General features: G+C 47.1%; 53 protein-coding genes, 1 tRNA gene, 1 pseudogene and 1 riboswitch (2 of these 56 only partly in view). Of the genes and pseudogenes, 12 read left to right on the top strand and 43 right to left on the bottom strand.

Annotation, left to right across the window (positions count from 1 at the left end):
* From ACESLK_RS06100 to ACESLK_RS06080, 5 genes are all read right to left on the bottom strand, one after another.
* Positions 1-1,153, bottom strand: partial view of a leucyl aminopeptidase family protein gene (locus ACESLK_RS06100; RefSeq protein ID WP_372663528.1) — the 5' portion only. Its footprint begins 293 nt before the window's first position; 1,153 of the gene's 1,446 nt are visible here — the first part of the coding sequence; it begins with the start codon at positions 1,151-1,153; its stop codon lies off the left edge, out of view.
* A 131-nt stretch (positions 1,154-1,284) separates the two neighbouring features.
* A complete protein-coding gene (locus tag ACESLK_RS06095; protein ID WP_372663526.1) occupies positions 1,285-2,484 on the bottom strand; it encodes an ornithine--oxo-acid transaminase in 1,200 nt (399 codons plus the stop codon).
* An 82-nt stretch (positions 2,485-2,566) separates the two neighbouring features.
* Positions 2,567-3,301 (bottom strand): IclR family transcriptional regulator, encoded by a 735-nt coding sequence (locus ACESLK_RS06090; RefSeq protein ID WP_372663524.1) that lies wholly within the window; start codon positions 3,299-3,301, stop codon positions 2,567-2,569.
* Positions 3,302-3,514: 213 nt separating this feature from the next.
* The gene (locus ACESLK_RS06085) at positions 3,515-4,741 is read right to left on the bottom strand and encodes an MFS transporter (RefSeq protein WP_372663522.1); all 1,227 of its coding nucleotides are present in this window, start codon (positions 4,739-4,741) and stop codon (positions 3,515-3,517) included.
* A gap of 90 nt (positions 4,742-4,831) precedes the next feature.
* On the bottom strand, positions 4,832-5,329 hold the full coding sequence (locus ACESLK_RS06080; RefSeq protein ID WP_372663520.1) for a hypothetical protein: 498 nt from the start codon (positions 5,327-5,329) through the stop codon (positions 4,832-4,834).
* Between the two features lie 158 nt (positions 5,330-5,487).
* Between ACESLK_RS06080 and pepT the strand changes: the two genes are divergently transcribed.
* The gene (gene pepT / locus ACESLK_RS06075; protein ID WP_372663697.1) at positions 5,488-6,723 is read left to right on the top strand and encodes a peptidase T; all 1,236 of its coding nucleotides are present in this window, start codon (positions 5,488-5,490) and stop codon (positions 6,721-6,723) included.
* A gap of 5 nt (positions 6,724-6,728) precedes the next feature.
* Here the strand turns inward: pepT and ACESLK_RS06070 are convergent, their stop codons facing one another.
* The 7 genes from ACESLK_RS06070 to ACESLK_RS06040 form a co-directional block, all read right to left on the bottom strand.
* Positions 6,729-7,037, bottom strand: coding sequence for an MGMT family protein (locus ACESLK_RS06070; protein WP_372663518.1), 309 nt, complete (start codon positions 7,035-7,037; stop codon positions 6,729-6,731).
* A 415-nt stretch (positions 7,038-7,452) separates the two neighbouring features.
* Entirely contained in the window at positions 7,453-7,725 is a 273-nt protein-coding gene (locus ACESLK_RS06065) for a DUF1569 domain-containing protein (protein ID WP_372663516.1), read from the bottom strand.
* Between the two features lies 1 nt (position 7,726).
* Positions 7,727-7,990 (bottom strand): DinB family protein, encoded by a 264-nt coding sequence (locus ACESLK_RS06060; RefSeq protein WP_372663514.1) that lies wholly within the window; start codon positions 7,988-7,990, stop codon positions 7,727-7,729.
* Between the two features lie 188 nt (positions 7,991-8,178).
* Positions 8,179-8,255: transfer RNA gene (locus tag ACESLK_RS06055), tRNA-Met, on the bottom strand.
* Positions 8,256-8,390: 135 nt separating this feature from the next.
* On the bottom strand, positions 8,391-9,653 hold the full coding sequence (locus ACESLK_RS06050) for a translocation protein TolB (RefSeq protein ID WP_372663512.1): 1,263 nt from the start codon (positions 9,651-9,653) through the stop codon (positions 8,391-8,393).
* 185 nt (positions 9,654-9,838) lie between these two features.
* The gene (locus tag ACESLK_RS06045) at positions 9,839-10,759 is read right to left on the bottom strand and encodes a polysaccharide deacetylase family protein (RefSeq protein WP_372663510.1); all 921 of its coding nucleotides are present in this window, start codon (positions 10,757-10,759) and stop codon (positions 9,839-9,841) included.
* Entirely contained in the window at positions 10,746-12,035 is a 1,290-nt protein-coding gene (locus ACESLK_RS06040) for an MFS transporter (RefSeq protein ID WP_372663508.1), read from the bottom strand. Before ACESLK_RS06040 ends, ACESLK_RS06045 begins: the two co-directional genes overlap by 14 nt.
* A 390-nt stretch (positions 12,036-12,425) precedes the next feature.
* Here ACESLK_RS06040 and ACESLK_RS06035 point away from each other — a divergent pair, with 390 nt between their 5' ends.
* Positions 12,426-14,909: a glycosyl hydrolase family 28 protein gene (locus ACESLK_RS06035; RefSeq protein WP_372663506.1), complete on the top strand. Its 2,484-nt coding sequence runs from the start codon at positions 12,426-12,428 to the stop codon at positions 14,907-14,909.
* Positions 14,910-15,154: 245 nt separating this feature from the next.
* Here the strand turns inward: ACESLK_RS06035 and ACESLK_RS06030 are convergent, their stop codons facing one another.
* The 5 genes and pseudogenes from ACESLK_RS06030 to ACESLK_RS06010 all read right to left on the bottom strand — a co-directional run.
* Entirely contained in the window at positions 15,155-16,474 is a 1,320-nt protein-coding gene (locus ACESLK_RS06030; RefSeq protein WP_372663504.1) for an ABC transporter substrate-binding protein, read from the bottom strand.
* Between the two features lie 131 nt (positions 16,475-16,605).
* Entirely contained in the window at positions 16,606-18,243 is a 1,638-nt protein-coding gene (locus tag ACESLK_RS06025) for a response regulator transcription factor (RefSeq protein WP_372663502.1), read from the bottom strand.
* Entirely contained in the window at positions 18,236-20,077 is a 1,842-nt protein-coding gene (locus tag ACESLK_RS06020) for a sensor histidine kinase (RefSeq protein WP_372663500.1), read from the bottom strand. Before ACESLK_RS06020 ends, ACESLK_RS06025 begins: the two co-directional genes overlap by 8 nt.
* A gap of 198 nt (positions 20,078-20,275) precedes the next feature.
* A complete protein-coding gene (locus ACESLK_RS06015; RefSeq protein ID WP_372663695.1) occupies positions 20,276-21,349 on the bottom strand; it encodes an RNA-guided endonuclease InsQ/TnpB family protein in 1,074 nt (357 codons plus the stop codon).
* A pseudogene (locus ACESLK_RS06010) lies at positions 21,334-21,381 on the bottom strand (hypothetical protein); the annotation flags it as partial. The pseudogene ACESLK_RS06010 and the gene ACESLK_RS06015, both read right to left, overlap by 16 nt.
* A gap of 176 nt (positions 21,382-21,557) precedes the next feature.
* Between ACESLK_RS06010 and ACESLK_RS06005 the strand changes: the two are divergent.
* From ACESLK_RS06005 to ACESLK_RS05995, 3 genes are all read left to right on the top strand, one after another.
* Positions 21,558-22,448 (top strand): carbohydrate ABC transporter permease, encoded by an 891-nt coding sequence (locus tag ACESLK_RS06005; RefSeq protein ID WP_372663498.1) that lies wholly within the window; start codon positions 21,558-21,560, stop codon positions 22,446-22,448.
* A complete protein-coding gene (locus ACESLK_RS06000) occupies positions 22,448-23,296 on the top strand; it encodes a carbohydrate ABC transporter permease (protein WP_372663496.1) in 849 nt (282 codons plus the stop codon). The genes ACESLK_RS06005 and ACESLK_RS06000 overlap by 1 nt, the downstream gene beginning before the upstream one ends.
* 145 nt (positions 23,297-23,441) lie before the next feature.
* Positions 23,442-24,254 (top strand): GNAT family N-acetyltransferase, encoded by an 813-nt coding sequence (locus tag ACESLK_RS05995; protein ID WP_372663494.1) that lies wholly within the window; start codon positions 23,442-23,444, stop codon positions 24,252-24,254.
* A gap of 137 nt (positions 24,255-24,391) precedes the next feature.
* Here the strand turns inward: ACESLK_RS05995 and ACESLK_RS05990 are convergent, their stop codons facing one another.
* Complete coding sequence (locus ACESLK_RS05990) at positions 24,392-25,549, bottom strand: Gfo/Idh/MocA family protein (protein ID WP_372663492.1); 1,158 nt, start codon at positions 25,547-25,549, stop codon at positions 24,392-24,394.
* 35 nt (positions 25,550-25,584) lie between these two features.
* Positions 25,585-26,658: a Gfo/Idh/MocA family protein gene (locus ACESLK_RS05985; protein WP_372663490.1), complete on the bottom strand. Its 1,074-nt coding sequence runs from the start codon at positions 26,656-26,658 to the stop codon at positions 25,585-25,587.
* Between the two features lie 158 nt (positions 26,659-26,816).
* Here ACESLK_RS05985 and ACESLK_RS05980 point away from each other — a divergent pair, with 158 nt between their 5' ends.
* Complete coding sequence (locus ACESLK_RS05980) at positions 26,817-27,668, top strand: AraC family transcriptional regulator (protein ID WP_372663488.1); 852 nt, start codon at positions 26,817-26,819, stop codon at positions 27,666-27,668.
* A 24-nt stretch (positions 27,669-27,692) separates the two neighbouring features.
* Here ACESLK_RS05980 and ACESLK_RS05975 read toward each other — a convergent pair whose 3' ends face one another.
* Positions 27,693-29,471, bottom strand: a complete 1,779-nt coding sequence (locus ACESLK_RS05975; protein ID WP_372663486.1) for an ABC transporter ATP-binding protein — start codon at positions 29,469-29,471, stop codon at positions 27,693-27,695.
* A 63-nt stretch (positions 29,472-29,534) separates the two neighbouring features.
* Positions 29,535-31,277, bottom strand: coding sequence for an ABC transporter ATP-binding protein (locus ACESLK_RS05970; RefSeq protein WP_372663484.1), 1,743 nt, complete (start codon positions 31,275-31,277; stop codon positions 29,535-29,537).
* Between the two features lie 206 nt (positions 31,278-31,483).
* Here ACESLK_RS05970 and ACESLK_RS05965 point away from each other — a divergent pair, with 206 nt between their 5' ends.
* The gene (locus ACESLK_RS05965) at positions 31,484-31,645 is read left to right on the top strand and encodes a hypothetical protein (RefSeq protein WP_372663482.1); all 162 of its coding nucleotides are present in this window, start codon (positions 31,484-31,486) and stop codon (positions 31,643-31,645) included.
* A gap of 297 nt (positions 31,646-31,942) precedes the next feature.
* Here ACESLK_RS05965 and ACESLK_RS05960 read toward each other — a convergent pair whose 3' ends face one another.
* The 3 genes from ACESLK_RS05960 to ACESLK_RS05950 form a co-directional block, all read right to left on the bottom strand.
* On the bottom strand, positions 31,943-32,233 hold the full coding sequence (locus ACESLK_RS05960; RefSeq protein ID WP_372663480.1) for a DUF6509 family protein: 291 nt from the start codon (positions 32,231-32,233) through the stop codon (positions 31,943-31,945).
* Between the two features lie 71 nt (positions 32,234-32,304).
* Positions 32,305-33,183 carry a carbon-nitrogen hydrolase family protein gene (locus tag ACESLK_RS05955; protein ID WP_372663478.1) on the bottom strand — a complete coding sequence of 293 codons (879 nt, stop codon included), beginning with the start codon at positions 33,181-33,183 and terminating at the stop codon, positions 32,305-32,307.
* A gap of 17 nt (positions 33,184-33,200) precedes the next feature.
* Entirely contained in the window at positions 33,201-34,739 is a 1,539-nt protein-coding gene (locus tag ACESLK_RS05950) for a GNAT family N-acetyltransferase (RefSeq protein ID WP_372663476.1), read from the bottom strand.
* Between the two features lie 187 nt (positions 34,740-34,926).
* Between ACESLK_RS05950 and ACESLK_RS05945 the strand changes: the two genes are divergently transcribed.
* Positions 34,927-35,445: a MerR family transcriptional regulator gene (locus tag ACESLK_RS05945; protein WP_372663474.1), complete on the top strand. Its 519-nt coding sequence runs from the start codon at positions 34,927-34,929 to the stop codon at positions 35,443-35,445.
* A 78-nt stretch (positions 35,446-35,523) separates the two neighbouring features.
* On the opposite strand, the gene ACESLK_RS05940 is transcribed toward ACESLK_RS05945, so the two are convergent.
* A complete protein-coding gene (locus ACESLK_RS05940) occupies positions 35,524-36,255 on the bottom strand; it encodes a class I SAM-dependent methyltransferase (RefSeq protein WP_372663473.1) in 732 nt (243 codons plus the stop codon).
* Between the two features lie 65 nt (positions 36,256-36,320).
* Here ACESLK_RS05940 and ACESLK_RS05935 point away from each other — a divergent pair, with 65 nt between their 5' ends.
* Complete coding sequence (locus ACESLK_RS05935; RefSeq protein WP_372663471.1) at positions 36,321-36,887, top strand: DUF3231 family protein; 567 nt, start codon at positions 36,321-36,323, stop codon at positions 36,885-36,887.
* Between the two features lies 1 nt (position 36,888).
* On the opposite strand, the gene ACESLK_RS05930 is transcribed toward ACESLK_RS05935, so the two are convergent.
* The 8 genes from ACESLK_RS05930 to ACESLK_RS05895 form a co-directional block, all read right to left on the bottom strand.
* On the bottom strand, positions 36,889-37,959 hold the full coding sequence (locus ACESLK_RS05930; protein WP_372663469.1) for a branched-chain amino acid aminotransferase: 1,071 nt from the start codon (positions 37,957-37,959) through the stop codon (positions 36,889-36,891).
* A gap of 42 nt (positions 37,960-38,001) precedes the next feature.
* A complete protein-coding gene (locus ACESLK_RS05925) occupies positions 38,002-39,009 on the bottom strand; it encodes an HD-GYP domain-containing protein (protein ID WP_372663467.1) in 1,008 nt (335 codons plus the stop codon).
* 29 nt (positions 39,010-39,038) lie between these two features.
* Complete coding sequence (locus ACESLK_RS05920; RefSeq protein WP_372663465.1) at positions 39,039-40,838, bottom strand: flagellar assembly protein A; 1,800 nt, start codon at positions 40,836-40,838, stop codon at positions 39,039-39,041.
* A 95-nt stretch (positions 40,839-40,933) separates the two neighbouring features.
* Positions 40,934-41,020: riboswitch (cyclic di-GMP riboswitch) on the bottom strand.
* Between the two features lie 204 nt (positions 41,021-41,224).
* Positions 41,225-41,425 (bottom strand): cold-shock protein, encoded by a 201-nt coding sequence (locus tag ACESLK_RS05915; RefSeq protein WP_372663463.1) that lies wholly within the window; start codon positions 41,423-41,425, stop codon positions 41,225-41,227.
* A 191-nt stretch (positions 41,426-41,616) separates the two neighbouring features.
* The gene (locus tag ACESLK_RS05910) at positions 41,617-41,994 is read right to left on the bottom strand and encodes a LytTR family transcriptional regulator DNA-binding domain-containing protein (RefSeq protein WP_372663461.1); all 378 of its coding nucleotides are present in this window, start codon (positions 41,992-41,994) and stop codon (positions 41,617-41,619) included.
* 78 nt (positions 41,995-42,072) lie between these two features.
* Entirely contained in the window at positions 42,073-42,192 is a 120-nt protein-coding gene (locus tag ACESLK_RS05905; protein ID WP_372663459.1) for a cyclic lactone autoinducer peptide, read from the bottom strand.
* On the bottom strand, positions 42,189-42,719 hold the full coding sequence (locus ACESLK_RS05900; protein WP_372663457.1) for an accessory gene regulator ArgB-like protein: 531 nt from the start codon (positions 42,717-42,719) through the stop codon (positions 42,189-42,191). The genes ACESLK_RS05905 and ACESLK_RS05900 overlap by 4 nt, the downstream gene beginning before the upstream one ends.
* Positions 42,716-43,360, bottom strand: a complete 645-nt coding sequence (locus ACESLK_RS05895; protein ID WP_372663455.1) for a hypothetical protein — start codon at positions 43,358-43,360, stop codon at positions 42,716-42,718. The genes ACESLK_RS05900 and ACESLK_RS05895 overlap by 4 nt, the downstream gene beginning before the upstream one ends.
* A gap of 261 nt (positions 43,361-43,621) precedes the next feature.
* Between ACESLK_RS05895 and ACESLK_RS05890 the strand changes: the two genes are divergently transcribed.
* The 3 genes from ACESLK_RS05890 (at position 43,622) to ACESLK_RS05880 (ending at position 47,221) form a co-directional block, all read left to right on the top strand.
* Positions 43,622-44,587 (top strand): RNA methyltransferase, encoded by a 966-nt coding sequence (locus ACESLK_RS05890; RefSeq protein WP_372663454.1) that lies wholly within the window; start codon positions 43,622-43,624, stop codon positions 44,585-44,587.
* Between the two features lie 116 nt (positions 44,588-44,703).
* A complete protein-coding gene (locus tag ACESLK_RS05885) occupies positions 44,704-44,862 on the top strand; it encodes a hypothetical protein (RefSeq protein ID WP_372663452.1) in 159 nt (52 codons plus the stop codon).
* 118 nt (positions 44,863-44,980) lie between these two features.
* On the top strand, positions 44,981-47,221 hold the full coding sequence (locus tag ACESLK_RS05880; RefSeq protein WP_372663693.1) for a GDYXXLXY domain-containing protein: 2,241 nt from the start codon (positions 44,981-44,983) through the stop codon (positions 47,219-47,221).
* Between the two features lie 57 nt (positions 47,222-47,278).
* Here the strand turns inward: ACESLK_RS05880 and ACESLK_RS05875 are convergent, their stop codons facing one another.
* The 10 genes from ACESLK_RS05875 to ACESLK_RS05830 all read right to left on the bottom strand — a co-directional run.
* A complete protein-coding gene (locus tag ACESLK_RS05875; protein ID WP_372663450.1) occupies positions 47,279-47,944 on the bottom strand; it encodes a CAP domain-containing protein in 666 nt (221 codons plus the stop codon).
* Positions 47,945-47,961: 17 nt separating this feature from the next.
* Positions 47,962-48,093, bottom strand: coding sequence for a hypothetical protein (locus ACESLK_RS05870; RefSeq protein ID WP_372663448.1), 132 nt, complete (start codon positions 48,091-48,093; stop codon positions 47,962-47,964).
* A complete protein-coding gene (locus tag ACESLK_RS05865; protein ID WP_372663446.1) occupies positions 48,086-49,873 on the bottom strand; it encodes a sensor histidine kinase in 1,788 nt (595 codons plus the stop codon). Before ACESLK_RS05865 ends, ACESLK_RS05870 begins: the two co-directional genes overlap by 8 nt.
* A 32-nt stretch (positions 49,874-49,905) precedes the next feature.
* A complete protein-coding gene (locus ACESLK_RS05860) occupies positions 49,906-51,162 on the bottom strand; it encodes a response regulator (RefSeq protein WP_372663444.1) in 1,257 nt (418 codons plus the stop codon).
* A 100-nt stretch (positions 51,163-51,262) separates the two neighbouring features.
* Positions 51,263-52,951, bottom strand: coding sequence for an extracellular solute-binding protein (locus tag ACESLK_RS05855; RefSeq protein ID WP_372663442.1), 1,689 nt, complete (start codon positions 52,949-52,951; stop codon positions 51,263-51,265).
* Between the two features lie 74 nt (positions 52,952-53,025).
* A complete protein-coding gene (locus tag ACESLK_RS05850) occupies positions 53,026-53,922 on the bottom strand; it encodes a carbohydrate ABC transporter permease (protein WP_372663440.1) in 897 nt (298 codons plus the stop codon).
* Positions 53,923-53,956: 34 nt separating this feature from the next.
* Entirely contained in the window at positions 53,957-54,871 is a 915-nt protein-coding gene (locus ACESLK_RS05845; protein WP_372663438.1) for an ABC transporter permease, read from the bottom strand.
* A 209-nt stretch (positions 54,872-55,080) separates the two neighbouring features.
* Positions 55,081-55,959: a glycine betaine ABC transporter substrate-binding protein gene (locus tag ACESLK_RS05840; RefSeq protein WP_372663436.1), complete on the bottom strand. Its 879-nt coding sequence runs from the start codon at positions 55,957-55,959 to the stop codon at positions 55,081-55,083.
* Positions 55,960-55,968: 9 nt separating this feature from the next.
* On the bottom strand, positions 55,969-56,805 hold the full coding sequence (locus ACESLK_RS05835; RefSeq protein WP_372663691.1) for an ABC transporter permease: 837 nt from the start codon (positions 56,803-56,805) through the stop codon (positions 55,969-55,971).
* Positions 56,792-57,671 carry the 3' portion of a quaternary amine ABC transporter ATP-binding protein gene (locus tag ACESLK_RS05830; protein WP_372663434.1) on the bottom strand. The gene runs 329 nt beyond the window's last position, so 880 of the gene's 1,209 nt are visible here — the last part of the coding sequence; its start codon lies off the right edge, out of view; the stop codon is at positions 56,792-56,794. Before ACESLK_RS05830 ends, ACESLK_RS05835 begins: the two co-directional genes overlap by 14 nt.

Genomic DNA, 57,671 nt, shown 5'->3' with positions numbered 1-57,671 from the left:
TCGTCAAGCCGAGCTCCCGCAGCTTTCCAGGTACGCCATCCGTTCCCCAGACGCCCGCGAGCGATGTGCCGAGCGCCGACAGGCAAGCTCCCGTCAAGGTCGCAATATCGACGATGTGCTCGGCGCCAAGCTTTCCAGCGAGTAGGAGAGCGTCGGCCAGCACGAGACGTCCTTCCGCATCCGTGTTTCCGACTTCAACGGTAATGCCGTTCGCATAGCGGATTAATTCGCCTGGAAGCATCGCCTTGCCGTCCACCGTGTTTTCCGCGGCGGCAATTATCGCAACCACGTTGGTTTGAAGACCGCTGTTCACGATAATGTCGAGCGCTCCAATTACGGCCGCCGAACCGCCCATATCGATTCTCATATTGCTTAAATAAACCGAGGTTTTAATGTTTATTCCGCCCGTATCGAACGTAATCCCTTTGCCGATAAGCGCTATCAGCGGCATAGAGGAGTCGGTGCAATATTTAACTTGAATCATAACGGGCGGCCGGGCGCTGCCTCTGCCAACAGCGACAAGCCCGTTCATCTGCTCGCGAGCAAGTACTTCAGCTTTCATAACCGTAATTTCGACAGGAGCATCGCGAAACCGCTCGATCACCCGTTCCGCCAACGTCTCGGGATAAAGAACGTTCGGAGGCTCGTTGCCCAAGTCCCGCGCCAGAATCGTTCCGCGCGCGCTTATTTCGGCTCTTCGGATCGATGACTCGAGAAGAGTAGAAGAAATACCGGCGAACCCTATGAGGCATCCCGCCCTCTCCGGCGTGTTAGCTTTATATTTATGAAAGCGATAAGTACCAAGCAGCCACCCTTCGACAACTGCGGCAGCGGCTTCCTCCGCTCGGAATAGCGCTTCCGGCGAGCTGCAAAGAAGTCCGAGATCCACTTCAATTTCGGCCACGGCTTCCTTCTCCGCTTCCCTGCCGGCGACACCCGCCGCGAAGCGGATCGATTCCAGTCCGAGCCCGTCCGCCAGCCCGACTCCGATTGCCAGAACAGCAGGCGCAGAGCGGCGGCCCCGAAACCAGGTAACCACTCCTCTCTCACCGGTATGTTCCTTCATCTCGTATTCACCCACCTGTTGCGTTCCCATGCTAATGAAATAAATGATGACTTGCGAAGAGGACAGCTTGCTTGCGGTAAACTCCATTCAGCGATCAACCCTCCTCTCTAAATTCTTGTATTTTTCCGTTATGTGGAATACATTTCCGATATGGCTAGAAAAAGAAATGGTCCCTACAACAATCCCCTCTCTACGGCTCCGCGTGATTCTTCTGCTTTCTATCTACAGTAATGAAAAACTTGAGCAATTCGTTCGACAGCCCAGTCCAAATCAGCTGCGGAAATAATAAGCGGCGGAGCTAATCGGATAACTTTCTCATGCGTTTCCTTGCATAGTAGTCCGGCCTCCTTCAGCTTTTCGCAGTAAGGACGCGCCGATCCGCTCGTTTCAATGGCGACGAACAGCCCGCGCCCGCGAATATCGACGATGTCCGGGTGTTGTATTTCAGACAGCTTCTTAAGCAGAACCGCTCCGAGCGCCAATGATCTGTCCGCAAGATTTTCTTCCTCCGTCACGCGAAGCGCAGCAACGGCAACCGCACTCGCCAGAGGATTGCCTCCGAAGGTCGAGCCATGCGAGCCAGGCTCAAACACGCCCAATATGCTGCTGTCGGCGGCGACTGCCGATACCGGCAGCACTCCGCCCCCAAGCGCCTTGCCCATAATGTACACGTCGGGCACGACACCGTCCCAATCGCAGGCAAAACGCTTGCCCGTACGGCCGAAGCCGGTCTGGATCTCATCGGCCATGAGAAGAACGTTATGCTGTTTGCACAGAGCGGCCGCTTGGCTCATATAACCTTCAGGCGGAATAACGATGCCCGCCTCGCCTTGAATCGGTTCCACGAGGAAGGCGGCTGTGTTTGGCGTTATCGCCGCCTCCAGCGCCGCAATATCCCCATAGGGCACCAGTATGAATCCGGGAGTGAACGGCCCGAAGTCTTCGCGATAAGACGGCTCCGAAGAAAATGAAGTAACGGTGATTGTCCGCCCGTGGAAATTACCGGTACACACAATAATTTCCGCCCGTTCCGCTGGAACCTTCTTAACCCGATAAGCCCAGCGGCGGGCAGTCTTGACCGCCGTCTCCACCGCTTCAACCCCGGTATTCATCGGCAGAATCATATCTTTCCCTGTCAGCTGCGTCAATTGTTCCAGCAGGTCCGCTAACGGTTCGTTATAAAAAGCACGGGAAGTTAGAGTAACAAGCTTGGCCTGCCGTTCCAGAGCCTCCATTATGCGCGGATGCCGGTGCCCTTGATTCAGGGCCGAGTATCCGCTCAACATATCCATGTAACGTTTCCCCTCATTGTCTTCGACCCAAACTCCTTCGGCCCTTGCAATGACGATCGGCAGAGGATGATAGTTGTGCGCTCCGTATCGTTCCGTTGTCTCGATCGGATTGGACTTTATTCCCATAATTGTTCCCTCTCCTTCAAGTGTCACTTTTCCGTATAACGGAAATCGTTTCCGTTATTTTGCAACAGAGATAAAGCGATGTTCACCCGCCTAATCTCGACGATATTTCGGAAGCTCTCTTCACGGCGTGTTCGATCAAATAAGCCAGCCTGCCCGGCTCAATCCGTTCTCCCACGATTTCAATACCAAGCGATCCCAGCACTTTCCCTCCGAAGCCGATTAACGGCGCCGCGACCGAAGCCGTCCCTTTCGTGAGTTCACCGTAGCTGATGCCGTAACCCCGGCGTCTGATTTCCTCCAATTCAGTCTGCATGGCGGCCCGCTGCTGCTTGTTCTCCAACAGCTTGATTAAGATTGCCTCTGCTTTGGCCGGTTCCATATAGGCCAGAATCGCCTTGTTCGGCGCACCGAGATTCAGCGGCCCTCTTGCTCCGAGCTTGTCGGTCACGCGAACATTCAACGGGCTGTCGATCCGCTCGATCAAGATACCGTCAATCCCAATTGGAATGTTGAGATAGACACTTTCCTTCACTTCGTTCGCCAAAACTTCCATCACCGGTCTTGCTACGACTCGCAGCTCTGTCTTCTCCAACTGACGAAGTCCGATCTCCATCCACTTATTCCCAATTCTGTACTGTTTCGTATCCGAGACTTGCTCCACCAGCTCCAGATCGATCATCGTAACAATCAAACGGTGCGTCGTGCTGAGCGGCAATCCTACCCGCCCGGAAATATCGGATATGGGCCAGCTTTTTCTGGAATCGTCGGAAACCAGCAGTTTTACGATCTGCATTGCCCGTTCAAGCGTTTGAACCATTTCCCTATCCCTCATTCGTCCGCGGCTTGTATATTATTCATTATACATTCCTTCATTACATTTCAATATAAAACTTTTGAATTTTCATGTCAATATAATAAGCATTTGATGTAAGTTTTTATAACACCATTGATTAAAGGGTCTAGAAGAGTCCGATCAACAAATCGCTCGCAGGAGAATCAACCATCCCCCTCGGGAGATGGCATGTTCGGGTTACTTGTGCCGGAGAGCAAGGCGATTGCGCATGAACAGCCAGCTGAGCAGCGGAGAGCTGCCGACCAATAACAGCATATAGTTGATGACCAAAGGCGCACGGCTGAAAGATAGGGTTACTATAAAAATAATCATCCCCGTAATTCTTCCTACGTTAAGCGCTAGTTCTCTCATCACTACGTACTCAACCCGTTGCCTTGCGCTATCCTCATCCTTCCCGATCAAGTCGAATACGGATGATGTCATAGGTATCGTATATAACGGCATGAACAGTGCTGCACCGATCCCAAAAATCAACAGAGTCGTATAACTGACCCCGAAGAAGAACGGAACGATAACCCCCGTTATCATGACAGTGCCGACCAGCATCCCTCTCTTGCGCCAAGCCGGCTTCAGCCACTTGCCAGTCGCATAGAAACTAATGAAACCTACAGCCGATGTAATCAATGCAAAGTTGCCAAGTGACAATTCACTGCCTGTCTGAATGAAGACAAGAAGGCCGATCATGACGCCAAAGACGCTTTCTCGCAGCCCTTGAGCTACAAGCGCTCCAATTACCGGCCGCCACGGGGTTTGTCGAAGCTTCATAATACGAATGGGCATTCGCCAATCGTAATTTCCTTCCGCCTTTCTGTTATGCAACCAAAAGCTGACCGCGATACCCGCCAAAAATATGCCAAACGAAATCATGAAAATGACACGATAACCGCTCTCTCCAGCCATACGTGAAATGACATACCCCGAGCACCAGGGCACGATCATTCCGACGAGGGATCCAATAACCCCCGTCCATCCGTTAAACCGGTCTCGGTTGTCGGCATTCGTCACTTCGAAGTAAATGACATTAAAGGAAAGCCAAAAGAAACCGATAGCCACCCCTTGCACGATACCAAGCAACCATATGTAATGGAATGCGCCTTTTCCAAGCAGAAGCACGATGGAATAGAAAACGGCCGAAACTCCGATTCCAAGTCTTAAGAAAATCATTTTATTGCCTTCTTTCACCCCGTTCCCTGCAATCCAGAACGTCATCGCCATGAACAGGTGTGAAAGAAGGGTAAACCAACCTAACAGCGTGAAATTGTTGCTCGCTTTCCATATATATACCCCAAGGTATGTGCCCGAAAGCGCATTCGCAGTAATAAATAGGCCGTTGACTACAAGCAGAAGCAATGTTTGTTTATCCAGCCGTTCGTTCGCGTGAGCAACTCTGTGTAGCGTGTGCATGAGCATCTCCTTTGGAACAGTGAAATAAAAACACTGTTATAACCTGCCCAAAAAAGGTGCAATGAAACAAAAATCATTCAAAAATCTCTTCTAGCACTTCTTATAGGCGACTTTGCACGTTGATCCTAATGGAATGATTTCGCCTAAATACCGAAGAATAAGCTCCTTCTCTATGTCCGTTACAAATGTTGTCGTTCGTACGTCGAAATGGAGAGTTCCTGAGTGGCTGTCATATTTGTTAAACGTCATTTCGCCGCTCGTGAACATTCCATTAATAACGGCAACGATTCCGTATTGATCTAAGTTGTTTCTCATTGCCGTTTGAACGATGGGATCGGGCAGCTCATGAGCTTGTGGAATATTATCCGCCTGGAGCATCGAATACTCCTTGATTTGATAACAGACGTATGGAGGCAAGTAACCGGTTACAAAATGCTTCAGAGCCGTTTTTTCCTTATCAGGCAGCGTCAACTGATCGTTCCATGCGTACAGAGTAGCGGCATTCTTCCCGCTTGTGTGAATTCTTACATATCTAAGCTGCGGGTTATATTTCTTGATTATATGCTCCGATAACAAGCGAGTTCCCACTGTTACCACCCCCGTATGATTGTTATATCTTATTCATCCGGCCGGCTATAAAGACTCCTCCTAGAATGATAAACAGTCCGAGTACCCTATTCCACTTGATATCCTCGTTCAACAAAGTATATGATCGAAACATCGATAGCGAAGGAGCTTATCCGCTGATGGAAAATGAGATCATAGCCCGATTTACCTCTTATGTACAGGTGGATACGCAATCTGATGAGAGCAGCCAGACCTGCCCGACTACCTCAGGACAGCTAACCCTTGGCCGAATGCTGGTGGAGGAGCTGCAAACTATCGGCATGGAAGAGATCACGATAGATGAGAATGGATATATCATGGCTACTTTGCCCGCCAATACGGACAAGACGGTGCCAACAATAGGCTTCCTGGCACATATTGATACGGCAACAGACTTAACTGGCGCGGGCGTGAAGCCGCAAATCGTGGAGCATTACAACGGGAAAGACATCATTCTGAATGAAGAGCTGCAGATCGTTCTCTCCCCGCGAGACTTCCCAGAGCTGGCAGCATATGAAGGCCAAACCTTAATTACAACAGATGGCACAACGCTACTCGGAGCGGATGACAAAGCGGGAATGACGGAGATTATGACCGCGATGGCTTACTTGATTAAGCATCCGGAAATTAAACACGGCAAAGTAAGAGTTGCCTTTACTCCGGATGAAGAAATCGGGAGAGGACCTCATCGGTTCGATGTCACTGCTTTTAACGCGACTTACGCCTATACAATGGATGGCGGTCCGCTCGGCGAGCTGCAATATGAAAGCTTTAACGCGGCTGTCGCCCGGATTACCTGTAAAGGCAAAATCGTTCACCCCGGGACCGCGAAGGGCAAGATGATTAATTCTGCCAAGATCGCAATGGAGCTAAACAGCAGATTACCTTCGGCGGAAGCTCCTGAGCATACGGATGGCTACGAGGGCTTCTACCATTTGATCTCCATTAACGGCGATGTGGAGCAAACGAAGCTTCACTACATCATTCGGGACTTCGACCGCTCGCGATTCGATAACCGAAAGTCCGATATAGCTGCGATCGTGGAGGATTTGAAAACGAAATACGGGGAAGAAACCATCGTCCTTGAGATGAAGGACCAGTACTATAATATGCGTGAGAAAATCGAGCCTGTCATGGAAGTGGTGGACATTGCCTATCAAGCGATGGTTAACCTCGGCATTGAGCCGCTTGTTCGGCCGATTCGGGGCGGGACGGATGGCTCTCAACTGTCCTATATGGGATTGCCGACTCCCAATATCTTCACAGGCGGAGAGAACTATCATGGCCGGTATGAGTATGTCTCGGTAAATACGATGATTAAAGCGACGAATGTGATTGTCGAGATCGTTAAGCTTTTTGAGCAGAAGGCGGACTAAGAGCCCTAACTAGGCACGTATCTTGCGCTCTCCAAGTCGACGACACCCTTGTTATTGATCTCTACGCCTTCGTTCTCCAAATAGAGCTTCTGCATGTATCGCGACTCCTCATCCTGGAGCGCGATTTCACCCTTAGCGTTCACCACCCTGTGCCATGGCAGGTCGTATTTCGCGCTTAACGAGTGCAAGATTCGCACGACCTGCCTAGCCCCCCTCGGGCTCCCTGCCTGCGCCGCAATTTGACCGTAGGTCATCACATAACCTTCTGGTATCCCTTTAATAATCTCTACAACTTGCTGCGTGAATGGCGTCACCTTAGTCTCCGTCCTTTTTTTACAGTTATTTATTCATACCGCCTAATCATTAGACGGGCTTCCTCCCATCCGGGATAGTTCATAATCTTGATCAAACCTCTGCCCTATGAAATCAGTCCCAATCAGCAGCGTTTACCGCCTCCCTTCGTGTGGAACTAATAAAAGATCAAATAACTGCAAAACTACATCTATTTCCCAAAATTCCACCTGTTTGTTGGAAATAGTTCCATATGTACATCTAATTCGACGCTGATAGTCCGTTTCAGCACATTCTGGTCAAAAAAGATGTACATTTGCCTCTAATGCAACCATAAACAGGCTTCCCCAAGAAAATAAATGTAGAAACACAGTTATTTTTACCACTTCCCACCGTCCAGAGGCTAATTAGACTCCCATGCAAAGAAAAGACCGTCTCCTAAGAGGCAGCCTCCTGATTAATAAATTGCTGCAAGCTCCTTAACTGCTTCAGATGGTGGCGAAAGTGCATCTCGACTATACAAAACCATTCCTTAGCGTTGAAAGCTCCCATTCGGGGGTGAGGCGCGCTATTTTCAGCGGGGATTCCGTCAAGTGCAGGCTCGATTGCCTTCATCCGCTCAACGATATTGAGAAAACCTTGAGACAATTCCTCCGTGCTGGTCGGTTGCTTCGGCGTATATTGTGGGGATGGGGGAACATGGACTTTCACGTCAGGAAAGCCCCCGTAATGCCTCACCCGCTTCCGATTTAACCCCGCCAACAACGATGGATTCGGGATTTCCTTCTTGGCATAAACCAATGTTCCGAAGGCTCATGAAATGCGTTGCATTAATCAGATGCACATATAATTGACCAATCGACCATTGCTCCTCGCTGGGCTGGCGCGTTAGCTGTTCCTCGCTAATACCCTTCAATTGCTCTAAGTAGTAGGCTACCGTTTCTTCCAGCTGACTTAAGCTCTCTTTCGTATTCATGGCTGCCACCTAACCTTTCTTTGATTTAATTTAACTATACAAAACCGCTACTGACAACAGTATGTCAGTAGCGGTTACGCCATTCAGAAGAAATTATATCCATATCCTTAGAATGCAAAAATACCTTCAAACCATTGAACGTGGATTGAAGGTATTTCTTAAATATGTGCCGTGCTTAAATTGTAAGTTGGTTGCGGGGGCAGGATTTGAACCTGCGGCCTTCGGGTTATGAGCCCGACGAGCTACCGGGCTGCTCCACCCCGCGAAAGTATAACCGAGCACTGTGATGATTAACGCCGGCCGGAGTTCTTATACTATAGCAAACCCCGCCGACATGCAAGCTTTTCCGAGAACATTTTTTATGGAAATACCTGCCGCCATTGCTTCAAACATTCAGGCTTCATCCCATATTCATATTGCTGGATTTTTTGCTATGCCTTTCTCCCGTGTAGAAGCTAAGCACGTCGCTCCATCTCCACTGCTCGTAGAAATTGGCTCCCAAGTCGATGCCGGGGATGAATACAACAGGGTTCTTACCGGAAGAACCAGCTACGATTGCATCCGCTTTTATTCGATCTGAACGGACCCATGCCAGCAGCCGTGAGGGAAGAGAAATCGGATTGAAGTCGCCATAGGTGTTGGATTCATCCGTTAATGGCTTAGCCTGCAATCTCCCCAGCTTCACCTCGACCAAGGAAGGAAATGGACGACTGGCTGACTCGGCAGCTCTTGAAGCAACAAGACGGCGAGGTCCATGCCATGTAAAGCTCTGATCGACATAGCCGGCAGGTGTGTAGGTGACTAATTTCCCCGTGGGGATATCCGCCAACTTTAGCTTTTTGTTGCTTGTCGCTTCCCTCCCGACGCCGCCGATATACGCTAATAGGTCTCCCATATCGGACCAATTAAACCACTGACTATTATTGGCCATCAAATCTAGCTGCTTGAAGCTGGTACCCTCAGCTGACAAAACGCACAATATGTTGCTGTCGGCTGATAAGGATGCGGTTGGGTTCGCCAGAAAAGCAATCCAATGTCCGGTAGCGGACCACTTGAATATACTTGTGGTCACCGCAAAGAATTCCTCTGACGGCTTAGGAAGTACATATAGCGTACGGATTTGGCTAGGATCACCTACCTTAAGCAGCGGAATAGAGAGAATACGAATCGGTGTCCACCCATCAGGCAGAAGAATAGACTGGGTCGATGCTAGAAATCCGCTGCCGTCGGGCAGCCAGGAGTAATTGCCAATCCCGCTCGCGACATCTACTCGCCTTGTCGGTTTCTCGGGTTCGACAAAGATAAGCTTCTGATCGAGGAGGAATGCGAGCTTGTTCTTACGGGGAGCCCACTCGTAACTCTCTTCGCGTATGGGACTAACGAGCTGGCTCTGCTCCGATGGTACATGCCACAGCCATAATTCCTGCTCCTCCTTCCCTTTCGTATAAGCAATCCACTGCCCATCATAAGACCACTTTGGACTCCGAATGAATTCCCCTTTGGTTAATTGATGCTCAATGCTGCCTACCTTTAACCACAGATCCCCATTGCGCACGAAAGCGGCTTTGAGGGTATCCACGGATGGTTCAGCATAGGCAGTTGCATTCCCTGTTATTAGCAGAGCTGTAACCATTACGAAAATACAGTTTCTTAACACTCCCAATTGAGTCGGCCCCCTCTGATCCCTATTTATCTGCAATCGCGATTACTCTTGAACCGTTTTACGGTTTCCTTTACTTGGGAAATTCATTCATTTTTTCACCAGCATACACAAAAAAACCGCAAACCCCTAAAGGCTCGCAGTCAGGTCAGACAAACTTCTACACACATTTTTTTATTATAGTCAGTTTATTTCCTTAGCAGCTCCTTAGCCAATGACCATGCGGAGCGGACTCTCGACACTCTCCCATACTTCTGAATATAGCTGTAATCCGTGAGCTCGACGCCTGCATCCTTGATGGCGTATGCGAAGTCATCGTCCAACATCAGTTTGTATTCCCACACTCTCTTCTCCCAATGAGGGACTCGGCTTCGCAAATCTGAGTCATCCACCGCCGGATGAATATAAGTTTCGCTAATTCCGTCCGGCAGGTTATAGATTTTCTTTATTAGCATTTGCTTGAACAACGCGTATGTCTCGCCTTCATTAACCCCAAAGGGATGGGATAACAAATAGTCGGGAACGGCGACCCCCATTACGCCAGCTAGAGAGGAAGCTTTGGCAACGATCCGCTCTACTCCGGGAATAGTGCAAAGCAGCGGATCGTCCGGATGTACCTTCCGGAACAACCGGAAGGGCAGGTGCCATTTGGCGCATTTGCGCAGCACTTGCGGGATATGACTCCGTCCCGTTGCCATGCCGTACAGACTGCCCATGTGATTATCCGCATGTGTGACCGGGATACCGAATTTGCGAACTGCATCGAATTGCGCCTGCATCTCCTGAATGACTGCCCCAGTATTCGCGCGTCGCTCAAATTCCTCGACCGTCTTGTGCATATTCCCGCTCTCCTCATGAAGCGAAGCATGACCCGTCAGACTCGGAAACCGCAAGGCATCGAATTCGCTTGTAAGAGTCAGGTGTAAGCCAATGTTGGATTGCTCCCGGCGTTTGCACCACTCTGCCGCTTCCTCGAACCCGGGGGCCGGCGCCATGATCGTTGCCGACGATACCTTGCACTCCTCGAGCAGATGCATTATGGCTTTATTCATCGCCGGACTTTGTCCGAAATCGTCGCAATTGATGATGAGCTTCTTAGTGTTTCTCATCCTGAGGGGTCCTCTCTATTTTCACGAATAACGATATAAGGTATGAAATAAGAAGGAGACCCAGCGGAACAACACTGATCAAATATCGGAAGGTCGCCTCCGGGTTCGGGCCCGGCTTCTCTCCGCTCTCATAACCGAAGATAATTCCAACAACAAAGAACGCGAGCGCGGAGATCAGACCGCTTGAACGCGTAATGAATCCTGCCACGGCCGTGTAGATTCCTTCGCGCCTGCTGCCTGTTTTTACGAAATCCTCGTCAATAATAATGCCGGTAACGATCGGCGGTGTAACTAGGAATCCCGCTAATCCGAAGCCGACCAGCACACCTGCAGCAACGCCGGTTAAGAGACTGCTGCCGAACCATAGCGGGATGATTGACAGAGCGTAAGCGATTAGGGACAGTCGCCAGCCTTTTAATGGATCCATTCTCCGGATTAACCAATACCACACGAACACAAGCGGAATGACCGAAACGAAGATGGATGCCAGCAGAATAGACACCTGTGCGTCGGGGATCTTGAGTACATATTTGGCGTAAAAAGGGATAGTAGAGCTCAGCAAACCATTGACGGTTTGGGCAAAGGAATTGGCGATGTTAAACACCCAGAAGGTACGGTTCTTAAGGGTCTCGCGGAATGCGGCCTTGAACCCCAGCTGTGGTGACTTTAGCGCCTCCGCGTCCTCCTTAATGGAGCGCAGGAAGATTAGCATGAGCACGGCAAAGAGCAGCGCATAGAGGATGGACATATTGCTAAAGCCCATTGCATTGAACAGAATTGGCGTCACCGCAGTGCCGATTAAGAGTGCAACGATTTGATAGCCTTGTTGAACGGTCGAAGCTTTAGCACGCTGGCGATCTCCTCGGAATAGCTCCGGGAACAGCGCACCATAATTGACCCAGATTATCGTCGCTGCTGCCTCGTATAAGATGAGGGCTATGAGAAACCAAGTGAATAAACCGTAATCCGAAATACCTTCTGGCGGGGAGAAAACCATTATAAACGTCAGCATAAAGAGCGGTATCGCTCCGTAGATCCACGGCCGTCTGCGCCCGTATCTCGTATTCGTTCGATCGGAGAAGTAACCAAACAACGGTTGATTAACCGCATCCCAAATGAGGAAGATCGTCCGTGCAAGCGTCACAAGCGCAATCTCAAGTCCGAGCTTATCCGAGTAGAAATAGATGTAGAAAGCGCTGAACGCCTGACTGGGTATCATCATTGCCAGCATCCCGAACGCATACATCATGGGAGTGTTCTGAAGCTTATTTCTCATTTGACGACCTCCAATTAGATACCGCTTTCATTTGTAGTTATTCGCCATCTTGATTCATCCCCCTGCAAAGCTGCAGCAGCCATTAATCTACCTCCTAAGTTTTATGCTGAAGCAACATTAAATAAGACGACTTCATTGCTAGGAAGGAATTTGAAGCAGTGGGATTCTATGATGGATCCTGCTCCTCTTCTTTTCGCTTTTGTGCGAATTTCTGCCCTTTATCTTTAACTTACCGCATTGTGTCATGTTTCGAAGTAACATAAAATGAGCGTGCAGAACCTTTCTCTCCTTCATTAGTGAGGGGAATACAGCAATATTTGAAAGCGCTTTTACGGAATAAGAAGCACATGATTTTCACATTCAAGTAAAATTATTTAAGGAGAGTGTCTTATGTTAACAAGAAAAAAGCTGCTCCATGTGATGATGATTGTCACGCTATTATTTTCCGGAATGCTGATTCTGCCTCCGGAGCATGCCAGCGCCAACACCATTGCACCGTATGCCAAGCCTTCAATTTACCCTAGCTCGTCAGTATTCTCTTTAAAGGCGAACGGAACCACCATTCCGGTTATAGGGTATACCAACGAATATGATTATGCCCATTTTTCCATGTCGGCCGGAACGACGACCATTGAAGTAACGGCGCTGGGACTATCGAGCATCAGCTCGTACTCCATCACCCCTCAGAAATTGAATATATCGGGTTCGATAAGCGGAAACAAGCTGACCTTCACGATTCAGAATGATGAATATCTAATAGTGAAAATCCCTGGTTTGCGCGCGTTAGTCATTGCAGCTGATCCGGGAGAGGTTGGAGCTCCATCTTCATCAGGCACCGGGATTTATAACGTGACGAGCGCTCCCTATAATGCCGATAGCTCGGGGACGAATATGAATACAACCGCATTCCAGAATGCGATTAACGATGCCGCTAACTATGCTGGTGGACAAGGCATTGTCTACGTACCGACAGGCGTTTATAAGGTAGGCAATCTGGAGCTGAAGAGCGATGTAGCCCTTTATCTGCAGGGAGGCTCTGTGCTCAGATTCACTGGCGTAAAGTCCGACTACACGGTCCATTGGCATAAGGATTCACAGAATCGAGATGTCACCTGGTGGATCTATACACAGACCGGTGCGAATAATGTGAAGATTTATGGCCGCGGCACCATTGACGGGAACGGGAAATATGCGGTGGAAACTAACAATTTCGCCAGCAACATTATCGTTCCAATGGCCACTACGAACTTCACCTTCGACGGGCCTTTAATCCGGGAATCTGGCTCTTGGGCTGTGACACCCGCGAGGTCTAACGATTTAACTTTCAAGAATATGAAGATATTCAACCGCTTTGATATGGGTGAGAACGATGGTATTGACGTAAACGAATCTCAGAATGTATGGGTACAGCATGGCATCGGGATTGGATTAGATGATCCATATACGACCAAAACATGGGACCAAGCGACCGATATTAGCCGTGATTGGCCTGGAAGTCCCGAGGTGGTTCAGAACGTGGTCTTTGATGACCTGATATCATGGACATATTGCTACGGGTACAAGGTTGGTCAGGGTATGCGTCAGAATCAGAGCGACATCACCTTCAAGAACAGTGTGGTCTATGATTCTTCAATAGGGATCGGGATTCACCACAAGTGGGGTACAGGTACACTGACGAATGTCACCTTTGATAATATTGATATTGAAAGAGTAAGCACTGAAAACGACAAAAACCGCACATGGGCATTATTCTATGTTCAGAATGGAGACGGCTGGGGTGGAGGTCCGGTCAACGGCTTGAATGTGAAGAACATCAGAGTCCGCAACCAAGGGACAACTGCAGGCAAGTTGAAAGGGCACAGTGACACTACGATGATCAGCAATATTATCTTCGATAACATCGTCATGCCGGCTAGCTCTACTCCAGCGACGAACCTGTATGAGATGAATATTACGGATCGGGCTTATCATACTCCTGTAACGATCTTGCCCGTGCAAACTGCAGAGCCGGTTGAACCCGCGAATCTGGCTGCCAATCCTGGGTTTGAAACAGGGGACTCTTCGGGTTGGTCGCAGTGGTCCAACGCAGGAACCTCCTATCAGATCGAGTGGGGAGGTACACATTCAGGGAATTGGAAGCTGGCCCATGAAAATTCAGTAGCCTATAAATCAAAAACATCTCAAGTGCGAAGTGTGCCGAATGGTAATTATACATTATCTGTATGGGTAAGATCGACTGGCGGACAGAACGCCCTGCACTTATATGCCAAAAATTATGGCAGTACAACAGAACTGCAAGCCGTCGTAGGCTCCACTGCCTACTCATCCTGGACCGAATTTATTATTCCGAACATACCGGTTACAAACGGGCAAGTTGAAATCGGGGTATGGTCGGATGCCAACGTGAATAACTGGGCTGCATTTGATGATTTTGTGTTAAGCCGCAATTACGTGAACAATCCCGGTTTTGAAACAGGGAATACTTCGGGATGGTCCGAATGGAATAACGTGGGAGGCGCGCAAACCGTTGAATGGGGAGGTACGCATTCAGGGAATTGGAAGTTAGCCCATGAATATTCAACGGCTTATAAGCAGAAAACACACCAGGTGCTATCGGTGCCGAATGGAACCTACAAGCTATCGGTGTGGTTTAGATCAACCGGCGGGCAGAATGCATTACATTTGTATGCCAAAAATTATGGAAGCTCAACAGAGCTGCAAGCCACTGTAGGTTCTGCATCCGTTCCTAGCTGGACGTTATATACCATCGATAACATTCCGGTTACTAACGGGCAAATTGAACTTGGGATTTGGTCTGACGCGAATGCTAACAACTGGGCAGCTATGGATGATTTTATATTAATTAGAAAATAGTACAGGAACACGAATAACCGCTGAGCGATGCTCAGCGGTTATTTGGGTTAGGAAGCAGCTTTACAAACACCTATTCCCACTCTTTATGACGGTATCCCCTTCGATCAGGAAACTAATCTCTACCTAAACCTGAACGAAGGGGATACCGTCGAAAAGAGAAAATATCCCGTTATCTCATCCCCGCCATCCCGCATTCACGTGTGTGTCACGTATCCCGAAAAGGAACAGCCCTATTATTTGACGCCTTATTGCGCAGAACCGAATTGAATCCATGCTTTCTGAATTTCCTCGATCGCTTGATCCTTCGATTTGCTGCCGCCAATGTAAGCTTGCATTAACTCTCCAAATTTCTGGTGGAACGTATCCAAGGAGTAGTTAACCGACAGGTCGCCGGATTTTTCAGTCTTTAGGATTTCTTCCATTTGTTTCGGCATATCCAGATCTGGAAGCGGAGCATCCTTGATCGGAGGAATAACCTTCGCTACGCTGGAGAACCAGTTCTTACCATACTCGGATGTATACAGCCAGTTGAAGAATTCAATCGTTTCTTTCGCTACTTTGGAATCCTTATTAATCCGCAGCGCTTGGTCCGCACCTGTGATAATGAGCGATTGTTCAGCTTTGTCGCTTACCGGATATCCCATAATGCCAAGCTCGAAATCCGGGTTGATTTTCTTGATCGCTTCTTCATCCCAAGCACCTTTACCGGTCATGAATGCGGCTTTGCCTGTAGCGAAATCGCTCACTTGAGCATTGCTATCGCGCTCAAGAGGCTTATCGGTTCCGTATTTTACTGTCTGATCAATGAAGTTAAAGAAGTTAGTATCCAATGCAGGATGATCTTTGAACGTTGTCTTGCCGGCGATGAATTGACCGACGAGCTCTTTGGCGCTTATATTGGCATCTTGGGCAGCCGCATCAACGAAATGCTGTGCGATATGCTTCCACACCCACCACTCTTTGTAGGCGTTCGCGAATGGCGTGATACCTTTAGCTTCAAGCTTCGCGATCGCATCCGTCAGCTCGGCCGTCGTCTTCGGCACCGCCGTAATACCGGCGTCAGCTAACAGCTTCTTATTGTACATCATAACGAAAAGGTTTCCTTTAACGGGAAGTCCAAGCACCTTGCCGTCAGTGGAGCTCATATTAGAACGAACGGCATCGGTCATCGCTGCTGCAAGCGGCTCATTCGTCAGGTCCGCACTATACTCAGCGTACGTGTCAATGTCTCCGCCTGCAGTTGTTTGGAATACATCGGGCGTGCTTCCTGCCGCGATTCTCGATTTGAGAACCGTGTTGTAATCGGCCTGCATGATTTCCAGGTTAATGGTTACATTCGGTTTAACCTTCTTGTACTCTTGAATATAAGCGTTAAACGCATCGGTGTATTCCGGAGAGGCAGTGAACATATTGATCGTGACCGCTTGCGCAGAATCACCCTCTGCAGCTCCGGTCTCTGTTGCAGTTCCTGTGTCAGCCCCATTATTGTTGTTGCCGCCGCAAGCCGCCAGTATTCCAATGATCAGCATAAGGCTGATCGATAGTGCGCTAAATCTTTTGATCATGGTAATGCCCCCGTTTCCCTGTTTGAATTATCATCTACGTTGCTTATTCTAAAGAAAAGGAAAGAGGATAAGAATGCACATTAGTGAATAGTTAAGGGTAAAAAAGTGAAGGGTTGTGCTTAGTTCACTTTTTATCCCTTCGAGCGGCTATCCCGGTATTCCGACGGAGATACGGAATAATAATTCCGGAAGGCTTTGCTGAAATAATTTTTATCCTTATACCCGAGCCTCTCGGCAATATCCTGAATCTTCAAGCTCGGATCGTCCAGAAGCTCCTTGGCCTTATTCATTCTTACCATCTGCACGTATTCGTGAATTCCGTATCCGAATTGTTGCTTGAATAGCTTCATCAGATATTCCCGGCTCAAATAATACTTGTCCGTGAACATCGATATTTTAATATCCTCGAAGTAATGATTATCAATATAAAGCTTGATGTCCCCTACCTCAAAGGGCCGATTCGCCGTGAGTGCATAACGAACTTCTCCGCCATAGTAATCCAAAATCCGATTCAGTAATGTTACAAACTGGTCAAAGGTCGCAAAATCGGTCGATATTCCAATTTCTCTAAGAGCAGAGTTTCCGCTCTTCGGCAATCGTTCGGGAGCAACGTTTAATTCCAGCGCCATATCATTCAGCAAAATCACGAGCTCTTGGAGTGTACGGTCGGCTTCACCTAAGCTGCAGCCCTCCACAGACCTCCATTTATTCACGAACTCGCCCATGATACTTCTCGCGTGATGCAAATTTCCACTTTCTATCGCACCTCTTATTAGCGGAATTCTGCTGGATAGAGAATAATTGTCCCTCATCGAGACTTGATTGGAATCGCTGGCAACCATCGCGCCATTCAGCCTTAGCAGATCGGTGCTGATAATAGAGGATTTCGCCAATTCATAGGATGAAGCGATCTCCATTACATCATTATACGGTTCTCCGATCCCAGCTACCGCCACGAGACCGAACAGCTCCTGCAGAGTCGTTGCAACCTTCTTCATTCGGTGGATAGTTCGGAAAATCATGTCCTCCCGATATCCGCCCTTCATTGTAATAATTGCTGTAATTTCCCGCTCCTGCTTCGGATTCGCAAAGCTGAAGCACTGGAACTTATCACCCGCTATTTCGTTAACGACATTCGTCACTGCAAAATGGAGCAAGTCTACATCCTCATGAAACCGACTATTCCTGATCTGATCCAAATTGAGTATTCTTAAGACTGACACTGTGAACCGGTTGCCAGGCTCATCCGCTCCAATTAAAGGCAAAAAAGCTTCATTCGTCTGATTCTTGAAGCTTCGTTCGATAATGGAAACGTAAATTTTTTCTTTCAGCTTCGGGAGCGACATATTAAGCGTAATGTTCTGGTTAATAAATTCGCTTTCTTTCTTACGCTTGGCATCCAGCACATTAACAGCTTTGAGCAGCGCTTGATTCAGATCGTGTCGATTAATCGGTTTCAATAAATAATCGACTACCTTGGAGTGAATCGCTTGGCGGGTATATTCAAAATCGTCATATCCGCTAATTACAATTGTTAATAGATCGGGATAATCGCGTTCTATCATTTGCAGAAGCTCCATGCCGCTTAGCTCCGGCATCTTCATGTCGACGATAGCCAGATCAATCCTATGTTCCTTCAGCATTTCTAGACCCATTTTCCCATCCGTTGCTTCTAGCACTTGCTCTACGCCTAGAGCTTCCCAATCACCCAATATTCGGATGGCTTCGCGAAGCGGCTCTTCATCGTCAATAATTAGTACGTTAACCATAAGCGACAACTCCCAGGGGCAACAACATTTCCATTGCCGTACCTTTGTGATCCGATCGAATGAGGAGCTCGGCATCTTCGCCATATAGCAGCTTTAAGCGAGTGTTCAAATTAACCAATCCTATACTCTCACTCTCATGATCCCGCTCTTCCCAATCGCTCTTGAACGTATTCCTCACATGCTCCAGCCTCTCCGGAGTAAAACCCGGGCCGTTATCATAGACGGAAATAATGGCATGAGTCTCGCTTAGACGTGCCGCAATGGCAATGATCACCGTACTGGACACCTTCTCTAGCGCATGCTTGATGGCATTCTCGACTAGCGTCTGAACAGACAGCTTCGGAATTTCCAGCTCCATCAAAGAGTCCTCCCAATCGTAGGTCACTTGAAGTCTGCTGCCGAAGCGCGCTTTCTGCAACGAAAGATATCGTTCGATATGCTTTAATTCCTCTCTGGCATACACAACATCTTTTCCGCTTATGCAGTATCGTAACGTCATGGCTAACGCATCTATCATCTCTGCAATATCGTACCTGTCGTTCTTCAAGGCTTTGGTGGAAATCGCCTGAAGCGCGTTATACAAGAAATGCGGATTGATCTCAGCTTCCAAAGCTTTCAGGATCGCGTTCTTCTCCACAAGCTTCATCTTGTAGCGTTCGTTAATAAGGTCATTGGTGCCTCTCACCATTTGATTGAAATGCCGGGACAAGTAGGCGATCTCATCTCGACCCTTCACTTGGGCTTCCGCATCAAAGTCCCCCTCGCTGAATCGACTCATCTGGTGAGACAATTTCTTCAGCGGTTTCGTAATGGCATTCGATATGAGAGTCACGAGAATGACTGACAGAATCAGAAAAATAAATCCAATCATATAGCTCAAATTCCGGTTGGTTGTCGCCGCTTCATAAATTTGTTTGTAGGGAATCGGCTTGATTAGCTTCCAGCCGCTCTTCTCGGCTATGTCATATATCACAAGATATTTCTGCTCTCCATCTACCCAAGTTAAACGATTATTCGCGCTTTGATTAATATTATCAATTAATCCGTCATTCCGGACACGACTATAAAAGGAAAGATCATCGGTATAAAACAGCTCATTATCCGGACTAAGCATCATAATGTGCTGTCCCTCGTTAAACGGAATATCCTTCATGATTTCATCTTGAACGGACGAATTAAAGTAGAAGGAGATAACTGCTTGAGGCTTCCGGGAGACGATTGACCGAAACATCCTGTGATAGGCCAAGAAGCTATTCTTCGTGTCAACGGGATATCCTATCTCAGCTTCCGAAGAACTCACAAAAGACTGGAAAGCACTGTTGGACGGGCTTTCTAGAGACTGCTTATACCATGGCATGCTTGGGATGGCAGGCGCTGCTCCTTTTCGAACCGTTATATTATAATTCTCCTTTGTGATGGAATAATACTTCCGCTGATCAACCAGATATAGATAAATAGCCTCTACATCTTGGCGCGAAAAATAAAGGGTTCGCAAGTAATCTTCCAAAAACATCTGGGAAGCATAGTCCTTATTTTCATTCAAGACTGCAATTGTGAACTCGTCATACGAGGTTTGGGGCAGGGATAATTGGTCAATTCCCCCCAAATAGTCCTCCATGTTCTGATTGACCAGCAGGAGATTGTTCGTGGTACTCTCGATGTTGTGGTTGACGGACTCCTTCTGCAGCATCTGGTACGAGATAACCGTCAGCGATGCGACTACGAGTACAACTATGGATGTGAAAAGCAAAATAAGCTTGTTCACCAGTCTCCTTGAGATGCGTTCATACACCGACATAACAGCTTTTGCGGCTCGTTTAATAAGAGTATCCATAATTCTCCTTTACGGCATTCCGTTCACCTTTTTACCCCTAAGTGTTTTCTTAAATCCATTTTGGCACTGGGAAGGCTGTCTTATAATAAACAATATGACAACTCTCACGGCTAAAAGCCAATGAGCTTCTCAGATCATCGAGACTCGTATCCTAATCTCTCCCTGAAGGCTCCGTCCGAGCCTGGAATTGGTTTGTCGTTACGACACTTGCAAGGCACGTTGCAAAATGTTCCTTGCGGCGTTTACGTCCCGATCCTCCACATAACCACAGGTACAGCGATGGATGCGTTCGGAAAGAGATTTCTTTACGATCTCACCACAATTGGAGCAAATCTGGCTTGTATTGCGCGGATCCACTTGAACAACCCTTCTACCGGCGCTTTCAGCCTTGTATGAAGTGAATTGCACAAGCTGGCTCCATCCTGCATCTGCAATACTTTTCGCAAGATGATGGTTCTTAACCATCCCGTGCACATTTAGTTGCTCAAAAGCAATGAGGCCGTACTGATTGACGAGTGTTCTGCTAACTTTATGGGCATAGTCTTTACGTTGATTTGCAATATGTTCATGGAGTTTGGCAAGGTAAGTTACGGACTTCTTTCGACGGTTGGAACCTTTCTTTTTACGGGATACCGCTCTCTGCAGCTTCTTCAACTTTCGTTCGCTCTTGTGGAGATGCTTAGGCGAACCAAAAGGTTCTCCATCAGAAGGAATTGCCAAATGCTTAATGCCAAGATCGATGCCCACTTGTGAATCGTTTGGAGCTAGCGGTTTTGCATCCACTTCACAGGAGAAGCACACGTAGTAGCAACCATTCTTCACACTGAGGGTACACGTCTTCACCGTACCTTCGATCTGACGATGCAGCTTAATCTTAACCGCACCGATTTTCGAGAGCTGAACTTTATTTCCACGCAAAACATATCCGCCTTGAGGATAGGTAAACGAGTCATATCTCTGTTGTGGCTTAAATCGAGGGAACCCAGCTTTCTTACCCTGCTTGACTCGGCGAAAGAATGCTTGATACGCTTTATCAAGCCGCTTTGCAACGTCCTGCAGCACTTGGGAATGAACTTGCCTAAGCGCAGGAATGTGCTTTTTACGTTCGTTAAACGTGTTCGCTTGCTCGTAGTAGGAAATCGTTTTTCCTTTGCTCTTATACGCCACTATACGTTCTTCGAGCAAACGATTATAGAGTAGGCGGCAGCGTTCAAGTGTAAACTGGATTTGGTTCTTTTGTTCTTTTGTTCCTTTGTTGGATACAGTCGATATTTAAAGGTCAGTCGCATGGATTCACCCCCCATGGAAAAGTATACCACAGATACGGGAACAAACGTTTGTAATTTTCTCAAAGAAGGCGGCTTATTTCCCACCCCTAGAGGGGATGGGTTTTACGCCGCAATCTATAACCGAAAAAGGGTTTTGTCTAGTTCGGCAGCCATATATCCTTACACGAACCACGACGAGAAGAGGTGCTCACATGATTAAACGATTAGGGAGAAAATGGGGCGAGAAGCTGGAATTCGGCATTTTTACCTTGCCGGTGCTGCTTTGTATCGCCGTTGCGTTCTATATTCCGTTTGCCATGACTATCCGTTATTCCTTGACCAAGTGGAACGGAATTGCTAAATCCCCGACCTTCATCGGACTGGATAACTTCAAGCAAATATTCATGGGCGATGCCAATTTCAACAGTGCGGCTTGGTTTACCGTTAAATACGCGATTCTGTATATTGTTCTAGTCAACGTACTGGCCATTGGACTTGCCGTCATACTGGATATGAAGCTGAAAAGCACGACATGGCTTAGAACGTCATTCTTCATTCCTTACATTCTCAGCTTGGTTATTGTCGGCTTCATATGGAAGTTTATTTTCATGCAGGGCTTTGAATCGCTCGGAGCCAGTACAGGATGGGGAATCTTCAAGCTCAGCTGGCTCGGGGAACCCGGTCTCGCGTTTATATCGATACTCGGGGTTTCAATCTGGCAATCGACCGGGTTTTACCTGGTTATCTACATTGCGGGCTTGCAGTCCGTACCGGAAGACTTGAAAGAAGCAGCAACTGTTGACGGCGCCGGACCTTTCCGTAAATTCATTAGCATTACGTTACCGTTGCTGGCTCCTTCCATCACCATATCAGTATTCATGGCTTTGACAAATTCAATTAAGGTGTTCGATGTCATTCTCTCGCTGACAGGCGGAGGACCCGGCGGCACCACTTATAGCTTGGCATACGATATTTATAGAGACACCTTCCAGAATAATCTCTATGGGTATGGAACAGCCAAAGCGCTTATTCTGTTCGTAGCTGTATTAGTCGTTACGATTATTCAATTAACGCTCTTCAAACGAAGGGAGGTTGAAGCCTAATGAAAGCAGTCCAATCTCACAGCAAATTCAAATTCGGTCGTCTTGTACTTGAGGTTGTCATGGTTTTGTTCTCGATCCTGTTTCTATATCCGCTGTTCTTGGCCATCAACAACTCCCTGAAGAGCTTCAGCGAGGTGATGACCGATGTTGTCGCTTTGCCGAAACAGCTTGCCTTCGAGAACTACTCGTATGTCTGGCAGTTCATTAATTACCCGAAGCTATTCCTGAACAATACTATCGTAACCTCGGTCGGGCTTGCGGGGATTATCCTGGTCTCATCCATCGCCGCGTACAAGCTAGCTAGAACGAAAAGCAGACTGAGCATTATCCTATATATCATCTGTATCATGCCGATGCTTATACCGTTTCAATCGATCATGCTTACTGTGCTCAAACTTGCCAAGGATATCCATCTAACCAACAGCACATGGGGACTCGGCGTACTGTATTGGGGATTCGGAGCACCGCTTGCTGTGTTCATCTATCACGGCTTCGTGAAGGGCATTCCCAAAGAGATCGACGAAAGCGCAACGATAGATGGAGCGTCTGGCTTCCGGCTATTCTTCAGCGTTATCTTCCCGTTGCTCAAGTCGGTTACCGCAACAATTATCATCATCGACGTTATGTGGATCTGGAACGACTTCTTGCTGCCGCTTCTTATGGTCAACGGATCGCCTGATACGAAAACATTGACCCTTGCCGCTTATACGTTCGTCGGCCAATACACATCGGATTGGCAGTATGCGATGACGGCTATGGTTATGGCGGTACTCCCGTCTATCGTCGTGTTTATCCTCTTGCAGAAATTCATCGTCAAAGGCGTCGTTGCCGGTGCTGTTAAAGGGTAATCTTAAAAAATATAGATTGACTCGAAAATCATAATTAATTCAAAAAAGAGGCGATGGAATTGTCGCCTCTTTTGTCATTGGATGATTCCACCAAAACCTCTAGTTTCGTGTTATTATTTAGAAAATTCGGAACCAGGAGGAAAGTATGCTCATCAAACTTTATCCCGACGATGAAATGCTGCATCAACATCCTTTTACCCATTCAGAAGTGCCGTACAATTTGATTCACTTGATTAGCAGTAATGAACGCAACTTTTGTTTGAGAAGCAGGGACGGTAACTTCATTTTCGCACAAACGCCTGGTCACAACGCTTGGGTTTGGGTGGACGAAAATGTAGATGACACAGAAGCACAAAATCTCATCAAAGAACTGATCGAACGAGTGGAAGATGTGGAGTTGCCAGGACTGTCTGGAGAACCTGAATTCATTGAGAAGTTGGCAAGCGCTTATTCCCTTGCACGCAATGTGTCATATCGCACTGATATGCTAATGGAGTCGTACTTTTGCCTAAGTGTAAAGCCGCCTGTAAAAGTCAGTGCGACTTTGATAAAAGCGTCTAACGAGTATATTGAGACTATTGCGCAATTTTGTGCTGGTTTTGCCTGTGACGCTTACGGGACATATGTTGAACCATCTAGTCAACTCTCCGATGCAAAACATATGGTTAGCACAGAGAACTTGTATCTTCTATTTGCGGATTCCACTCCTGTTTCTATGGCAAATATCGCACACCGCTCTGCACGACACGCTCGCATTAACGCCGTTTACACTCCGCCTGAGAATCGCAAGAAAGGGTATGCTAGTGCCGCTGTCGCGAAACTATGCGACATTGTAAACAAAGAGGGGTTGCAGCCGATGCTATACGCCGACATGAAGAACCCCGACTCTAACAAGGTTTATAAAAACATTGGGTTTGTGGAGAGCGGAAAAATTGCAGATATTAAATTCTCAAAATAAAAATACAAACTCAACCCTTAATCCACATCCGCTTAAATGCGGTAAGAACGGGGTGGGGCACGTAAACAGTCCCCTGTTCATTGGAGAACAGAGGACCCGTTTATTGCCGGGCTTGGAAAGCCGCACGCTGCTCGCCATTACCCTTTCAAGCTGCTTCCCGTCGTTATCGATAGATCCCGAAAGTTCTCGACCGAAACTTTCTTCTCATAAAAGTGTGTCGCATTCGACTGAATTCCTTCGCGTGTGTAGAACGAGTCGTCCGACGTAAGAGGAAAAGTTACTTTCTCTCCGGTGCTTGCGGACTTGTAGATACCGAGAATAAGTTCAAGCGTACTTCGGCCGCTCTGCCCGTCGATAAGTACCGGCGCTCCCGTTTCAATGGCATTTAGGACATTATCAATTTGACCCGCATGACCCTCATGTTTAACCTCCGGCAAGCTTTCGTACAGCTTTCGGATTTCTTCCTCTAATAACACGTTATCCACGGGAAAACCGTTCGGCTGAGAACTCGACGCCTTGAGCTTCCACGGAGCAGAGACACGAGCTTGTTTTCCTTGAAAAATGAGCTGCTGCTCTTCGCCATGATGGACAACGGAGCTCGTGATTTGCCCAAGGGCGCCTTGCGGGAAGCGAAGCATCGCAATCGAAATATCTTCGACTTCCGCATTATCATGTGATGTGTTGCCCATGAAAGCCTGCAGCTCACTTGGACGACCCATCATCCATAACAGCGCATCAATATGATGAACCGCATGATTGAGTGTACACCCGCCGCCTTCCTTATCCCAAGTTCCACGCCACCACAGATCGTAATAGCAATGCCCCCGCCACCAGTAGGAGTCCACCTGAGCATGAACGATCGGCCCCATCAGTCCGCTGTCGAGGACGGATTTCAGCTTCATCATCGGAGTTCTGAACCGATTCTGCGCGATAACCGATAGAATTTTGCCGCTATTTCGTGCTGCTTCGTTCATTTCGTCGCATTCCTGCAGGGAGGAAGCCATCGGCTTCTCGACCATCACATGTTTTCCTGCCTTAAGAAAGTCAACGGCGATCGATGCATGGGTATAGGGCGGCGTGCAAACCGAGACCAAATCAATATCTAGTGACAACAGGTCCTTGTAATCTTGGAAAGCTATCGCATCGGTCAATTGGAATTGGTCTATTCGGTGCTGTGCCTTATCCGCATAGATGTCGGAAATCGCCACGATTTCGCAGCGCTCTGGAAACCGCAAGTAAGCTTCAATATGCGCGGTACTGATGGCGCCTGCACCGATAATGGCCACTTTTAACATAGTATCAAACCTCCAAAATAAGTAGGGTAAGCAGTCTATTCGACTCTAACCGCAAGATTTTGCACTTTCAAACAAAGCTCGGCGGCTTTGAACGCATGCTCCTGAGTCATAGCGTTCTCCGTGCGGTGAATGCAATCGAGGATCAATTGGCCGAAGAAAGGATATCCGATTTGCCCCTCCACTGCAAAGTGCTGCTCTCCGTCCCCATTCACCAGGTAGACGTGCTGTCCTGTGGTATCGCGAGCGATGTCCACATATTTTCTCAATTCGATATACCCTTCCGTACCGAGAATAATCGTACGTCCGTCTCCCCATGTGCTTAAACCGTTCGGAGACAGCCAGTCCACCCGAAAATAGAACGTTGCACCATTGTCCCCAACGAGCGTAGCGTCGCCGAAATCCTCCAGCTCCGGGTAATTTTTATTGTTATAATTGGCGATATGCGAATGGACAACCGTCGCGTCTTTGGCACCGGAATAAGTAAGGAACTGTTCGATTTGATGGCTCCCGATGTCGCATAGAATTCCGCCATACTTTTCCCTCTTGAAAAACCAGTCTGGCCTATGCTGCGCGTTCAGACGATGAGGCCCCAGTCCAATCACTTGCACAACTCGCCCGATTGCCCCTTGATCAACCAAATCTCCGGCGTATATCGCACTCTCCGTATGCAGTCTTTCACTGTAGTAAACCATATATTTTTTGCCAGTTTTGTTTACTTGCTTGCGGGCTTGCTCGAGCTGTTCTAGCGTAGTAAAGGGAGCTTTGTCCGTAAAATAGTCTTTGCCGGCCTCCATGACGCGTAGTCCGAGCGCACACCTCTCCGAGGTAACCGCAGCAGAAGCGATCATTTGAATACTGGGATCCGACAAAATTTCTGCTTCGGAGGATGCCGGAACTGCTTGAGGAAACCGTTCAACAAATGCTCTGAGCTTAGCCGAGTCGGGATCATAGACGCTGACAAGCTCTCCGCCCGCACCAATCAATCCCTCACACATTCCATTAATGTGTCCGTGGTCGAGCGCGATGGCAGCAAAACGAAATTCACCAGGTTGGACAACCGGCTTCGGCTTACTTGCGGGGGCATAATTCATTCCATCTTGCTTAGACATTTCCATGCATCTCCTCTGTGTTCGGATGATCCTGATTTATACCCTCATGTTAAACCAAATACAGCATTTTTTATGAATCAATATTGTGCTAAAATAAAATAATCTTGCGGTATTTAAAGCGGTTTCAACATTATCCTTAAGCGGGGTGATTCAAGATCATGAGCACGGCAGCCGATCCATTAGAGTTTTATTATCGGAGATCGTCAGATCTTCCCTTCTTTGAAGTGTTTCATGCGCACCGCCAGATGGAATTTACTTACGTGCATGAGGGAACCGGAAATTTGATAATCGAGGGTAAACAATATTCCATAGAGCCGAATACCTTAATGATCTTTCAACCCTTTCAACTCCACCGCGTACAGATGGATACCGCTCCAGGACTTCCTTTCATCCGTACGGTAATCATGTTCGACCCCGCCATACTTATGCCTTACTGGAGAAGCTTCCCGATACTTGAGCGGTTCTTTCAAGAGGTTCATAAGCGGACAGATGGCAGACCCCTGTATGAGATTCGTGAGTCCGAGCCGATCATCGCAATAATGAAGCATTTTAATGATGCTCAAGCCAAACTGTCCGCACATGAAATGAAAGAGGAAAATGATTTTTTCCTGCTAGATTTTATGCGTCAACTAAAGCAGCTATGGAAAAAACCCGATTATCATGTTTCCTCGCTTTCACGAAGGCATCATCATCGGGCCGAGGAAATTATGCAATGGATTGAACTGCACCATCCTGAAGCTTTTCAACTGCATCAATTGGCTAACGATCTCCACTTGTCCCCGTATCATGTCGCTCATTTATTTAAGCAAGCTACTGGGTCCACTATCGTCGATTATACGAAAGCTACAAGAATAAGGCACGCATGCGTCTATCTGATCCAGACAATGTTAACCGTTCCGGAAATCGGTGTTAGAGTCGGAATCCCAAACCCTTCATACTTCTGCAAAGTATTCCGTGCGCACATGGGCAGTACACCACACCAATACAGGCTGCATATTCAAAAAAGATGAGTCGCTGACTTCTCTGTCATCGTTTTATAGGACGTTAACCGTGGCCTTCTCTCCTTTTTGCAGCTGATACATCTTGTAATATCTGCCTTCAAGCGCCATGAGCGCTTCATGGTTCCCGCGTTCGACGATCTCGCCGCGGTGCAGCACGAGGATCTGATCGGCATCCCGGATGGTCGAAAGCCTATGCGCGATGACTAAAGTGGTTCGGCCTTCACTGACGACCTTAAGCGCTTGTTGGATCAGCCCTTCCGTCTCGCTGTCGATGCTAGCCGTTGCTTCATCCAGGATCAGAATGGACGGATCGAACGCGAGCGCCCGGGCGAAGGAAATCAGCTGGCGCTGCCCCGAAGACAGCGTGCTTCCGCGTTCCACAACTAGCTCGTCATACCCGCTGGGCAGCTGCTCAACGAATGGAGCTGCTCCCACGTCCTTTAAAGCATTTTTCACCCGATCTAGCGTAATTTCTTTGTTGTACAGACTCACGTTAAATTTAATATCTCCTGCGAATAAATACGGATCCTGCAATACGATCCCCATATTCTTACGCAGCGCTTGCTTGGATTGATGGCGGATATCGTTACCATCGATCGTAATCTTACCTGCACCTGGTTCATAGAAACCGAGCAGCAGATTGATGATCGAGCTTTTTCCTGATCCGGTATGACCGACCAGCGCCACAGTCTCCCCTTTACGAGCCTCGAAGGAAATACTCTTTAACACATTTTCCCCAGGCTTATATGCAAAAGTGACATTTTCGAATTTCACGATTCCTTCCGGACGCTTCACTTGATCCGTATTTTCGACCTCCGCACCCTCCATGTCCATAATCGCGAACACTTTCTCTGCGGACACGAACGCTCTCTGCGCATTCGTTAACTGATCGAAAATCCCGATGATGGGATGAAAGATCCTTCCCAAATATTCGACGAATGCATAGAACACACCAAAGGAGATGGCACCCTGCAAGGATTGTCCTCCAAACCGCCAAATCACGAACGCAGTGACTAAGCTGCCAATCGTTCCTACGATGTTACGAGAAGATAGGGAAAACACTCGGAATTGCTTGATCTGATTTACATACCTATCTTTATTCAGCACCTCGAACTCCTCGAGTGTAACTTTCTCGCGGCGAAAGGCTTGAATAATCGGCATAACTACAATGGATTCATTAATCATCGCGTTCATATCGCTTAGCCGGGCCCGCATGACTGCAATATACTTCTTCGAGTATCTCAAGTGAATGATCATAATCAACACGAAGATCGGCGGTAACAGCAATGTGAATGCGGCGAGCTGCGCATCAAGGATAAATAAAGCAACGTAGATTCCCATCAATTGAATAAAGCTTACGACGAATGTCGCCATGAAGCTCATGAACAGGTCACGGACAGCTTCCGTGTCATTGGCGATTCGCGATACAACCTGACCGATCGGCGTATTGTCGAAGTATCGCAGCGGGATCCGTTGAATGTGCCGCATTAAGTCCATCCGCATGTTCTTTATAATCTGCAGTGCTGTAGATTGTAGAATATACGATTGCGTGAAATTGCCTAAACTTGCGAATAGGAGAAGCGCCAAATATAAACCAAGGAGTCCGAGTACTGCACTTAGATCACCTGCGATGGGTATAAGTCCACTCGTAGCGGGAGTCAGATGCTTATCAATTATGGTTTTGGTAATAAAGGGACCGCCAAGCTCAGCGCCTACCGCTAAGCAAAGAACAAACAGAGCGCCGATAATTCTGAATTTATAGACAAGCGCATGCGCGAACAATCTTCTCGTCGTGGATGGCTGAGGTTTCATTGCGGCCTCCTTCTATAGTGGGCTACAGCGATCGGTAGGGCATCCTGTACCGGATTAAATTGCTTATTCTTCTAAGCTGGCTTCCATCTGCTGATGCTCCCATTGCTCCTTGTACCAACCGCCGAACAGCATGAGCTGATCATGAGTGCCTTCCTCGAGAATCTGCCCTTCACTGAGGACGAGAATCCAGTTGGCATGGCTGACGGCTGATAGACGGTGAGTTGAGATTAAGGTCGTCTTACCCTCTCGCTCTCTGCGGATATGATTTAGAATCCGGCTCTCCGTACGCGCATCCACCGCAGATAATGAATCGTCTAGCAACAATATTTCGGAATCGATGAGCAACGCTCGGGCAATCGCCAGACGTTGCTTCTGCCCACCCGATAACATAACGCCATTCTCGCCGACAATTGTATCTAATCCTTCTGGCATCTGTGCAATATCCTGCGTGAAGGAGGCCATCTCTACTGCGTGGGCGATCTCTTCATCCGTTGCATCCGGCTTACCTAGTGCGATATTGTCGCGGATAGATTTGGACAGCAGAAGATGCTCTTGAGGTACATAAGCAACCCATCGCTTCATCTGCTCGATTGCAATCTGTTCAACCGAAACGTCAGAGATAAGAAGCCTATTGGGTTCCACAGGGTATTGGCGAAGCAATTGCTTAAGCAATGTACTTTTCCCGCTCCCCGTTCTTCCGACAATTCCTAGCGTCTCTCCTTTCTCAAGACGAAAGGAGACGTTATTGAGACTTGTATTTTCTGCCGTCGGATACGTAAAGGTTAACTGCTTCATCTCGATCGAGGCAGGTGAAGCTATTACCGCAGGGGCTTTCACCTCTTGTATATCAGCCTTCTGAGCTAAAGTCGTCTCCAATCGATCCGCAGAAGCGCTTCCGCGCTGCAGCACATTAATAAACTCGCCGAATGAGATCATGGGCCAGATTAACATCCCTAGATACATGTTGAAGGCCACTAGCTGCCCTAATGTGATTTCCCCATCGAATACAAGATAAGAGCCGTAACCAATCCCAATGCTGTAGCTAGCACCAACAATAAGTGAAATGGTCGGTTGAAAGAGAGCATTAAGAATCGAGACTCTTCTGTTCTTATCCCTAACCTCGGAGGTCATTTGATCAAAAGCATCAAGATCATGATTCTCCTGAACGTAGGAACGAATGACGCGGATGCCCGAGATAGATTCCAGTGCGTGATCATTCATCTTGCCGAAGGCGGCTTGGGCATCCATAAACCGAGTCCTTACCTTCTTGCCTAGCTTACTAATGACAATAACGAGGAAAGGCAAAGGTATAAGCGCTGCTAACATGAGCTTAACGCTAATGAACGAAACCATCATCACCATAACTACAGAAGCTCCAACCAACGTGTTCACCAGCGTCATAACGCCGTACCCAGCCGTTTGCCCGATAGCTAGAATATCATTGGTAGCGAGCGCCATTAGCTGTCCCGTACTATTCCGCTGGAAAAAGGACGGCGTCATCTTGGATAGATGCGTGAGCAGACGCCCTCTGAGCAGCTTCTCGATCAGCGCCGAGTTACCGAATAAGGTCGTAATCCATAAATAGACCAGAATATATAAGAGCAAAGCTAGACCGACCAGCAAGAGCACGGTCTGATTCAGGGCGGAACCCGTTAAGCTGCCTTTATTGATCTGATCGATTGTATCCCCTATTAGCTTAGGCGGGACCATCGAGAGCAGGCTGACTAGCGTCATTATGGTGACCGCTATCGCGTAACTGCCCCATCTTTGTTTGAAAAACCATTGCAGCCTCATTACAAATAGCAAGGAATTCACCTCTTCCCAAAGTTCAACAGGTACTACCTGATTTTACAGTTTCATCCGATTCTAGTCTACGGGTTATCTCGATACCCATCTTACGTAAAAGATTCGTTGTATAACACTTAGGGTAACTATGAGTAACCAAGTATAACGGCTCTGCCGTCCTTGGGACAGTCGAAACAACAAATATTTCAAAATTAGGGGTGGTTCAAATGACGGTCCAACAACGCAATATGGATATTGAGGAAGTTCATGTAGAGAAACGCAAGAACTCCAGCTTAGTCGCGGCCACGTTCATCAAATATGCCGCTTATGTCATTATTTTCTTAGGTGTTCTGTATTTCCTAGCGGTTTATGTATTGCCTAAGCTGTAGGCTGAAGGCTTAGGCTGGAAGAAGAAGAAGAAGAAGAAGAACCTCGAGTATCGTGCTCGAGGTTCTTCACTTATGCAGAGCCCATTGGCACTTGGGAGCATGGTGTAAATTAATTTCACATTGCAACTAGAAACTAGCTAACGAACTAAAGCCCGTGGACAAAACCCATGGTCTGCTGAGTGCCGCCAAATTAAGCGACTCTAAATGCGCTAAAGCCCACGGGATGCGAATTCGTTTGATTTAACGCACTCTAAGTGCGCTAAAGTCCGAGGTGTACTGAGTGTGCGCTCAAAGGACTCAATCTTCAGGCAAATTCTCTTTACAGAAGGCGTTTAATTGAGCTTCCTCGTCCTCTTCCACGTCAAAGTCGAGTATTCGGTCAGTCGATCTCTCGATTAAATCGTAATTTACGATACTCCCCTGGTCTTCCTCCAATTTGTATACAAGCTTAATATAAATTCCATGCTCGGAATAAAGCTCATCGTCCTCCGGAATGTCCAAATAAAGCAGAAACTCGTAACGTTTACCAGTCAAAATCTTAAAAGGGTCCTTCACTAGTTCAGCACTATACTCTGTAATCGTTAGCATGTCTTCATCCTTCCTGGGTCAATCTGCGGACCGTTTGGTTTCCACCCATCCTTAAGTGGAACCCTCAGAGCTTACTTAGAGGTTTTACGAAATTCTTCCTCGTACAAAGCCGGTCTACGGTCATAAAATGGAGCAACCGCACCGCGCTGACGATTTTCTCGAAGCATGCGGAAATCCACCTCGGCGAAAATGGTCATATTCCGATTCAGTTCTCCAACCTGCATGATTCCATCCTCGAAAAAAGGTACATCACACGGCGTGAACACACCTGCTTGGCAATAGCCCTGATCCACCTGAGGGCGATCCTCTGTGAGAGTACCGACCAGCCCGCTCATCACGACAAAAACTTGATTCTCGATCGCTCTCGCTTGGCAGCAGTGCCGAACTCGATGATACCCATAAGAAGTATCCGTATAGGACGGACAGAGAATCAGCTCCGCGCCTCTGACGGCGGCAGCTCTTGCCAGCTCCGGAAATTCAATGTCATAACAGGTTAGAATCGCTGCGCGGCCCCACTCGGTATCGAAGACGTTAAGCTCCTCACCGGCAGTTAACGGCCAACGGATATGCTCCTCCGGTGTCAGATGCAGCTTACTCTGTGTCTCCATCCGTCCATCAGGAAAGAACAGAAACGCTTTATTAACGAATTCTCCAGCTTCGCGGCATATATGCGAGCCTCCAAGAATAGCGATATTCCATTCCTTGCTCTGAAGCTCAAAAAACCGCAAATACTTAGCCGTGTAGAGGTCTAGATGATGGCACGCTTCATCATGCATCATTGTCGGAACGATACTGAGAAGGTGAGTGGTTAAATATTCGGGAAATACAATGAGGGCAGCACCATTCTCTGCTGCATCCTGGATCTTAACCGATAGCCCTGTCCAGAATTGCTCTTCCGTCAGGATATCCGTAAGTCCGTATTGCGTCGTTGCGATCGTTATTTTTTTCATGTGCACCTCTTGTATGTTCATGAACGAATTTGTAGGGAATAGATGTCTGTCCGGCGGTCCCGAAACGTCAGGACGTCCTCCGATTTACGGAATCGCTGCAGCGTCTCCATATCAACCTCGACCATGATTACCGTTTCAGTATTCTCGCTGCATTCACCCGCAATCCCATCACGCGAGAAGGAGAAATCCGCAGGTGTGTAGATTCCCGATTGCGCATACTGAATATCCACATTGTCTACGTGGGTTAGATTCCCTACCGTTCCCGATGTCACCGTGAACACCTGGTTCTCGATCGCGCGCGCCTGTGCGCAATATTTAACCCGAAGAAAGGTCTGCCTGTCCTCCGCGCAAAAAGGAACGAATATGATCTGAGCCCCTTCCTCCGCGACGATCCGAGAGATTTCCGGATACTCGATATCGCTGCTGAGCTGAATCGATATTTTGCCGCAGTCCGTATCGAATACTTCGAGCTTCGATCCACCGTTAATGCCCCACCATCTGCGTTCGTTCGGAGAAATATGCAGCTTGTACTGCTGCTCGATCGTGCCATCCCGGCGAAACAAATGGGCCACGTTATAAATTCGGTTGTTATTCTCCACGAAGTGAGAGCCGCCGATAATGTTTACGTTGTATTTCACCGCTAAATCCGAGAACAACTCGACATAATTCGTTGTAAACTCTGTCAGCTTCCGAATAGCTAAGCTCGGTGAGCGCTCTTCCAAGAAGGATAACAGCTGCATCGTGAGGTTCTCCGGGAACACTGCGAAATCCGATTTATAATCCGCAGCAACATCAACATAATGCTCGCATTGCGTAGCGAATTCTTCGAAGGAATCGATCTTCTTCAGCATATACTGAACAACGCATATCCGTACAGGGAAAGACATCTTGTAATGCGTTTTATTGATGCTCGGCTTATATTCAATGTTATTCCATTCCAGTAATGCCGCAAAATTCATCGAATCCTCATCGTCTGACAAATAATTGGTAATAATTCGCTTTAGCGTGAAGCCATTCATCATCTGGAACGTAAGCACGGGATCATAGATATTTTGCTGCAGCACTTCCTCTGCATAATCTTTCGGAGACATTTTGTCGCTGTAATGATGATACCCAGGAATTCGTCCGCCGACAATAATACTCTTAAGGTTGAGCTTCTCCGCTAAACGTTTGCGTGCTTCATACAGTCTTCTGCCGATCTTCATCCGTCGGAAATCAGGATGAACCATGACTTCCATTCCGTAAAGATTACCGCCTCGGCGGTTATGATTGCGAATATAACCCTTATCCGTTATTTCCGAATAGGAATGCTGCTCTAAATAGTCATCAAAATTTACGATCAGGCTAGAACAGGAGCCAATAATATCTCCATCTAACTCTACGCAAATTTGCCCCTCTGGAAATACGCGGATATGACTTTCCAATTGCTCCTTTTTCCAAGGATGCATATTAGGAAAGCAAATATATTGAAGCTCGATAATCTTATCGAAGTCTTCTCGCTCGATATTGCGAATGATGATCTTCTTCTCGAATTGCGAAATTTGATCTGATGTCATATAGACAACCTCTTTTTTTGTGGTTTGATATCTATTATAACCCATAGAGCCAATCAGCGTATTCCCGCCTTAACAACCGCCGAATAACCACTATTATTATCGAAACGACACTACCTTTGTCACCTGCGCAGGAAGCTCATGGCAAACCTCGAATATCCTATTCAAACGTACGAAAGGGTTGATACAGTTGGATAAGGTAATTCTAAAAACGAAGGATGCTGCAGAGCTGCTCGGTGTTAGCCAGACGACCATCAAACGGTGGGCCTCTCATTTCCCCTCATTCTTCCATAAGGACCGAAATGGTCATTATGCACTTTCCGATAAACAGATCAGTCTGCTTATCTATATTAAAGACCGAGTCGAACAGGGAGATTCCTTAGATCAGATCACGCTCCCGACTAATCCTGTCTTAGAACCTCTGAAGCCTTTCGATAGCCTCACTACTCCTATGGATGATATGATAAGCCGGCTTCGGGAGGTCGAGCGCTCGCTTGAGCAAAAAGCCGATGAGGTCGTATCCGCGCAAGTGCTTCAGCACCGGGTAGAGCTAGAAGAGCTGCGTCAGGTCGTCGCCCAATTGGCAGCTTCCGTTGAAACGATGCGGAATCCGGCACCCAAGCCGATCAGTTTACCTAGGAATGACTACCCTTTAAAGAAAGAGCCCTCTGAGCCTCATAAGAGGAAAAGGAGATTTTTTCTTTTTTAGAAAATGCAGCGCTTCAATATAAGACCATCTCCCAGGAATACCACAATCATACTTTTCAGGGTATTATTGTAATGTGCCTCATTTGACGGTATACACATATACAGGAGTACGATATAAATCCCTGCACGTAATCACTCTATCCGGCTCCCAGCCAGGGAGGGCGAAGCATATGCTTATGATACATTGTCCCGGAGTAAGTCGATCACGGAATATCCCGCTCAGTCGTCTCATCGCACCTGGGAATAGGTAGCAGACAATCAAATCCACGGTCTCATAAGGATACTTATATAAATTTCCCCGAATGAAAGAAATCGGATTACCCGGTTCAGCGGATGCAACGAATTGATCCTTGCGAAGAGCTAAACGCGCTAATAGCTTCGAAACTGCCAACGGAATCACGGAGTTCTCTATTCCGATAATCCGCCAGCCGGTACACCGCTTCGCAAGATGCAGCGCAAGCGTACCCCATCCCGAGCCCGCATCCGCTAATGACCCCTGCTTATTCAGCCGATGAATCTCATTGGATACCTCACGTCTAACTAAACGGGATGCGGGCATAGGGGTAATCCCGTTCCTCCAGCTCGCATATACAATGGACAAGACTGCTAGAAACACAGCCGCCGCGAACAGGAAGGATACCATGCGATAGATCTCTGCTGCCATGTTCCTCCCTCCAATTTCCAGCCTACCTCCGGAACGAACCGCCTGCAGGACGAACTTCGACTTCTTAATTCCTCTAAGCGACAAGACCGCTTTCATTTGATCAAACAAACCGGCCTTTTGTCCGATATCGCCGTTGATGAGTAACATCCCCTCTGATTCTCCTGCGCTGCTACATATTTAAGGGGAGAAATTCGCAAACTATATTAAAAAAAATGAAAGCAGTGGTTATATTGACAAACTTATTCGAAGCGGCAATTGATGTGATGAAAACACTAGTAGATGATCAACCGAAGCCACCGTTACATATCGGTGAAGCCATGACATGTTGGACATACCTAACCATGCTTGAAGAAGAAAAAGCGAACGTGCAAATCGGATTAAACACAACAACAGATAACGACCTCTTAGATGCACTTTCTGCATCTTTGGATTTAGCAACGGCACAAGCAACCGAACTAAGGAATTTCATGCTTAGAGAGGGTGTTACTCTACCCCCTGTATCCGAGATCAAACCAACATCAGAATCCCAATCCGTACCTATGGGCGTCAAACTGACTGACGATGAAATTGCCAATGCGTTATCCATTAAACTTGTCTCTAATTACATGACTTGTGCTACTGGCGCTATGCAATCCGTACGTAATGATGTGGGACTGATGTTTGCTAAATTTCAGGGAGAGAAACTGAAGTTTGGCGCTTCATTAAAAACCTTAATGCGTAAGCGCGGATGGATTAAAATACCTCCCTATTATGTTCCTAACGGACTGCCGACACCATAATTTATAATTCCTTCGCCCAACCGAATGGATCGGGAATGCTCCCGCGTTGAATCCCTGTAATGACATCGTAGACCTGCGCTGCGAGCGGACCAGTCTTGCCTTCTTGCAGCGTAAGCTTCTTCCCTTGGAAGCACAATTCTCCGATCGGCGAGATAACGGCCGCTGTCCCTGTGCCGAACGCCTCTACCAGCTCGCCGCTTCCGAATGCATCTATTAATTCATCGATGGAGATCAATCGTTCCTGAACGGGAATATTCCAGTGACGCAATAGCTGAAGCACCGAATCCCTAGTTACTCCATCCAATATGCTTCCATTAAGTGCCGGAGTCAGCACGGTATTCCCGATTTTGAAAAAAACATTCATGCTTCCGACTTCCTCAATATACTTACGGTGCACGCCATCTAACCACAGCACCTGTGAGTATCCTTTGACGGAAGCCAACTGCTGCGCCTTCAAGCCTGCCGCGTAATTTCCCCCGGCCTTGGCAGTACCCATCCCACCCGGTACAGCCCTGACGAATTGGTCCTCTACGTAGATGCTGACCGGATTGATTCCTTCCTCGTAATAAGAGCCAACCGGCGACAAAATGATCATAAACTGATAATTCTCCGAAGGGGCTACTCCCAGCGTATTTTGTGTCGCAATGATAAATGGACGTATATAAAGAGAGTTACCTTGCTCCGAAGGTATCCAGTCCCGGTCGATTAGAACAAGCTGTCTTAAGGCTTCCAGCACGAGCTCTTCATTAAGAGGAGGAATACTTAAGCGATCATTCGAGGCGTTAAGACGTTGGATATTCTTAGCCGGGCGAAACATGAGTATTCGCTGATCTAGCGTTTGGTACACCTTCATTCCTTCGAATACCGTCTGCCCATAGTGAAATACCTTAGCAGCGGGATCGAGCAGAATCGGCTGATAAGGCACGATTCTCGGATGATGCCAACCTTCGCCTTGATCATAGTTCATAATGAACATATGATCCGTGAAGTACTTGCCGAAGCCCAGCAACGCAGGGCTCGCAGGCTTTTGTTTCTTAGCGGAAGATAGCTCCACCGTAATCGTCTGACCCATCTGATCTTCATCCCCTTTTCTTGAATCTATTCGTAGGTTGCGTTATAGTATGCGTTCCAAATGGATCTCTTGCTCCTTGCTTAAATCGATAAATCCTCCCTCAACCTCAACGACCGGATGAACCGGATCATGTGAGCTGACCATAATGATTCTCCCCTCAAGCCCATTAGACAGAACCACTGAATTTCCGATTAGCATATCCATTATTCTCTTCAGAAAGCTTAAGGTAATGTTCGGTTCAAGTGCACCGTAAACGTTGGCCGACAATTCTTGAAGTACTTTGTAGAACGGAACGGGATCCTTATAGACTCGCTTGGAGATCATGGCATGGAAAACATCCGCGACAGCAACGATCTTGCTGTACGGATCAATCTGGTTGCCCTTCAATCCGAAGGGATATCCGCTGCCATCCTCCCTTTCATGATGCTGCAAGGCGACAAACGCATTCCGTTCGGGAATGCCAATAGATTGTTTAATCATCTCATAGCCGAATATCGTATGCTGCTTCATGAGTTCGTACTCTTCTGCAGTAAGCTTCCCCGGCTTTTTCAAGATCTCACCCGGTATCTTCGCCTTCCCGATATCATGCAGGAATCCCGCTGTAGTAATATTATCTAATGCTTCCTCATCATACCCCCTGGCTCTGCCGATTATCTTCGAAATTAAGGCAACCCCTATACTATGCCGATAAACATATTCATCATGGTGCTCCAAATGCGCGAGAATTTGACTCAAATTAGGATGATGGCTCATAAAGACGATAATCGGAATGATCTTCTCGCGGACGTCCGTGTATGAAATTTGATCCGCATAGGTCGCTGTATGGAACAAATCTTTAACTTCCTTAATCGCAGAATCGACAAGCTCCAGAACCGCCGCCGGTTCCACGTCTTCATTGCTCAGCTCTACTTTTTGTTGGTAGAGAAAATTGATGTCGTTGTCAGTGAGAATAGATAAGGTAGGGATGACGAGCGTCCCTAATTGATTATAAATATTTTTGTTAATTCGCATTCCCTTGTAATGAACCTGCAATGTCTGGCCTTCTTTCATTTCACTAGCCCTCTCCTTTTTTGTGGCGCTTACACCCGCCTTTTCATACTAAAGCTATCGAATGTTATGTTCTCTACGACTTCGAATAGATCTTTACAATATTTACCCACGCAGACCCGTCCAGAATACAGCCTTCTCACATGCACTCTTTTTTGGGCTTTAAGCACAGAATTCGCCACGGTTTGACCACCGACTATCCCAGCCGAGATGCTATCGCCCGCTTCCAACGTAGAGCCCCTGCAGATGGAATTATCCTGCCTAAAAGTAATGCTCCTAGCTGAGAGCAAATCGCAGAGGAGTACTCCGTCACGATGGATCACAATATCGCCTTTGGACTTTAATTCACTTTTGTGGCATTGGTTAATGCTGATCTCCGCTTTCTCTTCCTGCATTCGGGCGACTTCTCCGTAAGTGTCCTGAAGCAAGGTTAGGAAGTTTTGTACGAAGCTGTAAGTTGCTATCTCGAGCAGCTGGTCTGGCTTGATGAAAATCTCGGAGATTCTCTTGAGATTCTCGTAGTCCTCTTGTTTAATATGTTGGATATGGGTGAGAACAATCAGCAATTCTTTGATTGCATCGGGAATTTCTCTCATTTTATTCTCTAATAACAACAAAATAACTTGGCCGTACCGCAGTGGTTGCTTCTTTGCCTCCATCGTATGAACGAGTAATTGGGAAGCAGACAACAGCCTCTCTATAGAATCGCACAACAGCTTTGAAGTGTGGTACAGCCGACTGAAGAACATGCCAAAATAGCCGGAATAAAGCTTGCTTGCAATAATATTCCCTCTAATATTAATACTGCCCGTAGCTGTTATGGCAGAATTGTACACACTGCCGAATATGTATACATTACCGAGAGATTCGATAGTCATATTGTCCGTAACATCACCTTGTACGATAACGTCTCCCGAGAAGACAATGTTACCCGTCTCAATATCTACATTCCCTGGAATGACATAAGATGTTGAAATATCGAAAAATTTTGTTTTATCACCCGTCATTCTCGGTCTGCCTTGCTTCCTCGCGATAATGGTTCCGTCCTCGGTAATCTCAACGTTAGACTTAACGTGGACGGAGATATCTTTAGGCGGACTAGGCGCCTTTACGAAACCCACAACATCGTAACCTGGAATCCCTTCAACCAACGGAATCTTTCTTGCCATTACCTCCCCCTCTTTGACAGACGGAATGCGCAAATGGTCGCGGAAATTGATTGTGCCTGCAACCTCGAAGAACTGATTCTCTAGCTGCTGGGAGAAGTAAATTTCTAGACGGGCATCTTTTCCGTGTATCGGCGCCTTCCCTTGAGCCACAATTACAGGATGATGAGAGGGAAGCAGAAGCTCCTGTTGGATGGCAGCGAAATCAATATCCGCCTTAATCGCCATTTGATCAAGCTTATTCACGACTTGGCTTAGATCAACCGTCTCTAACACGATGTTCTTGTTCATCTCTGCTCTCAATGTCACACTCGTTTCCCGCCTTACTTCCGCCAAATACCAAGGATGGCGCTCCTTAGAAACGAGGTACAGACAGGCAAGCAGCTTGTCCTCGGACAGGGTGATCTCATACAAAGGTTGTTCCTCGATCTCCCAAGAAATACTGTCTGTAGAAGAAACCTTGGCCTTTGTGAGGACTTCCTTGTTATTTATTTTTATTTTCACCGGCAGCAAGGGAGTCAGTGTCGCGTATTTCCCGCCATTCACCGGATCGTGAACGATAATCCGTTGTTGCGTGACCTGTATCCACCCATCTTCCTTGTTGAATTCCTGGCAATAGGTAACCGCTTCGTTGGTCCGCTCCTGCCCAGGCATATTATTGTTCAAGTTAACACCTCTCAATTAAACCGATTTAATGCTTAACAATAGATTTAAGATAATAAAAAAAAACACCACCCGAGAGGATGGTGTCGCACACCCCATTCGGTAGCTTGGCGACCCTAGAACAACGGTTCAGTAGGCCCATAGCTTTGCGTCCCTTTTTTTCAAAAGGTTTGCCTTTTCGTGTGTGAGAAGATCTAGCTGCATGATAGAACTAATTTACTACTACTATGATTAGAAAACCTACTACTTATGACCTATTATATTCCTTTCCTTTGATCAATTTCAATAGTCCAATGGCATAATTGTTAAGATTTTGTCGATTTGTGTAATTGAATTTAAATACAAAAAAACTCCCCTTAACTAAGTTAAGGGGAGCTGCTTGTTGTGATTTACAGTTTAACTACGTTCTCAGCTTGTGGTCCACGGTTGCCTTGTACCACGTTGAATTGAACGCGTTGTCCTTCGTCAAGGGATTTGTAGCCGTCGCCTTGAATAGCGGAGAAATGTACGAATACGTCATTTCCACCTTCAACTTCGATAAATCCAAATCCTTTGTCTGCGTTAAACCATTTCACTGTACCTGTTTCCATAATCGATAACCTCCAAAATTTTATTAACATGTTTTTCTTGATATAAACAAAAATCACACATTGAGAAAGATATCATTGAACTGAACAAATGATAACCTTTTCAATATGTGAATTTCAAGGTTCATATCTGATCACAAGATCATCATCATAACACAGAAAAATGCATAACGCAACTCCCTTGTCTAACAGGGTTATAATTCCCTCCCTTTTAGGGCTTTATCTGCATTCCCAAACGGCTTATCCGACAATTTGCTCTTCTCGCTGGCGGAAATTGTGGCATATTTGCTGTTTTTTGTAATTGAATCGTCAAAAAAAACGAGCGAGCGCTCATGATCGTAATGCTTGATTTTATTTGTGTTGACCAGATTGGTTCTGTCCAGCCTGCGAAAGCCGAGATGCCCAAGTTGAGTTTCAAGAGTCGATAATTTAGGCAATACCGGGTAATAGATCCCTTCTATCGTGTGAAATACGATAAACCGATCTTGCGAGTCGACAAATATAACTTCATCCAAATCAAGCTCGATGACCTCGGTTTTGTTGTCGGGATCTTTAGTCACGGGGTATCGCACATTATCTCAACTCCAAATATAAAAGGATAGAGCTGGCAGAATAGAAACGTTCTCTCTCTGACAGCCCCTGGATGCGACTTACTTTTTCAGCTCTTGTGGGATTTCTGGACGGAAGTTAACCGGTGATGCGGTCTTAACGAACATAACAGCGATTCTGTTCAATACGGACGAAACCAGCTTTGCCAACAGTCTGCTCATGGTTTATTCACCTCCTTGTTCCGAAAAAATAGGGAACTACCTTGAATTGCAAATACCAAGGATGCGGTAGGGGATAGAATAAGAAAGTTGCTTGCTATGATGAGAACGGCTACGGCTTTCAACAGCGGATAATACTTTTCCGGCATTGTATTGTAACCTCTCATGTTGACAGGTGCTAGAAGAGCAAAGATAACTAGACTAATCACCGTTAAAATCAGGGTCCAATTATTTGAGAGGGCTATGTGTGGAGGAACAGACATCACAGCCGTTGTCAGCAACATACACGGAACCGGGGCGGTTAAATGATAACCGCCAGACATCATTCGAAGCGGAATATAGACGCAGATCGAAAATACGGTTTCGGCCCAACTCTCTGTTGCCAAGCCAATCATGCAAGCGATAAATAACGGGATGACGAAGTTGATGACATAGATCAGCGCAAACTTCATCACGGCAACACTCGCCGTCTCTTCTTCGTTGGCTTGCTTAATTCTAACCGCCAGCTTCTCTGCCACCGATTCAATCATGTGCGAACATACTCCTTTTGCAACACAAAATATTGGAGAAATCCGAATATGACGGTGCTCAAGGCAAGAATCATCAGGGCGATATTGCCCGAAACGTACAATAGCTTAAAACTAGAAACGGCGGCATAACCCAATACAGTCATGATAAGCAAGCGACGATGGAGTCCGTTCCATTCGACCCTAATCCGCTCGGTATCGGGAACAAAAGTAAATCCGATATTTTTCACTATCAGTTGCCAGGCGGCCAAGAATGCAAAACCGGCTGAAAGGGATTGAACCACAAATGATAGCGGAGTATCGGGCAGCAGAGTTAAACCTGAGATATAAAATGCATAAAAGATAGTGGTCTGAAGTAGAGCATACCAGAGATACCCATTGACGACCATTAAGCCTGCGTAAAATACCGGCACTCTGTACATTTGCCAGAAGAACAAGAAAACGACCGGCAGTTGCAGGAGCGGACCAAGCATATTCCACTCAAATACAACAAAAATAAGATAAGAGAGCAAGGACAGTAGAAACGAGGTGAAAACCAACTGTCCCCAATAACCGCGAATGCCGAACTTGAACATGGCAAAGGTCAGAACAATCAAGGCCAGCCATTCAAGCGACGAAATGAACAGAAACAATAATGCATCCATTCTTATTCTCCTATCTCTGCCTTCTTGGTTTTATCGTTTTGTATACGCTTCCAAAAATGGATGAAATTTGTAAATTATTTATATCCTTTACCCCTATATAGATGCCTTTATGCCTATAATTCGACAATCGACAAAAAATTCCTTCTTTTGTCAGACTTTTATTCAAAATTGAATGATTGGCTATTGGGATTGGTGACTTTGCTTTTCAGAGCCTTTAAAGCTATGGTTTGGGATATACATTCATTTAAAGGCGGTACTCCATTGGATACTCATAAACAACGACCAGAATTTATATACACGTACGCTAGTATTCCTGAAGAGCGATCGTTATGCCAATTAGAGCTGCGGACCCTCTTCGGGACGGATTTAGAATCAACGGGCTTTAATCTCCTTAAGAGCAATGTCTGCATCGATCCTAGCCGCAGTCCATATGTGAAAGAACGAATTGAAATTCAGTTCGAAGGGAATAACCTGGACGCCATTGTGAAGCAGGTATCCCAAGTGACGCTCAATGGGGATACCTTCAAGGTGATCGGAGTTAAAACCAATGATCGGAGACCCATTGAGAAAATACAATACAAGGAACAGCGGGAGATCGAGAAGGAGGTCGGTTCAGGCGTTCAAGGAGTCGTCGACGTCCATAAGCCTGACCGGGTATTCGGCATCGTTACATTGGCTGGTCGCTGGTATTTCGGGGAATATCGCAAGAACCGGACGGTCTGGCTGCAGCGTGTCAAGAAACCGCGAGGTTACTCGATGGCCTTGCCTACACGAGTAGCTAGAGCGGTTGCTAATATTGCTGTTCCGATCCCGCTGCAAGGAATAACAGCAATTGACCCTTGCTGCGGGATCGGAACTGTATTAGTCGAAGCCCTCTCTATGGGGATCGACATTGTCGGTCGCGAGATCAATCCTCTTGTCGCTCGCGGCGCGAGGGAGAATCTAGCCTATTATGATCTTGAAGGGAAGGTTACATTGGGATCTATCGCCGATATCACCGAGCATTATGACGTCGCCATCGTAGATATGCCCTATAATCTCGTCTCTAAGATTTCACCGAAGGAGCAGCTTTCCCTGCTCCAGCATGCGCGTCGAATCGCAAGCAGGGTCGTCATTATCTCTATTGAAGACATTGACGATATGATCACTAACGCTGGTTTCACGATCATAGACTACGGGGTCGCGAACAAGGGTTCATTCTCCAGGTACATTATGCTATGCGTGTAACTATCAAGAGCACCGCTATACCAATAACATTAGTTACATAAACGCTGAGGCGGGAGGTTATCCTGATCTTATCAAATATGGAGCAGGAAGAAAAATAAGACGGGAGGCAAAAGCTTATGTTGAAGTCAAATGACGTTAAGAAAGCGGCTGAGGTGCAAGAAGGGGATCGAACTTTCAGCGAAGTCGAACAATTTAATCACGAACGCAACCCAGTTGCCGCTGCGCAGAAGCAGATGGCAACGCAAGAGACAGCAGGCGTTTTGGAGCAAGAATAATTTTATTTAATGTATCGCTCTTCGTTCTTTGTGAGGTACCACAAAAAGTTAGTACTAGGAGGGATCCCGCCGGAAAACTATACTTATGTTAGAACGAATGGAGAGGATTGTGAATTCCATGCTTCAAATCGGTGCAGTGCGGACGGGCTTTCTGCTGGGCATATCCCTTATTCTGGCGGCTATTATTTACTTCTTCGCGGCTAACTGGGGCGGGCTGGACCGTATAGAGAAAAGCATCCTGTCGGCGGGCTTAGTTCTCCTTTTCTACGGAGTGTCCTTTGCCTTGACTAAGCTAAGAGGGATGCTCGGACATCATGCCTTCCTATCCTCCTCACTCTTAGCAGGAGGCTGTATCTCCTTCGGAGCGGCCGTTGCCTTGCTAGGCCAGATCTACAATTCCCATGCGGACAGCTATAGCTTATTTCTGGTTTGGTCCATTCCAGCCTTGCTGCTCGCTTGGATTACCCGGTATAACCCCTTCTACATGTTAACCTATTTCCTGATCCACCTTGCCTTATGGTTTTACTTCTTTCCTTCGTCCGTGTACGTGACCCACAACGAAGAAACCTTGCTGCTCATTGGAAGCATCTTTGTAGTGCTGAATCTCATTCTGCTCGCGCTAACGGAAATGCTAAGAATTTCCTCGGCGCCTCTAAAGCTAGCTAACTTCGTCGTCCTTCATATTTCTTTGCTGCGATTATCGAACTCTTTCGAGTTTGAAACCTATTTCGTGTGGACGAATATACTCTGCCTGCTCGCGATCGGAACCGGATTCTATTATTTCATCCATATTCGCCGCAACAAAACCTATTTAATCCTGAATGCGCTTGCTCTATCAGCCTTCGCTGTGTTTAAGTTTATCGAATTAGCCTTCCATTACTATTCATTCGCTTTCTTCTTCTACGGCCTGTTGTTCGTTGCCCTCATGCTTATTGCAAATGTCCGGTTCTTCAATTACCTCAAGAAGCTGAGCGACCGTCCCGTCCAATCTGAGGAACAGGAGCTTACTGCTTCCGGGCAGCCGCAAAAAGAACAAGCTGGCGATATTGCCGGAAAAATCGTGTCCACGATCGTAACGGTAATCGGGGTTATCATCGGCAGCGCTTCCTTGTGCGGGGTTGTATTTCTAGCGTCCGGCTCGGTAAATCCGCAATATACTTTGTTTGGGCTGTCCGTCCTGTTCATTATCCTGATGATTTTCTTGCCGCGATTAAACGCAGCCGTTCGTTATACCATTCTTATGGTGGGTTATATTGTAGGTATGATCTCCTTGCTTGGGATCGACCTTCCCGTCCTATCCGCGCTATTCCTCATCCTGTCTGTGGCCGGATGGATTCGTCTCGATTCAAGCGTAGAACGAGCTTTCACGTACGCATTGCTTAATATCAATCTCAGTATCCTTCTCTTTCAGGCGTTACCTGCTGTCGAAAATAAATTCGCCCTCATAGTCGCGCTGCACAGTGTGTTGAATGCGGCTGTGTACGTCTCCCACCTTGCGATCCCGCAAGGATCAACAAGAGACCAGATAAGAGACAGCGGTCTGCTCTTCACCTTAATCTTCTTGTTCTGGCTTACGTTTTTTGACGATGTCTTCCCCTATTCGTATGCGTTGTTTAACCTTATTTTCTTCGGCTTAGTCAGCAGCTTATTGTTTGCCTTTCTTCGTCGCCATCAAGCTAGGTACGCTGCGATCGCCGCTATTTTCTGGTTTGTATTCTTAGCCTTCAAGTATTATGACCTGTTATGGCCGCTCCTCCATAAATCCGTGACTCTTGCTCTGCTCGGGCTTATCACACTGAGCATCACCTATGCGCTTGCTCGCCGAACGACTACGACGGATACGCACGCAGGAGAATATCGTAACATCTGGAATAAGAAAACTAGCCTCATCCTCCTAGTGATCACATTGCAGCTCGGGTTTCTGGCGTATCAAACGGCTTCGAGCGAACGGCTTCTAATGACAGGTACCTCAATAAAGCTGGAGATTACGCCTATAGATCCAAGATCCATGCTTCAAGGGGATTATGTAACCCTGAATTACAGCATTTCAACGGTTCCGGAAGCCTTCGAAGAGGAGTTGGATTCCTATCGCAGCCTGAGCAAAATAAAAGTGATTTTATCTTCCGATGAGAGAGGCGTGCATGTCTTTAATCGCTTATACAGAAGCGGAGAGACGATCGGCGATAACGAGATTGTTGTAAATGGGAAAACCAGCGGGTGGAGGCTCATCTATTATGGAATCGAAACCTTTTTCGTACCAGAAGGAACCGGACTGGAAGTAGAACGAAATGCCCGCTTCGCCTATGTTCGGGTGAGTGCGGATGGAGATGCCGTGCTGGAAAAGCTGACGAAGCAATAGAGAACAGGAGCTGCTAATCCATCAGTTATTTCCAAATGGGACAGCAGCTCCTGTTCATTATTTCCCGATAAATTGCTGCGTCCAATAAGCTCGTCCGTTCTGCAGAACATAACCAACTCCAAGATGAGTAAATGACCCGTTCATAATATTCTTACGATGCCCGGGAGAATTCATCCATGCCGTCACGACCTCTTGAGGTGTGGGCTGACCCATCGCTATATTCTCTCCCGCGGACTGATATTGGACTCCGAAGTTCCGCATCATGGCAAAAGGATCGCCATACGTAGGGGATTCATGGGAGAAGTAGTTGTTGCTAGCCATGTCCTGGGATTTGGCTCTGGCAGATCGATTAAGGTTTGAATCGTTCCCCGCGCAGGGAGATAGACCTGCTTCCTGTCTCTTCTGATTCGTTAACTGAAGAACCTGCTGCTCGTACCCCGCCATACTCTCGTTGGCTGGAATGGTAATCGGATGATCGGGGGAAAACGGTGCATCTCCTGCCAGATTGGGATTCAGCTTAAGCAGTTCTTCTATGTTCACATGATATTGCTGCGAAATCTTCCACAGTGTATCGTTTGGCTGAACGGTGTGCTTATTGACGGGAAGGCTCGTATCAACTGCGCTTATCCTAAAAAGCGACTGCGTTCTCATGTGGGGCGACGGGTTCTGCTGAGCGCAGCCCATAATCAATGCCAAACCTAGTACCACCATTAATCGGATCATCATTTTCCTCCTTTTCATCAATCCATCTTAATTTCCCCGTTCGCGCGAAAAAAAACCAGATGGAATACCAGCTGACAATCAGGGAGAAACTGAGCATCTTTTTTCCGGGTATCCGGGGGTGGAATCGAAATCGCAATCAACTTATTCATCCAATTGTCCCCTCGCACCTTCCGCATCTCCCTTTAACCTGCTAGCGGGAATTACGATACGGATCGTGGATCCGATTCCCGGTTTACTTGCGATCGTTACCCCGTACTCCTTCCCGTAATGCAGCTTAATGCGCTGATCGACGTTCCGAATGCCATACCCGACACGGTAATTGTCACCATTCCCAAAAATTTGCTTAATTGTTGCGGGTTGAAAGCCGATGCCGTCATCTATGATATGAAACACTATGGATGCGCCCTCAAGGGTACCTATAATCCGAATATTAATGCTATCCCCGCACCAAGCATGCTCCAATATATTCTCAAGAAAAGGTTGAAGGATAAGCTTTAACGTATCATAAGCGAATATTTCAGTCTGAATGTCGTAATAGACCTGCATCCGCTCAGAGTATTTGGTTTCTTGGATATCGATATAAGCTTTTACCTGCTCCAGCTCATGGTAGATGGATATGTTATTCTTACCGTCATTGAGCGTCAAGCGATAGAACTTCGCCAAATCCAATACCATTTGGTGAAGCTTGTCCACTTCCCCGAATTTGGCCAGCCTGCTAATAGAGGAAAGAGTGTTATAGAGAAAATGCGGATTGATCTGTGCTTGCAGCGATTCTAATTCGGCTTCTTTCTTCTGCAGATTAGTTATGTACACTTCCCGGATCAGACTGCCGATATTATGTCCCATTTCATTCAGCGCGGAGGAAATTCTCGTAAACTCGTCGTTCCCCTTGAACAGAATTCGTTTGTGAAACTCGCCCTCCCGGAATGAATCCAATACCGATACTATCTTCGTGACTCGCTTTGAGAAAAATCGGGAAATAAAGACTCCTGCAACTGAGAAGACAGCAAAGCAACCTAAACAGATCAGCAGCGTTAGAAGGCGAACTTTTTCCGTATCCTTTTCCGTCAGATTGGCGGGTACGAGGGCAGTAATATCCCAGCCCAGCCCGGGCAAGGCTTGACGGATCACCAGTTGTTCTTTTACATCCGCCTCTTTCCACAGCTCCCCAACTTGCAACGGGGGCGAACCAGATGATGCGACAATGATCCCATGCTCATCCGAAATGAAGATGGTTGTTCCTTCTCCGATTTTCTGGAAGTTTACGCTCTCGAACAGATCGGAGTGACGCACGCTGATTCTAACAAACCCAATCTCCCTCGTTTGAACAAGGCTAATATCCACAACTCTTCTCAGCAGAGATATTCGACCATGCGTTTCGTCATCCTCGATTCTCTTCCATTGCAAAGTCTTTCCGTATACCTCTGCGGGATATTGCCTGTACCAATCCTTATCTACGATACGCTTAATGTGGTATAAGTCGAAAAGCCGGTTTTTCACCATCAAGGGATCTGCCTGGTTATAATTGCTATAGATTTCCGGAAGCGTTTCGTTATGAAGATAGAAAGAAAGCCACAATCTGCGATTGGTGGCATCGAGCACGGTACGGAATTTGGGCAATAAATACTTTGTCGTAGCCTCGTAGGACACCCACCCCGCTTCATAATGCCGAAGGTGGCTGGACAGCGTATCGTCAAAGTAGAGCATATCGGAAATACGTTGGGTGTCTTCCATCTTGTATGCGATGTTGTCCATCATCAGCTGCAGAGTGCCTTGTATATTGCTTCGAGTTTGTTCACGAATCGAGTTGACGAAGATAGAGTTGGCTATGTATCCCACCAATAACACGGGAATGATAATCAACACAGAATAGGAAAGCATTAACTTATATCCGAAAGGCATATATTTCCGAGCCGGTATGGAATCCATGACGTGTCCCTGCCCTCTGTTAATACGTTTTGTTAATGCTTCCTGCGATATTCTAAGGGAGCCATCCCGGTTATTTCCTTGAAGTGTCTGCTGAAATACGGCAAATAGCGATACCCGACTTGGTTCGCGACTTCATATATTTTGAGATTCGAATTCCGCAGCATCTCCTGCGCTTTTTCCATTCGGAGTGCGATAATATAATCACTGAAATTCTGACCGGTCTCTCCCCTGAATAAATGGCCCAGATAGTTGGGGGAAAATGAAAATCGACTCGCCACGTCTCGCAATGAAATATTCTCATGTAACCGGTCACGGACACTTTCCATAATATCCTTGACAAGCTTTCCGTTCTTGGTGTGTTTCTTCTGGTGAAGCATCTCGGTCTCATCTTCATCGTAAGTGATCAACTTTCCTTTGCCATGGAACATCTTATAATCTAATGCTTGTACAGCTTTACCATAAGAGATATTCAATTCAGTCAAACCGGCACAACTTAAGCCTAATCCAATCGTAACCGTGAACGGGAATTGTTCTCTTATCCGTTCAGGGAGCCGCCTTATCGCTTCAAGCCCTGCACTCTCGCCTAACAAAAGAGCAGTTCGTTGCTTAGAAATTTTACATACATGCTCGACCCCGCATTCGCCTAAGAGCGATGAAAGGAGACCGTAGAACTGGTCCAGCAATACCCTTCTTTCCCCATCCGCATAGGGATTTAGATTCCATGAATAGTCGTCAATTTCCAATACCGCGACTCGAATAGGCCATGAAAGGCTATCCATACGAAATTCTTTATCTAATAACCCCGATGCAGAACGTTCATTGGGAACCTCCAACAGCAATTGCAGCAGGTACTCGTTCTTCACAATAGGGACCATCTGTTTATAGGTTTCTTCCGTTTCCCTTCGCTTCTTCCTGAGGTCTAAATCCTGACGGACTTTGGTCAAAGATTCGATTAGCTCCTTATCATCCATCGGTTTCAGCACGTAGCCGTGCGCGTTCAGCTTCATCGCTTGCTTGAGGTAATTAAAATCCTGGTGACCGCTGACGAAAATGATTCTGAGATCCCTCTGCTTCTCGATCGCCTTTGATGCAAGCTCTAAACCTGACATATTAGGCATTCGAACATCGGTCACGAGAATGTCTATTTGCTCTTTATTGATAACTTCGTACGCGGCAAAGCCGTTATTCACCGCACCCACTACTTCAAGCCCCAGCTCTTTCCAAGGAACGAAGATGCGCATCCCTTCCAGATCAAGTATTTCATCATCCGCAAGCAGCACTTTATACACGTTATCCACTCCTTGCAAGTCAAGTAATACTTTCTGATAGTGTGACAAAGGAGGGTATACGGTTAAGTATACCCTCCAGTCCGATCGTCTGTTGCGACGATTATTGGCCTTTCATTTTCTGAACGTTTTCCTGCCATTTCTGCGTTTTAAACGCAAGCACCTTCTCATAGCCGACGGACATAGCATCCTTATCCGCTTGGTCGAGAATCGAGAGAACTTCTTCGTCGCTCTTCGAGAACAGCACTTTGGCTCTCCATTCGTCGAAAATATCTTCAACAGCCGTCATCGCAATACCTTCCTCGCTATCCGGAGCCGGTTCAATATTGATGTAGTCGGTTGCGTTTGCTTGAGTTTTCCATGTAATTTCATATTGCCAACGGGTTGACCAGTTCCTCTGCTCTTCGGGGAGAGTGCTTTCGAATTTTGCTTTTGTCGTATCGATAAACACCGTGTTTCCATTCCAGTGAAGATTAGACGTGACCGACTGCAGCTTGCCAAGTCCTTCGGCATCGGACGTATATTTATCTGTGAATATCGGTGTAATGCCATCGGCCTCGAGACCGTCCCAATATGTCCCTTGAGGTCCCCACATGAGAGTACTCTGGCCTTCCGGCCCAGTATACCAGTCTAGGAATGCGAAGACCGCTTCAGGGTCCTTCGCCGATTTCGTAATCACGCTGACGTTCCAGCCCAATTGGGTGTACGTTCCGGGAAAAATCTTATTCTTATCTAGTCCCGGCTTGGCGATTGGCCAGATCATGAAATAACCGGCTTTCGGATCTTGCTTAGACAGAATCGCATGAGCTTCCATCGCAATTTCAGTAGGACTTGCGCTTGCGAATACGGCTACCTTGCCATTGTTCACTTTCTCTTTCACTTGATCCACGGTCTGTGTAAGTGCATCCTGCGACATCAGCTTCTCGCGGAACAGCTTGGCTGAGAATTGCATCGATTCGCGGAAGATAGGATCCTTGAATATGGAAGTTAGCTTGTCTCCTTGCGGAACAGCGCGAATGCCTATCCAACGGTTTAGCGCATTCTCTCCGAAAGCAGTGTACAAGATGTCCAGCCCTTGACCGTCAATCGCCAGATGCGGCTCGAACGGTATGACATCCGTATATTTCTCTTTAACCAGCTTCAAGTAATTGTACAGATCATCTGTTGTCTCCAATTTCGGAGAACCCAGCTCTTCATAGATCTTCTTATTGACTACATAACCTGCGTTACCGTTCGGTTGGCTTGTATACCAGTTTGGGAACTGATAGATTTTGCCGTCTTCGGAGCGCAGCATATTAATGCCTTCCTCGCCGAGCCATTTCTTCAGGTTCGGGTATTTGTCAAGATAATCGTCGAACGGCACAAGCATGTCCGCTTGACGAAGCATCTCAACGTCAGGACCACGATCCAACCAGATCACGTCCGGAAGCTCCTTGGATGCGAGCATCGTATTCAGCTTCTGCTTCGCATTCCCGCCGGAATGGATAGCGTTGACCGTTACCTTCTTTGTTTCCTTAATCCACTTGGAAGAGATATCTTCTCCCCAAGGAGGCATCGTGTACCAATCATAATGCCCATAGAAGCTGAGCTCCAGCGGATTAGCACCGATTTCAAACTTGCCTTCAGCGGTTGAGGGACTGCTGGAGGCCGTGCTGCTTGGTGTGCTACTAGGAGTGCTGCTAGCCTCCGGGTTGCTGTTGCTTGAATTATTGCCTGAACATGCGGCAAGTACAGCCGTCATGACGAGCAGAACTGCAATACATACGAATAAAGCCTTCTTCGTGCTCCTCATTCTTTTACTGCCCCTTTCATCTCAGTATAATTTATGTTTAAAGCAAAATGCTCTAAACTCGGGATAAAATCCGATTACTCCTTCAAGGAACCGACGAGCACGCCCTTGACGAAGTATTTCTGCAGAAATGGATATACGAGAATAATAGGAAGAGTCGCTACCATCATGGTTGCCATTGAGAGCGACTTACTTGTTACCGTCTGCATTCTGCCGAGCTGTCCCTGTGCTGCGGTATCCAGAGAAGAGATATGCTCCGTAACGATATTGGAATTGAGTATCTGTCTTAGCAGGGTCTGGATCGGAATCAAATTATCCCTTGTAATATAAATACTGGGCAGAAACCATTCATTCCAGTGGTACACCGCCGTAAAAAGAGCCAGTGTCGCGATAACCGGGCCCGAAAGAGGGAAGACGATGCGAAAGAACGTACCCCAGTTCCCGCAGCCGTCGATCTTCGCCGATTCCTGCAGGCCATCGGGCAACCCGTTGAAGAAGGTCCGGAAGATGATCATGTTCCATACGCTGATCAGGGAGGGAATAATAAACACCCAGAAGGAATTCATCAGACCCAGCTCGCGAATAAGCAGATAGGTAGGGATCAGACCCCCGCTGAAATATAACGTAATGATACAAACGACCATGTAGATCTTGCGCCCGATTAACTCCTTCTTCGTCATGCCATAAGCGAAAATCGCCGTTGCCAGTATGGAGGAAGCCGTCCCGACGACCGTTCGCATCACGGAGATGTAGAAGCCGCCTATTAATCGGGAGTCGCCGAATACGATGTTATAGTTCTCCCAAGTCCAATCCCGCGGCCAGAACGTAACACCTCCCAAGGAGGTATCCCTCCCCGTGTTGAAGGAGATCACTAGAGCGTTCCAAAATGGATAAAAGGTCGTAAACGCCAACAAGCTGAGCAGGATGTAAATCATTATCATCATGGTTCGGTCGCCATAACTAAGTCTTCGCATGCATTCACCCGCACCTTCCGTTAGATCGATAGAATTACCACAGGCTGTTGCCGGATCTGCGGGCAAACCAGTTTGCTAGCACCAGCATCCCTACGCTGATAAGAGCTTTGAATAAGCCGATAGCCGTCGCATAGGAAAAGCGCGAATTCTGTATGCCGACGCGGTATACATACGTATCGATAACATCCGATACATCCCTCAGAATCGGATTTGAGGCCAGCAATAAAATATCCTCGAAGCCTGCGTTCAGCAAATTACCAATGGCCAGAATCATGAAGATGGCGATGACCGGCATAATCGACGGAAGCGTAATGAGGTATATTTGCTTAAGCTTGCTCGCCCCATCCATCTCTGCCGCCTCATACAGATGGGGATCGACGCCCGCAATCGCGGCCAAATAAACAATGGAGGCAAAGCCGATTTCCTTCCATACTCCGGTAGAAATCAGAATGGACCAGAAATACTCGGGCAACGATAAGAAATTGATCGGCTCGTCGATCAGGTTCATTTTCTCGAGCAGCATATTCACGCTGCCGTTGTCGGTGGACAACATGGACATTACCATGCCCGCAACGATTACCCAGGAGAGAAAATGCGGTAAGTAGCTGACGGTCTGAACCAATCGCTTGAAAAACATATGCCTGACTTCATTGAGCATAAGAGCGAGAATGATCGGAGCCGGGAAGCCAATACCGAATTTAAGAAGACTGATGACAATCGTATTGCGCAACACTTCTTTGATATCCGGCGAGTTATAAAACATCTCGAAATGCTTAAACCCTACCCAAGGACTGTCCATAAATCCCCGGATGATATTGAAATCCTTGAAAGCCGTCAGTACGCCATACATCGGAATGTAACTGAAGACAAAAATTAACGCCAAACCCGGCAGCACCATTAGTTGAATATCCCACTGCTTCAGGAACCGGATAAATGTGTTGTCCGCCATATATTTCCTCCCGCTGCAATTCGTTTCATGCTTTTAGCATAAAGAAGTTAAAGCGCTATTAAAATTTGCTTTTGCAACTAAAAATGATACTTTTCAAATGAGTTTAACAAGTCCGAAAATATATTTTGCCAAGCACACCAAAAAACCCTAACTCATCAGAGTTAGGGAATTAAAGTTAGGGAATTAAAATAGGCACAAAGATTTACACGTCACGCAATCCACTTATTTACTTTATCTTCATTCGCCGCTACCCATTTCTTAGCCGCGTCCACTTCGCTCATTCCCCCGAAAATATCAACCATAACAGCTTCCATATCCGCAGCTGTCCATTCGAATTGATCTAGGAATTTATGAGCAGCAGGCTGATCCTCTTTCAATCCCAGACGAACAAGCGTGTGAATCTGCTCATTTCCGCCAAACACATTCTTAGGATCCTCCAGGTATTTCAGATCCATCTCGGCGAACATCCAGTGCGGAGTCCAGCCTGTAACAATAACCGGCTCTTTCTTGGCATACGCATCTTGAAGCACTTTAGCCATTGCGGCGGATGAGCTCTCGAGCAGCTTCCAATCCTTCAAGCCATATTCCTCAATCGCCTTGCTCGTTGATGTCATGATCCCCGCGCCCGGTTCGATTCCCGTAATCGTATTGTTAACCAAGTCGCCCACTTCAGCTTTCAAGTCCTCGATGGAATTAAAATCCATATAGGTAGGGACGACTAGTCCCACCTTGGTTCCATCCAAATTCGGTCCAAGATCTTCAAACTTATCTTTATTCGGCTCATAATAGTTCTCGCCATGCGTACTAGGCAGCCAAGCCGCAACCATCGCATCCGCGCTGCCGTCAGCGATTCCGACATACATCGGCCCAGCGTCTACCTGCAGCATTTCAACCTTATAGTTCAGCTTGCTTTCCAATACTTCCTTCACTACGTTCGTACTGGCGATTTCAGAATCCCAAGCCACATATGCCAGTGTAATTTCCTTGGCTTTTTCCCCCTTGCTCTCGTCCTCCTTATTCGCACATCCTGCGAGAACAACAGTAACCATCATAACAGCCGCCAAAATGAAATATAATTTCTTCTTCATAGGTTTAAATCATCCCTTCTGTTTCTTCTTTATAAGATTTTGTGTCATTCGGTCAAGAATAATAGCCAGTACAACAACGGCTAAGCCTGCTTCAAAGCCAACACCTGTCTTAGCTTGGGTTACCGCTCTATATACATCTGCGCCTACACCTTGTGCACCGATCATCGATGCGATTACCACCATAGAAAGGGACAGCATAATGGTCTGGTTAACCCCAGCCATAATTGTCGGTGCTGCGATTGGCAGCTGAAGCTTGAATAGCTTCTGCATCGGTGTCGAGCCGAAGGCATCCGCAGCCTCAACCAAATCACCTGGAACCTGACGGATCCCGAGGTTGGTTAAACGAATGGTAGGCGGAATTGCGAAAATAACGGATGCGATTACGCCAGGCACAACCCCAAGGGAGAAGAAGGCAACCGCCGGCAACAAATAAACGAAGGCTGGCATCGTCTGCATGAAATCCAGTACGGGCGTAACCACCTTCTGAATTTTGCTGCTTCTTGCGCACAGAATGCCTAGAGGAACACCGAACACGATAGAAATAAACGAAGCGGTTAGCACTAACGCGAGTGTTTCCATCGTATTTGCCCAATAACCCAGGTTGTGAACGAGAAGAAGACCAAGCAGCGTGAATGCCGCGATTCTTACTCTGCCAACCAAGAAAGCGATAATGGTAAATATTGCGATCATAAGCATCGGCGGGAAAAAATTGAATGCCTCAGCCAAACCGTTCACCGTGGCTCCAATTAGCAGCTTAATACCGTCAAACAACGGTCCAGCATTCATCTCCAGCCATGCTTCAAGCGATTCTATCCAACTTCCGATAGGAATCTTAGGCACGTTCATCAATTTCACCTGCTTCTGCTCCGGAATTCCCGCTTAAGGCGGCGAGAACAGCGCCTCGGATGATGATCCCTAGCAAGCGCTGGCGTTCATCGATGACGGCAACTGGAATTTTTGCGCTGCTCACGACATCGAATAGCAGGGCTAGATGAACATCAGGAGAAACGGTCGGCGTTTCGCGGATAATGATATCCTCCAAGGTTTTTCCTGACTTAATAGCGCCCGCAGAATCCTCCGCCGTAACAACTCCAATAAGCTGACGTAGCTTATCTACGACGTAGAGATTAGAAATTCCGCGATCCCGCATCAACTGCAAGGCTACCCTCGGTCCGCGATCTATCGCTATTGTTTCTGCGCGTATCATCACATTGGAAGCGGTGAGCACCTTAGATAAATCAACATCCTCGACAAATCGTTCGACGTAGGCATTCGCGGGATTGGTCAGAATCTCCTCCGGGCTGCCTATCTGAACAACGGCTCCATCCTTCATAAGAGCGATTCGATCACCGATTCGCAAAGCCTCGTCTAGATCATGGGTAATAAAGATGATCGTCTTCTTCATCGTAGCCTGCAGTTCAAGCAATTCATCCTGCATATCCTTGCGGATAAGAGGATCCAATGCGCTGAAGGCCTCGTCCATTAGAAGAATGTCCGGATCGTTAGCGAGTCCGCGTGCAAGCCCTACCCGTTGCTGCATCCCCCCGCTCAACTCGTCCGGCCGGCTATCCTCCAAACCCGCTAATCCAACTAGCTCCAGCGTTTGTTTGGCTTTGGCTCTTCGTTTCTCTTTGTCGACCCCCTGGATCTCAAGACCATACTCCACGTTTTCCAAAACAGAGCGATGAGGAAACAAAGCGAACTTCTGGAAG

The sequence above is a fragment of the Cohnella sp. genome (assembly GCF_041640265.1).
Lineage (GTDB): Bacteria > Bacillota > Bacilli > Paenibacillales > Paenibacillaceae > Cohnella.
Note: the sequence above shows the minus strand (reverse complement) of the source record. Positions and strands in the feature narration are given on the sequence as shown.

Bases quoted from the DNA above. Each gene is read 5' to 3' on its own strand.
- ACESLK_RS06095 (WP_372663526.1), bottom strand. From the start codon at position 2,484: ATGGGAATAAAGTCCAATCCGATCGAGACAACGGAACGATACGGAGCG.
- ACESLK_RS06090 (WP_372663524.1), bottom strand. From the start codon at position 3,301: ATGGTTCAAACGCTTGAACGGGCAATGCAGATCGTAAAACTGCTGGTT.
- ACESLK_RS06085 (WP_372663522.1), bottom strand. From the start codon at position 4,741: ATGCACACGCTACACAGAGTTGCTCACGCGAACGAACGGCTGGATAAA.
- pepT (WP_372663697.1), top strand. From the start codon at position 5,488: ATGGAAAATGAGATCATAGCCCGATTTACCTCTTATGTACAGGTGGAT.
- ACESLK_RS06060 (WP_372663514.1), bottom strand. From the start codon at position 7,990: ATGAATACGAAAGAGAGCTTAAGTCAGCTGGAAGAAACGGTAGCCTAC.
- ACESLK_RS06045 (WP_372663510.1), bottom strand. From the start codon at position 10,759: ATGAGAAACACTAAGAAGCTCATCATCAATTGCGACGATTTCGGACAA.
- ACESLK_RS06040 (WP_372663508.1), bottom strand. From the start codon at position 12,035: ATGAGAAATAAGCTTCAGAACACTCCCATGATGTATGCGTTCGGGATG.
- ACESLK_RS06035 (WP_372663506.1), top strand. From the start codon at position 12,426: ATGTTAACAAGAAAAAAGCTGCTCCATGTGATGATGATTGTCACGCTA.
- ACESLK_RS06030 (WP_372663504.1), bottom strand. From the start codon at position 16,474: ATGATCAAAAGATTTAGCGCACTATCGATCAGCCTTATGCTGATCATT.
- ACESLK_RS06025 (WP_372663502.1), bottom strand. From the start codon at position 18,243: ATGGTTAACGTACTAATTATTGACGATGAAGAGCCGCTTCGCGAAGCC.
- ACESLK_RS06020 (WP_372663500.1), bottom strand. From the start codon at position 20,077: ATGGATACTCTTATTAAACGAGCCGCAAAAGCTGTTATGTCGGTGTAT.
- ACESLK_RS06005 (WP_372663498.1), top strand. From the start codon at position 21,558: ATGATTAAACGATTAGGGAGAAAATGGGGCGAGAAGCTGGAATTCGGC.
- ACESLK_RS06000 (WP_372663496.1), top strand. From the start codon at position 22,448: ATGAAAGCAGTCCAATCTCACAGCAAATTCAAATTCGGTCGTCTTGTA.
- ACESLK_RS05995 (WP_372663494.1), top strand. From the start codon at position 23,442: ATGCTCATCAAACTTTATCCCGACGATGAAATGCTGCATCAACATCCT.
- ACESLK_RS05990 (WP_372663492.1), bottom strand. From the start codon at position 25,549: ATGTTAAAAGTGGCCATTATCGGTGCAGGCGCCATCAGTACCGCGCAT.
- ACESLK_RS05985 (WP_372663490.1), bottom strand. From the start codon at position 26,658: ATGTCTAAGCAAGATGGAATGAATTATGCCCCCGCAAGTAAGCCGAAG.
- ACESLK_RS05980 (WP_372663488.1), top strand. From the start codon at position 26,817: ATGAGCACGGCAGCCGATCCATTAGAGTTTTATTATCGGAGATCGTCA.
- ACESLK_RS05975 (WP_372663486.1), bottom strand. From the start codon at position 29,471: ATGAAACCTCAGCCATCCACGACGAGAAGATTGTTCGCGCATGCGCTT.
- ACESLK_RS05965 (WP_372663482.1), top strand. From the start codon at position 31,484: ATGACGGTCCAACAACGCAATATGGATATTGAGGAAGTTCATGTAGAG.
- ACESLK_RS05960 (WP_372663480.1), bottom strand. From the start codon at position 32,233: ATGCTAACGATTACAGAGTATAGTGCTGAACTAGTGAAGGACCCTTTT.
- ACESLK_RS05955 (WP_372663478.1), bottom strand. From the start codon at position 33,183: ATGAAAAAAATAACGATCGCAACGACGCAATACGGACTTACGGATATC.
- ACESLK_RS05950 (WP_372663476.1), bottom strand. From the start codon at position 34,739: ATGACATCAGATCAAATTTCGCAATTCGAGAAGAAGATCATCATTCGC.
- ACESLK_RS05940 (WP_372663473.1), bottom strand. From the start codon at position 36,255: ATGTTACTCATCAACGGCGATATCGGACAAAAGGCCGGTTTGTTTGAT.
- ACESLK_RS05935 (WP_372663471.1), top strand. From the start codon at position 36,321: ATGAAAGCAGTGGTTATATTGACAAACTTATTCGAAGCGGCAATTGAT.
- ACESLK_RS05930 (WP_372663469.1), bottom strand. From the start codon at position 37,959: ATGGGTCAGACGATTACGGTGGAGCTATCTTCCGCTAAGAAACAAAAG.
- ACESLK_RS05925 (WP_372663467.1), bottom strand. From the start codon at position 39,009: ATGAAAGAAGGCCAGACATTGCAGGTTCATTACAAGGGAATGCGAATT.
- ACESLK_RS05915 (WP_372663463.1), bottom strand. From the start codon at position 41,425: ATGGAAACAGGTACAGTGAAATGGTTTAACGCAGACAAAGGATTTGGA.
- ACESLK_RS05905 (WP_372663459.1), bottom strand. From the start codon at position 42,192: ATGAGCAGACTGTTGGCAAAGCTGGTTTCGTCCGTATTGAACAGAATC.
- ACESLK_RS05900 (WP_372663457.1), bottom strand. From the start codon at position 42,719: ATGATTGAATCGGTGGCAGAGAAGCTGGCGGTTAGAATTAAGCAAGCC.
- ACESLK_RS05895 (WP_372663455.1), bottom strand. From the start codon at position 43,360: ATGGATGCATTATTGTTTCTGTTCATTTCGTCGCTTGAATGGCTGGCC.
- ACESLK_RS05885 (WP_372663452.1), top strand. From the start codon at position 44,704: ATGTTGAAGTCAAATGACGTTAAGAAAGCGGCTGAGGTGCAAGAAGGG.
- ACESLK_RS05880 (WP_372663693.1), top strand. From the start codon at position 44,981: ATGCTTCAAATCGGTGCAGTGCGGACGGGCTTTCTGCTGGGCATATCC.
- ACESLK_RS05875 (WP_372663450.1), bottom strand. From the start codon at position 47,944: ATGATCCGATTAATGGTGGTACTAGGTTTGGCATTGATTATGGGCTGC.
- ACESLK_RS05870 (WP_372663448.1), bottom strand. From the start codon at position 48,093: ATGAATAAGTTGATTGCGATTTCGATTCCACCCCCGGATACCCGGAAA.
- ACESLK_RS05865 (WP_372663446.1), bottom strand. From the start codon at position 49,873: ATGGATTCCATACCGGCTCGGAAATATATGCCTTTCGGATATAAGTTA.
- ACESLK_RS05855 (WP_372663442.1), bottom strand. From the start codon at position 52,951: ATGAGGAGCACGAAGAAGGCTTTATTCGTATGTATTGCAGTTCTGCTC.
- ACESLK_RS05850 (WP_372663440.1), bottom strand. From the start codon at position 53,922: ATGCGAAGACTTAGTTATGGCGACCGAACCATGATGATAATGATTTAC.
- ACESLK_RS05845 (WP_372663438.1), bottom strand. From the start codon at position 54,871: ATGGCGGACAACACATTTATCCGGTTCCTGAAGCAGTGGGATATTCAA.
- ACESLK_RS05840 (WP_372663436.1), bottom strand. From the start codon at position 55,959: ATGAAGAAGAAATTATATTTCATTTTGGCGGCTGTTATGATGGTTACT.
- ACESLK_RS05835 (WP_372663691.1), bottom strand. From the start codon at position 56,805: ATGAACGTGCCTAAGATTCCTATCGGAAGTTGGATAGAATCGCTTGAA.